Raw genomic sequence first — 54,869 nt, 5'->3', positions numbered from 1 at the left:
CAACGGGCGTAGGAACCCACCGAGGGCGGCGCGTCGGGCCCGGCGTTGCGGTGCACGCCGACACCGAGGCGTTCGACCAGCTCACCGCCCAGCCAACCCCCGACACCCGCGAGCCCCAGACCGACCAGCGCCAGCACGAACGCCGCGGTGCCCGGACGCCAGTTGGGTTCGCCGTAGCGCAGCAGGAAGCTGATCGCGAACAGCACCATCACCAGCGCGTTGGTCAGACCGTGCAGCATCCCGACTCGGCGGGCACGCGTTCCCGGCTGGATGGCCAACCAATCGAGCAGCCCGAAGATCCCCGCGACCACACCGCCGATCAGGCCCGCGCCGATGGTGTAGGCCGCGGTGATCGCGAACTGGTCGCCGCCGACGGTGAAGTGCAGGACGTCGAAGACGACGCCGGTGGTCAACAGGCCGAGCGGGAACACGATGAGCATCGGATGGATGGAGTGCCCCGCGAAACGGATGTTGTCCTGCATGGTGTCCTCCTAGCCGAGCTTGTCGCGCAGCGCCTGCAGGAGTTCCTTCTCCGCGAAGTGCAGGAAGTCCTCCTGGGTGTCCCCGCCGATCTGCACCACGGCCACGTCGGTGAACCCGGCCTTGGTGAACTCCCCCACCGCGTCCACGATCTTGTCCACGTCGGGACCGCACGGGATGCTGTCGGCGACGTCGTCCTTGGTGACGAACTGGGTGGCGTCGTTGAAGGCCCGCGGACCCGGCAGTTCGGCGTTGACCTTCCAGCCGCCGCCGAACCAGCGGAACTGGGCGTGCGCCCGATCGATCGCGGCGTCTCGGTCCGGTCCCCAGGAGATCGGCAGCTGTCCGATCTTGCGGCTGCCGCCGTTCGTGACGCCCTCCCAGCTCTCGCAGAGCTCCTTCTTGGGCTCCACGGCGATCATCGCATCCGACACCGGTCCGAACAGCTCGATGCTCTGATCGCCGGACACCGCCGTGCCGATGGGCACCCGCCGGTCGGGCAGGTCCCAGAGCTTGGCCGAGTCCACCCGGTAGTGCAGCCCGCTGTAGTTGACGTACCCACCGTCGAACAGCCGCGAGATGATCTCGATGGCCTCGGTGAGCATCTCGTGCCGCACATTCACCGGCGGCCAGCCGCGGCCGATGACGTGCTCGTTGAGGTTCTCCCCCGAACCGAGCCCGAGCAGGAACCGGCCATCGGCGAGCAGCTGCACCGTCGCGGCCTGCTGCGCGACCACCACCGGGTGGTACCTCATGATCGGGCAGGTCACGTAGGTCATGAGCTCCATCGACTGGGTCTGGTGGGCGACCGCGCCCATCGTCACCCAGGCGTTGGGCGCGTGGCCCTGCTCGGCCAGCCAGGGGCTGTAGTGGTCGCTCATCACCGCGAAGTCGAACCCCGCCTGCTCGGCGGCGACCGCGTCCCGGACCAGCTGGGACGGCCCAGCCTGCTCTGTCATCAGCGTGTACCCGAAACCCACCATGCGTTTCACGTTCGCACAGCGCAGGCGCTGTCGCAGTCTGGAGTTAAGCGGTTACCCGTCTCGGACGAACCAGGAGGAAACCGGCGGCGGTGACGAGTCCGAGCACCGCGCACAGCAGCCACAGCACCGGCCCGCCGAGCTCCTGGTACACGAGGCTGCCCAGCAGCGGAGCGAGGAACCAGCCCGCACCCCACGCCGCCGCGAACATGCCTTGGTACCGCCCCCGCATGGCGGTCGGCGCGACCTCGCTGACCAATGCGTTGGACGCCGGAGCGTGCAGCATCTCCCCCACCGTCCAGATCAGGATGCAGACCGCGAACAGCCCGATGCCGTCGGCCCAGGCCGTCAGGCCGAATCCGATGGCGGTCAGCACCGCGCCCAAGGCCAACACGCGCGAGTTGTCGCGGCGTTCGACGGCCGCGCTGAGCGGGATCTGGAACAGCGTTATGGCGATCCCGTTCACGGCGACGACGAGCCCGTACTGGGTCGGCGTGAGCCCAGTGTCGATCATCGCCAGCGGTAGCGCGACCACGTGCTGCATGAAGACGAACGCGGTGATGAGCACCATCACGCTGAAGAACATGAAGCGCCCGTCCCGCAGCACAACGCCCATGCCCGGCTGTGGCGCGGTCACCCCGGTGAGGTCGATCTTGATCTCGGGCCGCGTCTCGCGCAGCTTGACCAGCACCACGCCTGCGGCCAGCAGCGTTGCCGCCGCGTCACCGAGGAACAGCCACAGGTAGCCGTGCTCGACCACCAGGCCCGCCACAATGGCGGCGCTGGCAAATCCCAGGTTGATCGCCCAGTAGTTGAGCGAGAAGGCACGCACCCTGTCCTTGGGGGCGACCACGTCGGCGATCATCGCGGAGGCCGCGGGCCGGTGCAGCCCGCCGCAGAACCCGGTGAGCCCGGCCATCACCGCGACGATGACCTGCCCGGTGCCGAACCCCAGCACGACCATGCAGCCCGCGGTGCTCAGGTGGGCGAGCATCAACGTGAACTTCCGCCCGACCCGGTCGGCCAGAATGCCCCCGACGATCGGCGCGATCGCACCGCCCAGCCCGAACAACGTGGCCACCAGCCCGGCGTAGGCGATGGAGTAGCCACGGACGCTGGTGAGGTAGAGCGCCAGGAACGGCATGACGAAGCCGCCCAGCCGGTTGACCAGCGTCCCCAGCCACAGCCACCAGAACGCGCTGGGCAACCCACCCACACTGGCCGCCACCGCCCCCGATAACCGCCCCTTGCGAACAACACTCTCGGCGCTGTCCACAGTGGTCACCGTCAGCCCGGCCTGCTCCTCTGACACCCCAACCCCCCAGTCGCTTTGCCTGCAATGAGTACCAACTGGAGGCGAGGAAGCGCTATTCCTTTTCGACCTCACCCAGTCGGGCAAGCACGCAGCAACCGAGGCGGCCACCAACCTAGCCCGGAAATCAGTGCATTCTGCAACCAGCCGCCACACCCAGCTCCCCGACCAGACGAGGACCACACCTACCCGGAAGACCCCTCAACCGGTGATCAGTATTGGCGGGATCCGCATTTCAAACTCACCAAATTGCCTGCCGTCATCACAGCCTCGCCGACCTCCGGAAGACACCCCCCGCCCTCCCAGGGGGCTCAGCCCTTCTCGAGCCTATCGGTCGGCAGTTGGGGCCAAAAGCCGCAAATCTGGAGCTGTGGACAAGCGGGGCGGTTGGGGATAACACGCCGCGAACCTGCCTTGCAGGGATCATTCCCGCGAGCAACTGTGATATAGAGAGATCCGGCGTAGCAGGCCATGTTTCCGACTGCTACGTGGGTAAGGGCGGGCTTATCTAAGCTAGCGCACAGGCGAATGATGGATAGGGGGCACGTGGTCACCAGACCCCTATCCATCATGGGCACTCCAGCGACACGCGCCGCTACTTCCCGCCAGAATTGATGTAAAAGCGGCCGCTGATCTGGCTGATGTTTAGGGTTCGACGTTGACCAGGGTTCGGGCCACCGAGGACGTTGATACCCATGTTGACAGAACCGTCTGCATTGTTTCTCCGGCTGTCTACCTCAGCATTCTGCGGATAGACTCCGGGGTACGGTGTCCAATAATCCACGAATGCTTGGAAATTACCAAATTCCGCTTTCCCGGAATCCGATAACATGTCCCACGCTGCCTGGGGGTTCTTGGCGACGGCGCCATAATAATCCACGGCGAAAAGGCCTGCCGGACCCCAGTCGACCTGAACACCGCCTGCCTGAGGTTTCGGGGTCGTCGTGCTGGGCGCAGGAGCGACCGGCGTCGGCTGCTGGGAGGGGCTGCTGCTCGTGCTGGTCGAGTTGCCGGGCAGAGCGTTTTGCTTGGGGTCTTCGCCGCCGTTGCCGCCGCTGGGAAGATTCATGGCCGCTACCGCTACCACGGCGCAGGTGCCGACCAGGGCCGAGCCGATGATGGCGTTGCGCTTCTGGCGTGGGGTGAGGGGCTTGCGCGGGGGCTTTGGGGCGGCGGCGATGGTCGGGGGCTTGGCGCCTGCGGGGGCGGCCGTGAGCGTGGGTGGGTTGGGTGCCTTGGGGGTCTGCTTGCGGGCCGAGCCGACCGGGATCGGGCGCGACAGGCGTGGGGTGGGCTTGCCTGCGGCGATCTCCGCCATGGCGTCGCTGGCCCACTGCATGCTGGGGCGCTTGGAGGGCTCCGCCTGGAGCAGGGTGATCAGCAACCCGCTCATCGGGCCCGCCTGGGTGGGCGGGGTGATCTGGCCCGCGGCCACGGTGTGCAGGAGCGCCAGCGGGTTGGACGACATGCCGAACGGGGGCTGGCCCTCGACGGCGTCGTAGAGGGTGGAGCCAAGGGAGAAGACGTCGGACGCCGGGGTCGGGTCGTGGCCCCTGGCGATTTCGGGGGCCAGGTATGCCGGGGTGCCTGCGAGCATGCCGGTTTGCGTCACGGTGACGTCGCCGACGGCGCGGGAGATGCCGAAATCGGTGATCTTGGCGGTGCCGTGGTCGTCCAAAAGGATGTTGCCGGGCTTGATGTCTCGGTGGACGATGCCCGCCGCGTGGGCGGCGGCGAGGGCGCCTGCGACCTGGCTGCCCAGGGAGGCGATCTGCTGGATCGTCATCGTCGTGTCGCTGGCCATCACCTGGGCCAGGCTGCGCGATGGGAGGTACTCCATGATCAGTACCGGCTCGCCGTTGTTCTGCACCACGTCGAACACGGCGATGGCGTTGGTGTGCTGGAGGCGGGCGGCGATGCGGCCCTCGCGCATGGCGCGGCGGCGGGCCTCGTCGGCGTCCTGGTCGGACAGCCCTGGTTGCAGCAGTAGCTGCTTGAGGGCGACCTGGCGGTCCAGCCGTTCGTCATGGGCCCGCCAGACGATGCCCATCGACCCGCTGCCGATGCGTTCCTGCAGCCGGTAGCGTCCCGCGATCAGGTGATCTTTGTCGATGGCCGATTACCCCTTGTTACCCAAAGACGTGGATTTGTGGGTCCACGTGCAGACAGCTACACCCTAACGGACTGACCGGATCAGGTGTCGGAGCGACTTGCCGCCGAGTCTTCAAGGCGTGACACATTCAACGGCAAAGTCGACATAGTTCCCGCCAAACGGACGCCGGGATTGCCCTAGAGTAGCGAGTCGGAGACCCAAGCTCGCGTAGGCACGAAGGGGCACCGGATGGCCGGGCATCAGGCGGCGAGTGGCGACCGCACCGGTCGACTCGCTACCCGGCTGCGATCCGTTGGAACCCTCAATGACACGCTCGAACAGCGGCTGGGAAGCCTGGAATGCCTGCTCAGGGACGGTGTGGCGCTTCCACCGGTCACATTCGAAAGCCTGAAACTGGACGTTCCGCCCAACGCTTCCGCGCCGGTGACTTTGAGTGACGGAGACCAGCCTGGGCTGACCGAGCGTGAACGGATCGCGCTGCACAACGACGACGTGGAGATGCACCGCGTCGGGTTCAAGCACGGCCAGGTGGACTCGGTCGAATGGTTCGTGCAGCGGCTCCTGGACCCCGGCCGGTATCCCGAGGACACGCTCCAAGTGCGGGGCAGCCGCTACTCCACGATCGAGCGCAGGCTGGTCATCGATCTGGACCTGCCGTCGCGCTCCGTGATTCCCGCTCGTCGCTACCATTACGACGCGTTGACCGACACCATGACCGCGCTGCCGCGGCCGGAACGTGAGGTTCGGCGCCGGTACGCCGACCTGGTGTCGCAGCTTCTGCTGCGCGTGATGCACGAGACATTCACCGTGCGCCCGCCGACGGTGTTCGACGTGGTCGCGATCAAGACATGGCGCGATGAGGACGGTGCCACCGGTCCCGCCTTCGCCATCCAGGTCCACCGGGAGTCCTTCGAACGGCTCGCGCTGACCCGCGACGACGCCGGTGACCTACTGCGCAGCCTCCAGCAGCCCTCGGCACCCGCGTTCTGGACCGAGCCGGTGGACGACTCCCCGGATGAGGATCCCGAACCGGTCGTCGTCGATGAACCGTCCCCCGCCGAAGAGGACGAGGAGCTGGCCGAGTACCAGATCACGGGGCAGATCCTGCTGCCGATCGTGGAACCCGGTTACGACTGGTTCAGCGAGCGAATGGCCAAGGAGTCCGCGGCCGCGGTGGAAGAACCCGCTGTGAGCCAGAACCAAGCCGAGCCGGAGCCGGTCGTGAGCGAACCCGTGCACCGCGCGGCGGGCAGGCAGGTCGGGGACGCCTTTCAGCTGCGGCCACGGCGGGTGCGGCTGGAGCAGCAACTGCGCATGCTTCGGGAACGCGAGCAGCAGCGCGAGGACGCCGAGGACTCCTCCGTTTCCGGCAGGCTTCCCTACGGCGCCTGATCAGGTCATTGACCTCAGCCTTGGTCGAGGTCGCAGACTGATCTCATGACTTTCACCGAGGCAGAGCGCAAATACCTCAGGAGCCAGCACCTGGGTCGCATCGCGACGCTGTCCGCCGAGGGCACGCTGCAGAACAGCCCGGTCGTGTTCCGGCACAACGCGACGCTGGGCACGATCGACGTCGGTGGTCTCGACATGGGCGGCACCAAGAAGTTCCGCAACGTCGCCGCCAACGGCAAGGTCGCCTTTGTCGTTGACGACCTCGCCTCGGTCGATCCGTGGGTGGTTCGCGGGATCGAGATTCGTGGCCACGCGGAAGCGCTCACCGATCAGGAGCCGCCGATGCGCGGTTTCAGCAGGGAGATCATCCGGATTCACCCCGCACGGATCTTCAGCTGGGGCATCGATCCGGGCACGACCGGAATGCAGGTCCGTTCCGTGGAGGAATAGCCACTCAACGGACAAATTTGTCGAAGGCTAAAACACTGTATAACCAGATATTTGCCGAGATAGTTTCGTAATCTTCCGCTCCGGGTGGCGCGCCCCAGTTCTCGGAGGTGCGCCATGCTGTCTCGACCTGCCGGATTCGCTGCCGCGGTCCCCCACCGAAGCCCGGCATTCGACGCTATCGGATGGTCGGCCCTGCTCGCGGTCTGCCTGCTGGCGGGCACTCAGGCCGAGAGGGCAGGTGTGCCTGCCGCGACGCTGCTACTCCCGATGTTGTCGGGCTGTGTGCTCGGGCTCGGCGGTCTGCTGCGCAACAGTTTTCCCCGCGCCGCCACTCGCGCCGCCCGCGGGGTCGTCGGCGTTGCGATCGACGCGAGCTTCATACCCGCGCATCTTGTCGCGATGGAAGCGAACGCCCTCTCGCTGTTCCTGGTCACCCTGGCCACCGTCGGCCTGTGCCTGGGATTCGCGTACCTGCTGGCCCGCGGGGGTGTGCTTAACCTGCCGGAGGCGATCTTGAGCACCATGCCCGGCGGCGTCGTGGCGGCGCTGAGCTCGGCCACCGGCCTCCGCGCCGATGTCCGCACGGTGGCCTTCGCCCAGACCCAGCGGATGATCCTGGTCGCGCTGAGTACCCCGGTGGTGATCGCCCTGCTCGCGGCGCCGCCCGCGGCGGACACGGCTGGCTCGCCCGCCGTCGGCCTGATGCTTGTCGCCGCCGACAACCAACTCTTAGGCCTGTTGGCGCTGGTCGCCGTCTGCGTACTCGGACATGGACTGGGCAACCGGATTCGCCTGCCGGTGCCCGCCCTGCTCGGACCCATGGTCCTCACCGTGCTTCTGACGTCGACCGGCAGCACCGGGCTCTTCGCGCCGGAGTCCCTGCTGCGAGACCTGGTGTTCAAGGTCATCGGACTGGAGGCCGGGCTCCGGTGCACCAGAGACAGCGTCCGCGATGTCGGCCGTGCGCTTCCCGTGCTGCTGACGGGAACCGTTGCGCTGTGCGTGGCCATCGCCGGTCTCGCCGCGCTGACCACCGTGGTGGCGGAGATCCGGTTCCTGGACGCCTATCTGGCCACCACTCCGGGCGGCGTGAGCGTCGTGTTGCCGACGGCGGCGGGCACCGACTGCGATCTCACCCTGGTCACCACGGGTACAGACGGCACGCCTGCTGCTGCTCAGCCTACTCGTCCCGCCGGCCGTGCGGTGGATCAGCGGTCGGTCTTTCCGATATCGAAACAAACCTGATAGAAGCCACCGAATCTCGGCTTGTTGATCTCCCATCGAATGGTGTTGTCGGCAGGACGCAAGAAACAGTTTTCGATCGGGGTCTCCGGCTGATCGGGTGTCTCGCGAAGCAGCGTCGTCGATTCGTTGGTGATGTCCACGTCGTAGGCAAACGATACCGTCAGCACGCTCAGCCGGGTCGGCAGGACCATGTGCACGAACTCTTCGAATCGGCTGCCCGCAAGATAGCGTCGAAGGGAGTACGAAAAACACAACGTGTGTTCCCGTTGCGATACGAATGGCGTCAGGTCGACGAGAAAACCCATCAGCGAAAGGCTCTCCGAATCGCTGCGCAGGCGCCGGTACTCTTTGGTGATGCGGCCGCCCGTCACGGACTGCTGGAGCTCGCAGAAGATCCGGTCCAGGTCGTCGTCCGCGGCGGCCTCGACGTAGAGCTCCATCGTCGTCTGCGGCCGCGGTGCGGTGAGCACATAGGTCAGTTGCACCTCGCAGTCGCCGTTCGGGTTGGTGACCAGGTAGTCGCCCTGCCAGCGGACGAGGTCGAAGTCGGGGTTCGAGTACAGCTCGTCGAGGAGCGACCGGACGTTGCGCTGTGAGCTTGTCAGCCGCCGCTGAATGTCCCTGACCCCCTGCCGTTGCCGGTGGTTCAGCCGCAAAAGCCACCCGAACAACGGTAATGCCACCGCCAACGTCATCGATAACGCAGCCGTTTCACTGATGAACGATTCCACGATAATCCGCCATTACTGTCGGCATCTTTACTGCCCCGCGGGGCGCGTTTCAACCACCCCGCGGGGGTACAGATACGCACTGCTCACCCCTCGCGAGCAGGCGCCGAGAAATATTTCACAATCGCGAAATAATTTCTTGCAGGTCCTTTCATATTCTCGTCCTTGTCCAATCTGAACGTACCGAACTGCGCACACCGGCGGGACAACGGAGTGCACATCCTGAAGAACTCGGATAGGCGGCAAGCAACCTCGTTGCATAGCAAAGCAAATTTTCTGGTGCTAATCAGCGCTGTTCAAGCTATTGATTTCGGATCGCCGCGCGGTCGCGGCAGGGTCGAGCACGGCGAGTTCGGCTCGCAGTTGGGCAAGCTCATCACGCAGGGCGCGGATCTCCTCACGAGCCGCCTGTTCGACAGAGGCCTCGACCCCGGCGATCTGCTCCAGCAGCCAGGAGGCGATCACGCCGGTCACCACGGCGAGCAGGGCGATACCGCCGATCATCAAGGTGCCCGCGACCACCCTCCCCTCGACGGTCACGGGATAGCGGTCCCCGTAGCCGACGGTGCTGATCGTCGTCAGCGTCCACCAGAGGGCATCGCCGAAGGTGGTGATGGTGGCATCGGGGTCACGGCGTTCCGCGTCCAGCACCGCCAGCGAGGCCGCGAGCACCACCAGCACAGTCGCGCCGCCGACATAGACGCCGACCCTGCCGCGCAGGCTGTTGCCGCTCCGCTGGTTCAAGAACTTCAGGACGGCGAGCAGCCTCAGCACTCGCAGCGGGCGGAACATCGGCAGCACCACGAACAGCAGGTCGAACAGGTGCGTACAGACGAATCGACGTCGGTTCCGGGCAAGCGCCAGCCGGATGACGTAGTCAGCCGCGAAGGCCGCCCACACCACCCAGAGAAAGGCCTCGAGCCAGTACCGGAGCGCGGGGCCTGCGCCGGTGTCCAGCACCTGCCAGGCATAGGCGGCGAGGAACGCGACCGCCAGGAGGGTGAGAGGTATCGCAGTGCGTACCTCCCAGGCCCGCAGCTTCGGCTCAACCACATCCGACATCAGGTCATCGTGGGCACCGCCCGCTCGGGCGACCAGCACGTTTCGCCAACGACTCCGCTACGGCACGAGGCCTGGAGCGCTCAGCCGCCTGCCACCGACGGGATGATCTCGATCTCCGTCCCGTCGCCGATCTCCGTCTCCCCGCCCGCCAGGCGACGGCATTCCTCCCCGTCGATGTAGAAGTTCACGTACCTGCGCAGCACCCTGCGCTCGTCGCGGACTCGGCGTTCCAGCAGCGGAAACCGCTCGGCGAGCGAGTCCAGCACGGTGCTCAGCGTGGCCCCGGGGGCGATATCCACCGTGAGCCGCGCGTTGTCACCAGCCGCCGGACGCAGGACGCCGGGCAGCCGCACCGTGACCGTCATGACTGGTGCACCCCGACAGGCTGCTTCGCCCGCGGCAGGGTCAGCGCCGAATCCACCACGGCGGCGCGCACGCACAGCACGTCGGGCAGGTGGTCGACAATGCGCTGCCAGGTCTCGCCCTCGTCGTTGCTGGCGTACACCTCACCGGAACGGGAGCCGAAGTACACGCCCGCCGGTTCGGCGCTGTCCACGCACATCGCGTCCCGCAGGACCGCGGTGTAGAACCCCTCGTCGGGCAGACCCTTGCCCAGGGCGGTCCAGGTGCCGCCGCCGTCCTCGCTGCGGTAGACCCGGCAGCGACCGTCCGGCGGGAACCGGGCGGCGTCGGCGGCGATCGGGAAGTTGTAGATCACCTCGGGCCGATGCGGGTGCACCACCATCGCGAAGCCGAAGTCGCTTGGCAGGCCTTCGGCGATGGTCTGCCAGGACGCGCCCGCGTCGTCGCTGCGGTAGACGCCGTGGTGGTTCTGCAGGAAGAAGCGCTCAGGGCGGTCGGGGTGGCAGGCGATCTTGTGCACGCACTGGCCGAACTCGGGGAACTTGTCGGGCTGGAAGTAGGCCAGGATGCCCTTGTTGCCTGCCTGCCAGGTGGTTCCGCCGTCGTAGGTGCGGTACACCCCGCCGGTGGACATCGCGACGGTGACGTGGTTCGGATCGTCGGGGTCGGGGACGATGGTGTGCACGGCCATGCCGCCGAAGCCGGGGGTCCACTTGTCGCGGTGCGGATGGTCCCAGAGGCCGCGGACGAACTCGTAGGTGCGCCCGCCGTCGGTCGAGCGGAACAACGCGGAGGGCTCCACGCCCGCGTAGACGACGTCGGGCTGGTCAGCCGGTGCGGGCGTCAACTGCCAGACCCTGGTCAGCGCGGTGTCGGTGTCCTCGGGGAAGACCACGGGTGCGGAGTCCGGCTCCTCCCAGGTGGCACCGAGGTCGTCGCTGATCGCGACGCTGGGTCCGAAGTGCTCACTGGTCACGCCTGCCAGCAGGCGCACCGGATCGCGGCGGGTGTCGATGGCCAACGCGTAGACATCCGTCATGGACTGGTGCGGACCGCTGAGCTCCCAGGTGGACCTCCCGTCGCGGCTCAGCGCCAGCCACAGCCCCTTGCGGGTGCCGATCGCCAGCAGTACGGATTGGGTCATGCCGTCCTCCAGTGTCTTGCGGAGAATTCAAGACACGGCGGACGCTACGCGCTACCCCCGACAATCCGCGCGCGGGAGGGCTCGGAGTCAGGCAACCGGGCGAACGCGTCCGCGACGAGGACAAGCCAGTCCTTCTCGGCGGTGAGGTCGGTGCCCTCCACCGCACTCGAGCGCTCGGTCTCGCCCACCACCGGGTTGCCTGCGGCCTTGGCCGCCAAGGCCGCGCGAAGCTGCCGCGCCTCCGCATCGGCAAGCGCACGCAGGTCGCCATCCTCGCTGGTGGACAGCGTGTCGGTCACCGATCCGTCGACGTAGGGGCGCAGGGCGAGTTGGCCGTCGCGGATCTCGATGATCCGCCGGTACAGCCGGTAGGCGACATCGGACCGCGGCACCAGGTCCGCCAGTGCCGAGCGCGGCGGGTCCAGCGCGATATCGGGAGTGGCCTGGTAGAGCGCGTTCCACAGCGGGTAGAGCCTGCGGTGTGCGCGGTAGTCCCCGACCCAGCGCGCGGCCGCGGACAGCCGAGGACCCCAGCCCGGGATCGTCCAGCCGATCAGTTCGAACAACACGCCGACATCGCCGAACAGCCACTGGATCGGGTCGTAGGGCTCCATGTTGGCGCCCATCTGCACCCCGATGACCTCGATGACGCGCATCAGCGAGTACACCAGGATCAGCAGGGCGCCGATGAAGACGTAGCGCATTCCGCGTCGCAGCCAGGCACGGTTGGCGATGCGGGAGTAGTGCAGTGACAGCCGCGCGGTCTCGATCTGGCCCGCGGCCACCACCGCGATGTAGACGAGCAGGTAGGCGACGAAGTACGGGTTGTGCATGTTGAGCAGTGAGGCCGTCTCCGATGTCGCCGTCTCGGTCGGCTTGATCAGGAAGAACTGCGTCACCAGCACCGCGAGCGCGGCGCCGAAGATCGCCATCCGCAGCAGGGCGCGGGGCCTGGCCTGCTCGGCGGGATAGGACCAGTAGACGAGCACGACCTGCTGAGCCGCGGTCAGCACCACCACCGCACCGTGGGAAATGATCATGGTGACGGACTCGTGGCCGAGGAACGTGTCGATGTGGTCGGAGATCTCGTCCAGTCCCACCACGAAGCTGAGCACGGAGCCGAAGAAGTAGGTGCACAGAGCGATCAGCGCGGGGTCGCCAGGGTTGCGGACCAGTGCGGGGAGCTTGTAGATCAACGCGAGCGCGCCGATCACAGTGCAGCCCCACTCCAGAATCAGGTAGATCATGCTCACCCCAGTCGAAAGCTCGTAATGAGTGTATAGAGCAGTCTCCGAGGGAGAGCCAGCCTGACAGGGCGGTTGATTTCGCCGGGTTTTGCGCTTTCCGTGATCAGCCGTGATCACACGGCATTTCGGTCAAGGACTTTCCTGAGCTGGAATTGTCGGAAAATCCTGTGCGCCGAGGGGTGGCCGACCGACGGCCACTCGACGCACCGCCTGTCGATCAGTTCGGATAGGGCAGCAACGTGGCGTCCACCGCCTGCCAGGCCGTGCGAAGCTCGGCGAGAAGCTCGGGTCGAGCGGCCGCGTGGCTGGCCTGTTCACGCGCGTCTTCTGCCAGGTCGAAGAGGAACTCGACACCGCGGGGGTTGCGGTGGTACTTCCATTGGCCGCGGCGCAGCGCACGTTCACCGCGGGTCCGCCAGAACAGGTCGTGTGGTTGCGGCTCACCGCGCAGCAGGTACCCGACCAGGCTGCGCCCGTCCAACGGATAGGCGCCGTTGGGTTTGGCGCCTGCCAGTTCCAGCAGGGTGGCCGTCCAGTCCGGCGTGATCAAGGGATGGTCGCTGACCTGGTGCGGTCGGATCGCGGCGGGCCAGCGCAGGATCGTCGGCACCCGGATGCCTCCCTCGAGTAGCCCGAACTTCTCGCCGGACAGCGGCCAGTTCTGGGAGAACCGCTCGCCGCCGTTGTCGGAGGCGAAGACGACCAGCGTGTCGCGTTCCCGACCGGAGTCGCGGACCGCGTCGAGCACCGAGCCAACGGCGGCATCGAGGTCCTCCACCATGCGTCGGTAGACCTCCAGCGAACCGCCGTCCCGGTGCTGCAGGACATTGCGCTCCCCAGCGCGGATGCGTGCGCTGAGCCGATCGCCGACGGCCTTGTCCTCGCGGGTCACCCACGGCCAGTGCGGGGTGGTGTAGTTGAGGTTGAGCAGCCACGGGCGGCGGGCGTGGCCGCGGATGTACTCCGCGGCGCGCTCGGTGATGATGTCGGTGTAGTAGCGCAGGTCCTGGTGCTCGACCTCCTGCTCGTACAGGTCGTGTTCACCGGTGAGGCCCAGTTTGGAGAAGTACTCCAGGCCGCCGCCGAAGTTGCCGAAGAAGGTGTCCCAGCCGGATTTCGTCGGGCTGAACCAGGGCAGGTATCCGCAGTGCCACTTGCCGATCAGCGCGGTGTCGTAGCCGACCTCGCGCAGCAGCGAGGCCAGGGTCGGGAAGCCGGGTGGGATGCCGTCGAGTTCGCTGGGCTGCGGGATGGGCTCGGCGAGCCCGCCGTGCAGTCGGCCCGGGTAGCGGCCGGTGTAGAGGCTGAATCGGGTGGGCGAGCAGGTGGATGAGCCTGCGTAGGCGTCGGTGAACCGCACGCCCTGCCGGGCCAGCCGGTCCAGGTTGGGGGTGGCGATGTGGGTCGAGCCGTAGCTGGACAGGTCGGCCCAGCCGAGGTCATCGCCGAGGATGAACAGGATGTTGGGCTTGGGTGCCTGCCTGGCTTCCGGATCGGCTCGAAAGGGCTGTTCGTCTGCGGTGGCCGTGCTGGTCGCGGCGGCTGCGAGGCCTGCTGCGGCCAGTGCGCCGAGGCCGCGGCGGGTGAGGTTGGGCATGGGTGGGCTCCGTTCAGCAGCGGGTGGGGGCCGGGCTACTGATCAGCGACAGAGCATGCCTGCGACGCGGCCGAAATCGAGATGCCTGCGTTGGATGAGTGCGACTGCGGTGACGCGTCCGGTCTGGACCACACTGTGATCCTCACGATTTGATCAAGATCCGTCAACGCGGGCCAGCTCACCCGCGTCCGCGTTGCGGACCTGAAGTCCGCGAAGCTCCGCGACGGGCACCGACCGCTGCGCGGCGGTGGCCTCCACCAGTGCCTGGCCGTGCCTGACCAGCAGGACGTGATCGACGCCGTCGCTGTCGGCCAGCAGCCAGCGGTCCGGCGTGAGTTGCACGCAGGTCTGCTCCAGCAGCACATTCGGCACATCCGAGCAGCCGCCGGGGAGCCTGGCGGGGCGGGTGACGGACACGCCGATGCTCGGCCTGCCGAAGGGCGGTCGGTCGGCACCGGCGGTCAGCTGCAATCGCAGCCGGGGCACCTCGTCGGGCATCGCCGTGGCGCTGGTCGGCCGGAAGCCGGGTAGCTCGGCGATCACCAGCGGCACGCCCAGCCGTTCGAACTCGGCGGCCCGCTGGGCGCGGTAGCGGTGGGTGCCCACCACGTCGGGCAGCACCAGGCCCGCGACGAGCACCGGCAGGCAGAGCAGCCAGGCGGTGTGCGGCGTGCGGTCCCGCAGCAGCAGTGCCACCGCGGCATAGCCCGCGGCCATCATGACCGTTCCTGTGACCCAGTCCGGGCCGGTCGGCGACAGGCTCAGCAGCCGGACCCCGCCGACGTAGCCCAGCAGCGGCCCGAGCAGGGCGAACAGCAATACCTGCCGCTCACCCAGCACACTCCCGAGTATCGCGCCGGTGAGCAGTACCGCGGGCGGAATGGCCACCCAGACCAGCAAGGCCACCCCCAGGCAGCCGAAGCCTTCGGCGTCGCAGCCGTCCACCGCCGACCAGAACGCGGCGGCGACGAGCACCGAGGCCGCTCCGACGACGATCCCGCGGTAACAGGCCTGCAGGTTCTCCCCCATGACAGGACACAGTAGACCAGCTCTTGACTTCAACTTTGGTTGAGGTTTCACGATGGCGTCAGGTATCCGATCAAAGGAGAGAACATGCCTGTCGCATTGATCACCGGCGGTTCGACCGGCTTCGGGTTGGCATTGGCCGAGGCGCTGCGCGAACGGGGCTGGACCCTCGTGCTGGACGCCCGCGGTGCGGACCGCCTGCACGAGGCCGCGTCCCGGCTGGGAGCCGTGGCGGTCGCGGGCGACGTGACCGACGCCGCCCACCGCCAGGCCCTGATCTCCGCCGTCGAGGCAGGCGGCGGCCTGGACCTGTTGGTGAACAACGCCAGTCGGCTGGGGCCCAGCCCGCAGCCGGATCTGGCGGACTACCCGCCGGATGAACTCCTGCGGGTCTACGAGACCAACGTCTTCGCGCCGCTCGCCCTGGTTCAGCTCGCGCTTCCCCTGCTGCGCGCCTCGCGCGGCACCGTGGTCAACATCAGTTCCGATGCCGCCGTGGAGGCCTACGTCGGCTGGGGTGGCTACGGCTCGGCGAAGGCCGCTCTGGACCAGGTCAGCGCCGTGTTGGCGGTCGAGCACGAGGACTTGGCGGTCTACGCCTTCGACCCCGGCGACATGCGCACCGAGATGCACCAGGCGGCCTTCCCCGGTCAGAACATCTCCGACCGGCCGCTGCCGTCCACGGTGGTCCCGGCGCTGCTCCGCCTGCTGGACGAGCGGCCCGCCAGCGGCCGGTACCAGGCGAGCGAATTGGCGGTGGCGGCATGACGGTCACCACCGGGGTGCGGTTCTCGCTGCCCGACGAGCAGACCGCCCACGAGCCGCCGGAGTGGCGAGGCCTGGCCCGCGACGAGGTCCGGCTGATGGTCGCCTCGGGCCGGTCGGTCACGCACACCCGCTTCCGCGCTCTCGACCAGGTCCTGCGCGCGGGCGACCTGCTGGTGGTCAACACCTCGGCCACGGTGGCGGGCGAGGTCGATGGTCACTACTCCGACGGCCGGGCCGACTCCAGAGACGTGGTAGTGCACTTCGCCACCGCGCTGGACGACGGCTCGTGGGTCGTCGAGCTACGCAGCGCCCCAGGTGGCGCGAGCCCCTTCCCGGACGGTGTGCCCGGTGGTCGGGTGTCGTTGGCGCCCGGCGGAGCGTTGCGTCTGGTGTCCCGCTACGGCGGTGGCCGCAGGCTGTGGCGGGCTCGGCCCGGGGTGGGGGATGTGCGGGACTACCTCTCCCGGTACGGGCGACCGATCACCTATGGCTATGTGCGGGAACGGTTTCCGCTGACGGCGTACCAGACGGTGTTCGCCACCGAGCCGGGCAGCGCGGAGATGCCCAGCGCGGGGCGGCCGTTCACCGCGGAGCTGGTCACCCGTCTCGTCGCGCGCGGCGTGCGGGTCGCACCGCTGGTGCTCCACTGCGGGTTGTCCTCACTGGACTCCGGCGAGACGCCGATGCCCGAGTGGTACTCGGTGCCCGCGGGCACGGCGGACCTGGTCAACTGGACCCGCCGCCGCGGTGGCCGGGTGGTGGCGGTCGGCACCACGGTCGCCAGGGCGTTGGAGTCGGCGGTGGACGCGGGGTCCGTGGTGGCTTCCTCGGGGTGGACCGATCTCGTGCTGTCGCCCGCCCGGCCCGCGGTCGTGCTGGACGGGTTGGTGTCGGGGCTGCACGCGCCCGACGCTTCCCACCTGCTGCTGCTGGAGGCGGTCGTGGGCCGTGAGGTTGTTCAGCAGGCCTACGACGCCGCACTGTCGCATGGCTACCTCTGGCATGAGTTCGGCGACGTTTCCCTGCTGTTTCGCTCCTGATCAGCAGAAGGAATGTCGCACCCAATTGTGGCGGGGCCCGGCCCGGGAAAGAAGAAAATCGGAAACAGAACCGCCGCGCCCCGCACAAATGATTTTCGGCTCAATCGCGGTAGTCGAGGTCGCTCCACATATTGCTGCCCGAGGACCCGCCGCCGTGGCCGTCGAGGCCGCTGCCCGAGCTGCCACCACCTCCGCCACCGCCGCCGCCAACTGCGGCAAGCAGGAGACCGACAACTATCAGAACCACCCACCACCCCGAAGAGATCCCTTCCGAGGCCTGCAGCAGAAGATGACTGTCCACTGTTTCCCCTCCGACCCTGCCTGCTGGATTTCCGACCTGATTCCAGATTCCGCCGCCCGCCTTCCGCCCGGCAACTTCCGCGCCGGAATTAACCGATTCGGCGCATTCGGAAAAAATCTTTCCGCCGGGAAAGGATTTACTCGCGAGCAGCGTTCACCTATTTGGAAGCACGTCGTCGGAACCGGTGTTCATCGACAGCAGGCGGTGGCCTCAAAGGGGGGTTAGCTGGGAGACAAGCCAGGACCCGTCGCTGCGTTCCATGGTGACCCTGACCCTGGCGCCCTCCACGCGTGGCGTCTGCTGGGACTTGCTCTGGGTCAACTGGTTGACGAAAACGAGCAACACCACGCGGTCGGGCTCGGCGCTGACGACCGAGGACGCCGATACGGTCGTCTTCGTGACCAGCTCCTTCTCCCTGGCGACCTGGGAAACCATGCTGCTGAGGGTGGCGAACTCACCGTGGAAGCTTCCGGTGGTGCCCGAGTGGGCGACGGAGAGGTCGTCCTCCAGGGTGCGGTAGTCGTAGGTGAGCAGTTCCGGCACCCGTTTCTGGGCGGCTTCCGTCGCCGCCTCGCGCGCCGCCGCGACCTCCTCGTCCCATTGGAACTGGTGATACAGCACCCCCACTGCGATACCCGCCGCCAGCATGACCGCGGCGAGCAGCACCGTGGTCACCTTGCGCCGCTCGTTCACGGCACGAACTGCAGATCCGAAACCAGCCACCGATTCCCCTCCCTCTTCAGTTGCAACCTCATCCGGTACTGCCGCTGCTCCCCCGCGGGCGCCGCGCTGTTGCGCACGGTCGCGGTCACGGCGGCCAGCACTTCGGCGTCGTCCTCGGAGATGTCCGCGATCCCCGCCTCCCGCACTTCGCCCTGCGAGGTGACCTGGGCCTGCTGCAGTACTTTCTGGAACAGCTCCGCCTGGCCTGCGAACTGGTCGGCGAAGGCGCCGGTGGCACTGGCCATCAGCCGGTCCACATCGGACTTCGCGCTGTCCTTGCTCACGGTGGTGAGGTTGACCAGCACCTGACGGCTGGCCTGGAGCACCTCCTGGCGCCGCGCCTGGTCCGCGTCGGCGGCGTGCACTCGAACGTAGAGCAGCGAGGCGATCACGATGAGGGCCAACACCATCGCGGTCAGGGCGCCGAGGAGCACGAGGCCGAGGCGTCTTCTCGGCGCGGCTACTTCAACAACAGGCTCTGCCAACTTCTCTCCTGGGCTCGGGTGTGGCATTCCGCCGGGGTGGCGGCCCGCGCGCCAGACGCATCGAGGCACGGCGTGTTCCTCGCGCCGCGTACGGCGCGCTGCTCCACCATCCTCGCCGCGGGCGGCACCACCCAGCAGTGCCGCGAGACGCCGCTGCTGCCCGAACTCCTCGCCAGGGAGCCGAAATGAGGCGTTGGCTCGCCTTCACCGCGGTGCTGGCGCTGCTCGCCGCCAGCGCGATGGCGCTATGGCAGCCCGAACCCCGCATCAGGGTCACCGCGCACTTCGAGCGTGCGGTGAACCTGCACCCCGGCGACGAGGTACGGGTGCTGGGCGTGCCCATCGGCAGAATCGACGGAGTCACCACCTCCCGGACCGGGGTGCAGGTGCGCTCAGCTATTCCGCGCACCTGCGGGTGCCCGCGCAGGCCGCCGCGGTGATCGTGACGCCCAACCTGGTCAGCGGCCGCTTCGTGCAGCTCACCCCCGCCTACACAGGCGGCGGCGTCGATCTCGCCGCCCGCCCGCATCGCGCCGAGTTGTGCCGTGAACCCGGCGCCGACGGTCGCAGTGAGCGCCACCCCGGCGATCAGCGGCGCGACCACGCGGGTGTTGCCGTAGGAGGACATGAACCCGGTGAGCGCCTCGAGGCCGAGGTTGGACAGCGCGCTGTGGCCTTGCAGCCCCATCTCCACACCGACCGCGGTTGTCATGAACGCCATCACGGTCACGGTTCCGCCGATGACGGCCAGGCCACCGGTGCCGAGGCTCACCCCGGCCAGCAGCCGCAGCACCTCACGCCAGTAGCGGCGGAGCGCGTGGCCGGTGTGGCCGTAGGCGTTTCCGTAGAAGGCAAGCTGGCGGCCCAGCGATTCCAGGCTCATGACAGCACCGGCAGAAATACGACGGTGATCAGGGCGTTGACGCCGAACAGCAGCATGAAGGCGAACACCACGGTCTGGTTGACCGCATCGCCCACCCCCGCCGGACCACCCTTGGCCCGCAGACCGAGGTGACAGGCCACGAGCCCGGCGAGCAGCCCGAACACCAGTGCTTTGAATTCGCTGACCAGGAAGTCGTCCAGGTCGGCGAGCAGCGTGAGGTTCGCCAGGAACAGCCCCGCGCTGACGTCCTGCACATAGACGGAGAAGAGGTAGCCGCCGAGCACCCCCACCACCGTCACCATGCCGTTGAGGGCCAACGCGACCAGGCCCGAGGCCAGTACCCTGGGCACGACCAACCGCTGCACGGGGTGCAGGCCCATCGTCATCAACGCGTCGATCTCCTCGCGCAGCTTCCGGGAGCCGAGGTCGGCGCAGATCGCGGTGGCACCCGCGCCCGCGACGACCAGCGCGCTGACCATTGGTCCGATCTCCCGCACCACGGCGAGACCGGCACCCGCCCCCGCCAGGTCGGCGGCGCCGAGTTCGATCAGCAGCTGGTTGAGCTGGAAGATCACGATCACGCACATCGGGATGGCCAGCATCACGGTGGGGCCCAGGGAAACGATGGCGATGAACCAGGCTTGCTCCGCGAACTCCCGGATCTGGAAGGGGCGGCGCAGGGCAAGCCTGGCCGTGTCGCGGGTCAGTGCACAGAAGCCCAGCACTCGGCCGATTCTTCGGGCAGGCGAGAGACGCTTTCCAGCATGCGACGCCCATCGGGTGATCTTCTCCCCACCATTCGGTGAGGTAACGATCCGCTGTCGATCACTCACGGGTGGTTCGGTTAAGCGCTAGCCTGCGCGCCGTGGGGATTTCCAGAAGGGGACGGTCTTTCGGACCGGAGGTCTGGACGGTATTCGGGTTTGTCGTCATTGTCGGAAACCCGTATATCGGCGGGTACTTCGATCCGCGGGACGCCGACGGTCTGCTGTCGTATCTGCTGGTCAACCTGTTGAGCTTCCCGCGCTGGGGCAACGCGCTCAACGCCGACAGTGCGGCGGAGGCGGGGCAGGCGCTGAGCTTCGACCTGCGGGCGGTGCTGCTGGTGCTGATCACCGGCTTCCTGCTGACCAGGTTGCGGCGCGGTCTGCCCGCCGAGTTCAACCCGCTGTTGGTGTTCACCGCGACGCTGGGTGCCACCGTGCTCGGCGCGGCGAGTGCCGCGCTGCTGTCGGCGGGGTTGGCCATGCAGATCAGTGACTGGGGTCGGGCCTCCGACCATTACTACCTGGACTCACTGGGCTACGGAACGACGTTCGGGCTGCTGTTCGGGATCATCCTCGGCTTCGTCGCGGTGAACTCGCGGCGGCTGAGACAGCAGGTCGCGCCGCCGACGTTGTTCGGCGGGGCACCGGAGAAACCGACGGGCAAGGTCAACCTGTGACTGGTTTGGGGGAAGCAAGGGTGTCGGAGCGTCCGGAGACCTACAGCGAGGCGACGCGGTACCTCTGCGTCGGCGCACGGGCCGATCATGTGTTCGCGGAGCGAGTGGTGCGTGAGCTTCTCGGTCCCAATCTGCGCGCGGTCGCACCGTCGGTGGGCATCGACGTCGACCCGATCATCCGGCACAGCCTCGCCGGTCAGCGCCAGCGCTTCGTGCGCGACCTGATCCTGCTCGGCCTCGGCCTGTTGAGCCTGGTGCTGGCTCCATTGTGGACGCTGATCGCGGTGGCGCTGCTGCTGCCCGGTATCGGCGCCGCGGGCAACTCCGCGATCCGCACCGGCAAGCTCGCCCGGCTGCTGGTGATTCCGTCCGTGGTCATCGTTTACATGTACCTGACAGTGTCCATGGACGAGGTGCTGTTCCCCGCCGACGAGGACGAGGGGCTGCCCTCCTGGATGGGCGGCACCCCGCTGATCCCGCTGTTCGCGGCGTTGATCGCCTACGGGCTGCTGATCTGGGAGCGGGTGAAGCTGCGCGAGGTGCTCACCACCGAACTGCGGCGCGGCACCTTCGCCACCCGCAGTGCGCCCGATCTGGTGCCGGACGACGCCCGCTTCAAGGTCAGGCTGGCCGAGGTGAGCGCGGCGCAGTGGGGCAACACCACGGTCTACGCGGGCTACACGCCGTTCATCGGCCACGGCCACGAGGAGACCGGCTGGTCGTTCGCGCTGCCGACGACGCCCAAGGGCGACGAGTCCGGTGAGACGGTGCCGATCGACACGGAGGCGCTCATCGCCCTGGTCCGCGAGCGGCTCGCCGCGGTCGGGGAGAACCGGACGCTGGGTGACGAGGACCGCCTCGACGGGCTCATGCTGGAGGACCGGCTCTTCATCCAGGGCGAGCTGCTGGCCGACGACCCGCTGCTGCTGCCGGATCGCGGCGAGGCTCCTCGGGTGGCGGTGCCACCCGAGGAGATCACCAGGGTGATGGGCGCACCGCGCGGCGCCAAGCGCCACTACCTGTGTGCCACCGTGCCGTCTTGGGGCAGCGAGGTGGTCGCCACGGTGCTCCTGCACTTCTCCACTGACGGCCGCATGCTCTACCTGGAGTGCACGCAGACCGTGTTGGGGCCGCTGTGGAACAGCTACCACCAGGTGGACCGGCTGACCGAGGAGATCACCCCCGACCAGGCGCTCTGGCTGGCGGCGCGCAGCGCGCAGGGCATCACCGGCACGGTGTTCGGCGCGACCGGCCGCATTCTGTCCAGTTGGTGGTGGCGACTCCGCTGGGAGGAGCGGATGATGCGCACCATCACCCGGGCGCATGAGGACCTGGGGTTCAACTACGGCGCCGCGGTCAGCGTCCGGCAGCTTGGCATCGACACCCACTACCACAACTACTTCCAGGTCACCGACGCACGGAAGCACCTCAAGATCATCGAACGGCACACCCTGGGGGCGATCTTCGACTTCCTGGAAGCCAACGGTGTGGACACGACCGAATTCCGGAACCGGCAGATGATGATTCTGAACCAGGGCATCATTCAGACTGGTGGCGTGAGCGTGGTGGGCAACCAGGCGGTCGGCAAGCAGGCCGCCATCAACCAGCAGCAGCAACAGGCCGCCACGGCTCAACCGAAGTGACGAGCAGCGAGGTGAGGTCGCCATGCCGGACAACGTGAACTACGGCTCTCAGCAGTTCGGCGGCCACAGCCACGTCGGCAACCAGGCCATCGGCCAGGGCGCCTCGATCAACATCGGCTTCAACCAGCAGCTCGGTCCGCAGACCGCCGAGCTGCTGGCGCGGCTGGAGCGCCAGCTGGACGAGTACCACGCCGACCTCCCCGCAGGCACGGGCGTAGCGGCGGAGATGTTGAGCGAGGAACTACACAGCGACCAGCCCGATCCGGGTGTGGTCCGCAAGACGCTGGCCAAGCTCACGGAGCTGGTCAAGCCTGTCGGACCACTGGCCACCACGGTCGCCGAGATAACCACCGCCGTCCGAGACATCGCAGGCTGATCTCAACACAACTATAGATATGTGATTTTGATTCTTACTACCATAAGCTGCTGCTCCGAATGGCGAATGGTATACTCGACCCGATATCCGGGACCGCCGAAATCTCGTCGGCGGTGATCTCCGCCAGGGAAATTTGAAGCAAGAGAAGCGTATCGCTCCACGTCCGCCTCAATCGATTTACGGATATCATCCGGGGCGGAATTCAGAACCGCCTGAGCCTCGGGCGAATAGTCGACATCATATCTACTCATCTTCTGGCACCCAAATCAACTCTCGGCCATCCAGGAAATGCCTTCTGTCGGGATCGTGCGGCATACGCGCCATCTGCTTCACCTCTTCATCACTCGGGGCGGGCACAACTCGCCCACTCGGCAGTTCATCTGCTCGACCTTCGTCAATCAGTTTGATATTTTTCTGATATTCCTCCTCGTAAAGTCCCGTAGCAAAAGCAATCCAATCCGTCAGGACGTAACTCAGGTCCCGCAGCTCCGCCGTGTTAATCGCTTGATCGAAGAACGGGATGACCTTTTCCGGAAGGAGCTTGCGAATGTCTTCGATGGTCTTCGGTCGACCATGCAGCAAGAGGTCAGGACGGGCGGCAGGCAGTTCATGATCGTCCGCACGCTCGCTGATTCCGAACACGCACGGCACGGGAAGAGGGTTCCTGTCTGCAAACACATATGGCACGATCCCGAAGGATGGCACGGGTCGCGGAGATGCCGCCACAAGCTGGCGCCTCGTTCACCCGACGGAGATCAGAGGCCAGCCAGGGTGCCCTCGACGACATCCATCAGTGCGGTGCGATCCGAGGTGACCTTGGAAAGAATGCGCAGGCCGTAGTAGGCGCTCTGGAAGAAGCGGGCCGCTTGGACCGGCGAGCGGTCGGTGCACAGCTCACCCGTGCTCTGGCCGACAGCCATGACATGGCTTAGCGCCTGCTCCAGGCGCGAGAACTGGGTGTGGGTCAGCTTGCCGACCTCTTCGGAGCGGCCGCCCGCCTCCACCGCTGCGTTGATGGCGAGGCAGCCCTTGCGGTCGGGGTCCCCGAGGTCGGCGTCGATCACCCGGACCATCAGCGCCCGCAGCCGATCCTTGACCGGACCAGGGCGCTCCAGAACGGCGAGTTGCTCGTCTCCGCCGACAGCGTCGTAGCGGCGCAGGGACTCCTCGTAGAGGCGCTGCTTGCTGCCGAAGGCGTTGTATAGGCTGCCGCGGCCGAGGCCGGTGCCGTCGCAGAGGTCCTGGGTGGAGGTGCCCTCGTATCCCTTCGCCCAGAACAACTCCATCGCCGCGGTCACCGCGGCGGTGTCGTCGAACTCCCTGGGACGTGGCATTGCCTTAGCCTAAACCGTTGTGGATCGAATGGTAAAGAACGACAGCCTTGCGGCCATTTGGCAGTGTGGTAACGGCTGCGCCACTTCCTAGTCTCAGACCTGTGAACCCTGCCATGACCTGGCGGCTGGCCAGGGCGGGAGCGATCCTGCTCGCCGCCGTGCTGCCGCTCACCCTCGGTGGCGGCCTCAGTGCCGCCGCGCAGAACCAAGCGACCGTCCGCCCATCCGACACCAAGCCGATCGACCCGCCGCGGTGGGAGAACCCCGGGGACATGACCTGGGACGACTACCGCAAGGTGCCGGGCACGAACTGGGCGGATCCCTCCCTCAAGCCCACCAAGCGCAAGTTCCGCGGCGCGCTGGTGCTCGCCGACTATCCTGACCAGCCCTTCGCCGTCACCCAGCCGCCGAAGTCGACCGTGTTCGGCAACCCACAGGCCCTGGCCAGCAACATCCCCAGGGACAAGGTCGCCCCCTTCTACCAGGACTTCCTGAACAAGCCCGGCGAGCTCAACCACGGGCACACCATCAACGAGTACTGGATGGAGGACTCCGCTGGCCGCTACGGCGTTGACCTGCAGGCCTTCGGCCCGTACAAGATGCCGGGCAAGTCCTTCGAGTACGCGATGGAGATGCAGGGCGGCACCGGCTGCCCGTCGGGTTCCAACTGCAACCGCGACCTGCGCACCGACGGCGGCGCCGCCTGGCGGGCCGATGTGGGCAGCGAGGTGCCCAAGGGCTTCGACTTCATCTTCTATCTGAGCGCGGGCCAGGACGAGTCTTCCACCTGGCAGGAGTTCGGCGAGATGTTGTTCCAGCGCAAGGAGGACATCCCCGACTCCTTCGGCCCGCCGGACCCGAAGCTGCCGAACTGGGCGAAGACCCGCTATGTGGAGTGGACATCCTGGAAGGCCGCGGCCACCATCTGGCCCAACGCGGGCGGCGGGTCGTCCACCCAGGCCGAAAGCTCGGGCATGAGCGTCTTCGCCCACGAGTTCAGCCACATCCTGGGCATCGGCGACAACTACAACAACCCGTTCGGCAAACCGCCGGTCCGGGCGTTCTCCGGGCCGTGGGACATGATGAGCCGCGGCACCTTCAACGGTCCCGGCGGCACCCACACCCGCTGGCTGATCCCGCCGACGGCGGGCGCGTCCATGGGCGCCCAGCACATGCTGCGCAACAAGCAGCAGTTGGGCATCGTGGACGAGGCCAAGATCCTCAAGCTGGACCGCACCGGTCTGGCGCGCTCCGGGGTCGCGGTGACCACGGTGACCGCGCGCTCGGTCGTCGGTCCGGTCGCGGGCGTCACGGTCGCCATGAACGGCGGCGACCTCGCCCCGTCGTGCAGCCAGCAGACCGATCCGCTGTGCGATGGCCGCGGCTACCACAAGTATTCGGTCGAGGTCGTGGACCGGATGGGCACCGATTCCTTCACCCCGGACAGCGGTGTGCTGCTGGCCAAGACGAAGGACTCGGACCGGTCGGCGCCGTTCGCGTGGGTCATCGACGCGAACCCGCAGGACATCAACCTGGTCGACTACTACCGTCCGGACGGCACGCCGGTGAAGGTCACCGTCGGCGACCCGCGGCAACTCGCCGACGGGCTGTTCAAGGCGGGCACGGGTTCGGGCAGCCAGTACGAGTACCTGGACAAGCCGAACAAGCTGCACTTCTACGTGGTGGACATCCAGCGCGACGCCCGCGGCGTGCTGTCCTACACGGTGGCGGTGCGCTCCACCGAGGGCAGCGGAACGCAGGCCCGCGGCGTCGGGCTGTCCGATGTGAACGGTCAGCCTGGTGATGGGCTGTCGCGCTGTGTGTTCCCGCTGGCCAACACCGGGGCCGCGGGCGGTGCGGAGCACCTGCGGTCGGATGTGTACCGCCTGTCGGCCACCGCGTCCGACGGGATCAAGGTGCACCTGCCGAACCTGCTGGCCACCGCCAAGGCCGGGGAGAAGAAGGACGTGACGGTCTACGGCGTCGGCAAGGGCAGCGGAACCGTCACGCTCACCGCGGTGTCGGAGAGCGACCCCACCAAGAAGGCCACCGCCAAGTGCACGGTGACCAGGTGAGAGCAGTGTTGTTGCTGGTGCTGCTGCTCGGCGCTGGATGCGCCGGGCAGCAGCCCGAACTGGACGTGAAGCTGCTGCTCCGCGATGGGGAACTGCGCGAGGTCGGCGCGGAGTGCGCGGGGGCGAAAGCGTTCGCGGCGGTGCACAAGCGGGCGGACTTCCACATCGAGGACGCGGGCGGAACGCGACTTGGCGCGGGTGAGCTACCCGCGGGCCGGGCGGTGCAGGCACTGGACGAGAAGCTGAATGTGCCGCGGGTGCCGACGTTTTGCGAGCTGAGCTTCCGGCAGGCCATCGATGAGGCACAGGAGTACAAGCTGGTGTTGGACGACGGCACGAAGGTTCCGCTGCGCCGCGAGGGCGCTGCCTTGATCGGAGTGCTGCCGTGAGGAAGGCGCTGATCCTGCTGTCCGCCCTGCTGCTCATGGCGGGCTGCGCACAATCCCGCGGCGGTTCCGACCGGCTGCCTGGCCCGGTCCCCGCAGGCGTGAGCTACGCGGCCGCCCAACCCGGACCCGAGGCCCCGGACTTCACCCTCACAGTCTTGGACGGTTCCGACGTCCGGGTCTCTGAGTTGTGGAAGGACCGGCCGGTGGTGCTGGTGTTCTTCAGCTCATGGTGCGGTCAGTGCACCGAGATGCAGCCCACGCTGACGAAGCTGGCCGAGGACTACCGGGACCGGGTGGTGTTTCTCGGCATCGCGGGTCGGGACAACGACACCGAGTTGAGGGAGTTCCTCGACGAGCACTCCGTGCCCTATCCGGTCGGCCACGATGACGAGGAAGGCACCATCGCCCGCAAGTACGCCGCGGCCGAGCCGCCGCTGATCGCGTTGGTGGGCAAGGGCGGTGTGCTGATTCGCGGCTGGCACGAGGCGGACCACGTGGCAGGCGAGCTGTCGAAGATCGTCCAGAAGAGCTGAGCTACGGAAAGCCCTGTCCACCCGATCAGGCCTATACGCAGGAGTATGCGCGTAATAGCTTGACTACTGCGCGGAGTTGCGCGATTACGAAATGTTGCGGTGGAAATAACCGTCCGTCGGGATATGCAGGCAAGCCACCGATGTTGGCAGCCCGATCTCGATGGCCCGCAATTACTCACCGCGTGAGCAATCAAACAATTCCCTTTGAAAGGAACGCGTCGTGAAACGCATCCGCATGTCCTTATACGCCTTCGCTGTCGGGCTGTTGGGTCTGACCGCTCTTGCGGCGCCCGCGGCGGGCGTGGAGACAGCTCCCCAGCAGCAGGGGAACGTCGTCGTCTTCAACGAGGTGAACGACCAGCACCTGGAGGATGAGGACGGACTCCTCGCGACCGCCGAGTTCCACGCTTCGCTGGCCCAGGAGTGGACGCTCGAGCGCAGGCCTGGCAGGGCCGTCGCCATCCGCAACGCCGAAAGCCGCGCCTGTGTCAGCGCGGTCAGTCCCGAGGAACTGGAACTTCCGCTGCTGAGGTGCACCCCGTTCGACGCCCGTCAGCAGTGGATGCCGGTTCCGGTTGCGGGGGAACGCAGCGTGCTGTTCCGCAACGTGGCCTTCCCGAACTACTGCATCGACGAGGGACAGCCCGAAGCTCCGGCCGAGCTCCTGAGGTGCCAGCCCGGTGCGCACAGCCAGCACTGGATCGTGCAGCCGATGTGAATCCACCGCGGCGATACCAACGGGAACAATCAGCACCCTCAATGCGACCGGCCCCGTTGAATATCGCAGCTGACTCCGAGAACGCTGGAGCGTATTTCCCCGAGTAAGCACCAGCGTAGCAGGATCAGACAATGAGTCAGGAAAATCCCGTCGGACGGCGTGGCCCCGCCGTCCGCCGGCTTCTTACTGCCTAATGCCATGCTGGACAGGCATATTTGGATCCATTCATATCTGACCAATGGAGTAGTTTCTAGGCCGAACAGCGCAACTAGTACGGCGTTTCGGATCACGTCGGGAACTTGCCGATTCGGACCACCGACTTCCAGACCATGAGTCAGAATCTGGGGGCGGCGGTGCTCGACGCCCCGGTGCCGGAGCGGGCACCGGACAGCGCACGTCGCAACAGCTCGAGGCGGCTCACCATCACCGTGGTGTCGCTGACCGCCGCGCTGCTGGTGTCCATCGTGGCCGGGATCGCGCTCGGCCCGAGCCTGGTCCCGCTGCGGGACGTCCTCCACTTCCTCGGCGCCGCCCTCACCGGCGGCACGATCTCGCCCGACGAGGTCACCGGCTACGCCATCGTCTGGGAGGTCCGCGCGCCGCGGGTGCTGCTCGCGGTACTGGTCGGCGCGGGCCTGAGCATTGTCGGCGTCGCCGCGCAGGCCATGGTGCGCAACGCCCTCGCCGACCCGTTCGTACTGGGCGTCTCCTCCGGTGCGGCCGTCGGCGCCACCATCGTCGCGGTGTTCGGCGTGTTCGCCGCGCTGGGCATCTACGCGTTGTCCATCGCCGCGATCCTGGGTGCGCTGGGCGCGACAGTGCTGGTGTACTTCGCCGCCCGCAGCGCGCTGGGGCTGACCCCGCTGCGGCTGGTGCTCACCGGCACGGCACTGGCCTACGGCTTCGAGGCCATCGCCAGCGTCGTGGTGTTCCTGGCACCCACCGGCGAGGCCGCACGGTCGGTGTTGTTCTGGACGCTGGGCAGCCTCGGCGCCGCCACCTGGGGCGTCATCCCACCTGCCGCCATCGCGGTGCCGGTGGCCGCGGTCCTGTTGTTTCGGCTGGGCCGCTCGCTGGACATCCTCGCCACCGGCGACGAGACCTCCGCCAGCCTCGGCGTGGACGCGGCCGCGTTGCGGCGCGGGCTGTTCCTGCTGCTGGCGGCCGTCACCGGCATCCTCACCGCCGTCAGCGGCGCGGTGGCCTTTGTCGGGCTAGTGATGCCGCACCTGGTGCGCATGCTGGTCGGCTCCGGTCACCGCAGGGTGCTGGTGGTGGCCCCGCTGGCGGGCGGCGTGTTCATGATCTGGGTGGACGTGGTGTCCCGCACCGCACTCGCCCCGCAGGAACTGCCGCTGGGCGTGATCACCTCGCTGATCGGCGTGCCGGTGTTCGTCACGCTGATGCGCCGCCGCGGCTACCTCTTCGGCGGCCGCTGATGGAACTCGCGCTTCGAGGCGTTTCCGTCGCAGTCGCGGGCAAGACGCTGGTCCGCGCACTGGACCTGCACGTCGGCACCGGCGAGGTCGTGGGGCTGGTCGGCCCGAACGGCAGCGGCAAGTCCACCACCCTGCGCTGCGTGTACCGGGCGATGCGGCCCAGCGCGGGCGCGGTGCTGCTGGACGGCACCGACATCGCGGACCTGACCCTGAAGGAGAGCGCGCGGCGGGTGGGCGCGCTGACCCAGGACAACCACGCCGACCTCGATTTCACGGTGGACGAACTCGTCGCCATGGGCCGCACCCCGCACCTGCACGGCGGACGCGCGCTCACCCAGCACGACCGGGATCTGTGTTGGCAGGCCCTGGGGCAGGTCGACGCCCGGCACCTCGCGGGTCGCAGCGTGCACACGCTGTCCGGCGGCGAAAGGCAACGGGTGCTGATCGCCCGCGCGCTGGCCCAGCAGCCGAAGGTGCTCGTGTTGGACGAGCCGACCAACCACCTCGACGTACATCATCAGGTCGCGCTGCTCGCACTGCTGCGCACCGCGGCGCTGACCACGGTGATCGCGCTGCACGACCTCAATCTCGCGGCCCAGGCCTGTGACCGGATCGGCGTGCTGCGCGCCGGTCGGCTGGTCGCCTGCGGACCGCCGGAGCAGGTGATCACCACCGCGTTGGTGCGCGAGGTGTTCGAAGTGGACGCCGTTGTCGTCCCGCACCCCACCACCGGTATCCCCCAGCTCCTCTTCGAGTTGCCCGTCACCGCATCCCCCGCCCACGAGGAGGCACTTCTGTGAAACGTCTCGTGACCGTGATCGCCGCGGCCACGCTGCTCGCAGGCTGCGGCGCCACCGTCCAGCAGCCCGCGGCCGAGCAGTCGGCAGGCACCAAGTTCACCAACTGCGGCAAGGAGATGAGCTACCCGACGCCACAGCGGCCGGTCGTCTACGACATCGGTTCGGTGGAAATGATGTTCGCGCTGGGCCTGGCCCCGAAGATGCGCGGCTATGTAATGAACAAGGTGGAGGACGTCAACATCCCCGACTCGAAGTGGCGGGAGGACTTCACCAGGGTCGAGCGGCTGGGCGACCAGCGCATCAGCAAGGAGATCGTGCTGGCCGCCAAGGCCGACTGGGTGATGGCCGGTCTCAACGCCGGGTTCGCGGAGTCGAGGGGAATCACTCCGCAGATCCTGGACGGCCTGGGCATCCGCAGCTACATCACCACCGAGACCTGCTTCAAACAGGACAGCAGTGCGACCAAACCACCGCTGGAGGCGATGTACACCGACCTCGGCAACCTGGGCACCATCTTCGGCGCGAAGGACAAGGCGGACAAGCTGATCGCCGAATACCGGGACCGGATCGGCAAGCTGGAGGCGGCCCGGCCTGCCGGAGCCCAGCGGCCCCGGGTCTTCCTCTACGACTCGGGCACCGACCAGCCCTACTCCCCCGGCGCCTACGCCGTCCCGCAGGACGTCATCGACAAGGCGGGCGGGGCGAACATCCTGGCCGACCAGAAGGACCGCTGGATCAACGTGAGCTGGGAGGCCGTGGTCAAGGCCAACCCCGAAGTGATCATCATCAACGACTACGGCGATCAGCCTGCCGCGGACAAGCAGAAGTACCTGGAGTCGCTGCCCGCGCTGGCCAACGTGGACGCGGTAAAGAACAAGCGGTTCTTCGTGCTGCCCTACGCCTCGCTGGTGGCGGGTCCGCGCAATGTGGACGCGGCGGAGAAGTTCGGCGGCTATCTGAGGTCGATCGGGCGATGACAGCCTCCCAGGTACGCGGGCTGGCCGAGATGATCCCGGCCGCCCGCGGTCCCGAACGGGCGCTGCCGGTCTCCGGTGTCTGCCACGGCACGCTGGGTGAACTGTTCCAGGGCCCGGTGCTCCACGACGGCAATCCGCAGATCGGGCTCGTCTCTTTCCCGGTCGACCGGCACGCCTGGGTCCACTTCGGACCTGACGGCAGGGAGACCTCCGCGCTTCCCGTCAAGACCGCCACCGCGGTGTCGCTGTTCCTGGCGCGTTACGGGCTCACGCTGCCCGCGGGCGGCTGGAGCACCCACACCGAGTTGGAGGTGGGCATCGGCATGGCCAGTTCCACCGCCGACCTGGTGGCGGCGCTCCGGTGTCTTTTCCGCTTGTTCGGGATGCCCTACGACCAGCACGCGGTCATCGACATCCTCTCCAGAATCGAGCGCGCCGACAGCGTCTTCCTCGACGAGTTCGCGCTGTACCTGAGCGGACGCCACCGGGTGGTGGAACGGCTGGGCGCCGAGATCGCCTTCCACACCTGCTACGCGGTGGAGCCGGGCATGGTCGACACCGCCGCGGTGACCCCGCTGCTGCTGCGGCACTACCGCCGTCACGCGCCTGCCTACCAGCGCTGTCTGACCGACCTGCTGACCGCCTTCCGCGCCGCCGACGCCCGAGGCGTCGCCCGGGCCGCCACCATCAGCGCGGAGCTGTCGCAGCGGGTGCTTCCCAAGGCTCTCTTCGATGACGTGCTGGCCCGCCGCGCGGAATTCGGCGCCGCGGGCGTCTTCGTGGCGCACACCGGGCGCATCGTCGGCTACCTGTTCACGGCGCGGCCGGATCGGGCGCTGATGGACGAGCTGTCCGCGTTCTTCCGCGGGCTCGGTCACCAATGTAGGTTCGCACGAGGGGGATACGGCGTTGCATGAGCACATCGCGGAGGCGTTGAAAACTCCCCGCCTGGTCCGGCTGTCCGACGACGTGGTCCTCGCCCGGTTCGAGACCATGAAGATCTATTCGGCGTTGGCCGCCGTGCGGTCCCTGCTGGACCGCGGCATCGTCAAGCCCGGTCAGACGCTGATCGACAGCTCCAGCGGCATCTACGCGACCTCGCTGGCGCTGGCCTGCCACCGCTACGGCATGCGCTGCCACATCGTCGCCTCCACCACCGTGGACGCCACCGTGCGCGCTCAGTTGGAAATCCTGGGCGCCACGGTGGAACAGGTCCAGCCGTCGGCGAACCTGAAGCTGGACCAGGAGCTGCGGGTGCGGCGGATCAAGGAGATCCTGGCGCAACGGCCTGAGCTGCACTGGATGCAGCAGTACCACGACGACATCCACTACCTGGGTTACCGCGAGTTCGCCGACATCGTGACCAACGAACTGGCGGCGGCGGGCCTGGGCGACCGGCCGCTCACCGTGGTCGGCGGGGTGGGTTCCGGTGCGTCCACCGGCGGCTTAGTGGAGCACCTGCGGCGTAAGGATTGGCGGGTGCGGCTGGTCGGCGTGCAGCCCTTCGGCAGCGTCACCTTCGGCAGCGAGCACCTCTCCGACCCGGACGCCATCATCGCGGGCATCGGCAGCTCCATCGAGTTCCGCAACGTGCAGCACGAGTTCTACGACGGGCTGCACTGGCTGGACTTCACCCACGCCATGTCGGGTTCGATCGCGCTGCTGCGCGAGCACGCCGTGTTCGCCGGGCTGTCCACGGGCGCGGCGTACCTGGTGACGGGCTGGGAGGTCGACCGGGCACCCGAACGCGTCCACCTGGTGATCGGCGCCGACACCGGCCACCGCTACGTGGACCGGGTGTTCTCCCGCCACCGCGAGGCACTGGACGCGGCCACGTTGAAACCGCACGAGATCGAGACCCTGGCCGACCTGGAAATGCCTTGGTCGGTCATGCAATGGAACCGCAGATCAGCTCCGGAGACACGATGACGATCGTCCTGCTGGAATCCCTGACGTTCGGCCTCGGCCGACTGGTGGCCGCCGCCGACGCGCTCGGCGAGCGGATCTGCCTGCTCACCGGCGACAAGGGCTACTACACCTACGAGCTGGACCGGCTGCCCGCCGACGCGCTGGACATCGTCGTGGTGGACACCTTCGACGAGACCGCGACCCGCAAGGCGCTGGCGGACATCCCGAACCTGCGTGGCCTCGTCAGTTCCACCGACACCTGGGCCGTCCAGGGCGCGGACTACGCGCGTGAACTGGGCCTGCCCGGACTCGATCCGGAGGTGGTCCGGCTGGTGCGCGACAAGCAGCGGGTGCGCAACCTGCTGCACTCCCACGGCCTCACCCGGGGCCGGGCCGTCGAGGTACAGCCCGACCTGGAGTATCTGCGCCGCGAGGTGGGCCTGCCCGCGATCATCAAGGACACCTCGGGCACCGGCAGCCGCAACGTGTGGCTGGTCCGCGACCAGGCCGACCTGGACGTCGCCTTGACCGAATCAGCGCAGGCCAACCTGTTCGGCGGGCTGCTGGCCGAGCCGTTCGTCGCCGGGCCTGTCTACAGCGCCGAAACCGTCACCTGGGCGGGCCGCACCCGGCTGCTGGGCGTGTCCAGCAGGCTGATGTCGCCGGAACCGGCGTTCGTGGAGGCGATCACCGCCTTCCCGGTGGCATTCCCGCCCGCCGAACTGTCCGCTGTGGACACCTGGGTGGGCGATGTGCTCGCCGCACTGGGCTACACCGACCGGTTCGCGCACATCGAGTTCGCCATGACCAAGGATGGACCCGAGGTCATCGAGGTGAACCCACGGATCGGCGGCGCGCAGGTCGCCGAGTCGGTGTGCCGGGCGCTGGGCTACAACGTCTACCTCGCGCTGCTGGAGCAAGCACTGGGCCGCAGGCCGGAGTTGATGGACGCCGACCTGCCCGGCGGGCCGGCGGTCGCGTTCACACTGAACTACCCGACGGCGCCCGGTGTGCTCACCGAGGTCCGGGGCGTGGATCGGTTCGCCGAACTGCCCGGATCCCCGGAGTGGCTGCCCACCAAGGAGATCGGCTCCCGCCTGGAGCACCTGAGCGACCACCGCGGCTGTGCCGGCATGGTGCTGGCCGAGGCGGCGACCGCCGAACTGGCCGTGCACCGCGTGGTGGTGGCTTCCGGTGTGCTGCGGCTGATCACCCAGTGACCGACACCGACTCCCGCCCGCGGTTATCGCTGACGCCGTCGCTGCGATTCCTGCTGGTCAGCTCGTTCCTGATCCCGTTCGGCAGCTTCATGGTGCTGCCGTTCATGTCGGTGTTCCTGCACGAACGCCTCGGCATGGGCCTCGGCTGGATCGGCGTGGTGCTCGCGGTGGCGTCGCTGGTGCAGTTCTCCGGCGGCATCATCGGCGGCGCCGTCGCCGACCGGATCGGCCTGCAGCGCACGATGGTGCTGGCGCTGTGTGTCCGCTCGGCGGGCTTCCTGTGCTTCCTGCTCGGGCTGCGCTGGCCGCCGGTGGCCATCCTGGCGCTGATCCTGACCTGCTGCGGCGCCGCGCTCTACCTGCCTGCCAACAAGGCCTACCTGGTACACCGCGTCACCAATGACCAGCGCCCGCTGTTCCTCTCGGTCAGCAACGCCACGCTCAACGCGGGCGTCGCCGTCGGCCCGATCGTGGCCGGTCCCTTCGTGCTCAGCCACTCCGGTTGGCTGTTCACCGCAGTGTCGGCGCTGTTCCTCGCCGTTACCCTCGGCCATGTGCTGCTGCCGGTGGAACACAGCGACCCCGAAACGACCACCGCGCCCGAGCGCGGCCTGCTCAAGGGCATCGCGGTGCTGCCGTTCTGTGCCACGGCGGTCACGTTCTACCTGTACTTCTACTTCCAGCACTACCTGGCCGTCTACGCCGTGGAACGCACATCCACGGTGTTCTACAGCGTGATCCTGCTGGTCACCGCCCTACTGGTGGTCGTGTTGCAGCCACTGGCTTCGGGCTGGATCAAACGCCTGCCTTACGGCCGCGCGATGCTGTTCGGATTCGGCGGGCTGACGCTCGGCCTCGCCGTGATCTCTCTGGGCAGCGGCGTGGCGATGCTGGCGGGTGGCGTGTTGATCACGTTGGGGGACATCGTGTTGTTCCTCAAGAACGAGTTGGAGGCCCTGGACCGTTCGACCCGCTCCCCTGCCGTGGTGTTCGGACAGCAGCGGCTGGCCGCCGGACTCGGTGCGTTCGCCAGCGGGATCATCGGCGGCCAGCTTTACGGCGTCGCGGAAGGTCTTGGCTCGGCGGGCCGGTTCTGGCTGTTCGCCGCCGCCCAGTGCGTCCTGCTGCCGCTGCTGTTCGCGGTCAGGAAGGCTTCACAGCCTGGATGAGGAGGCGGTCGGCGTTCTGGTCGAACGGGGCGCCGTGGTAGTCGCCGAAGCATTCGATGCCGGTGAACCCGGCCTCGGTGAGCATGACCTTGAGCTCGGCGGCGCTGTAGACCCAGAAGGTCAGGGTCTCGCGGGTGGTCCTGGTGGGGGTGACCAGGACCCAGTCGCTGCGCATGCGGGTCCAGTCGTCCAGTGCGGTGTCGTGCTTGACGATCAGCATGTCGTCCTGACGCACCACCTTGGGGGCGGTGGAGTAGCGGGCGAAGACCTCTTTGCCGGCGAGGTCCAGCATGATCTTGCCGCCGGGGACGAGGCTGTCGTGGATATTGCGCAGCACCCGCTGGTTGTCCTCGGCGTCCTCGAAGTAGCCGAACGAGGTGAACATGATCATGCCGACGTCGTAGGACTCGGGTTCGACGAAGGTGCGCATGTCGGCCTGCACCAGGCGGGCCTCGCGTGGCTCGCAGGCGGCCTTGGCTCGGTTGAGCAGATCCTGGTTCACGTCCACGCCGGTGACCTGGTAGCCGCGGTTGGCGAGTGCCGAGACCCAGACGCCCGCACCGCAGGCGAGGTCGAGGATTCGCGCACCGTCGCCGAAGTCGAACAGTGCGGACTTCTTTACAGTCTCCGCCGTGTCGGCGAAGCGCTTCTCGGAGAAGACGTGGGTGTAGAAGTCCGCCCAGAACTGCTCGTTCTCGTACCAGGACATGCGTGATCCCCTCAGAAAGGTGTGAGCCGTCGATCAAGTAGTCGGACGGACGGGTGCGAAGGTTCCGGCTCAGCGCACGCCGACATCGGGCTGGCGATCGGAACGCAGCAGGTCCTCGCGGGCCCGCGCGACCCGGGAGCGGACGGTGCCGATCGGGCAGCCGCAGACCTGCGCCGCCTCCTCATAGGACAGTCCCAGGATCTGCGTGAGCACCAAGACCTCCCTGCGCTCGGGCTCCAAGCCGTCGAGCATCAGGTTGAGCTCCACCATGTCCTCAAAACCCGCAACACCCCGTCGCTGAGCAGCGTGGACCTGCTCGGCGGCGGTGATCCAATCACCGCCCGCGGCCAGCTTGGGGCGCGCGAGTTCGGCCCTGACCTGGTCGACGGCGACCCGCCGGGCAATGGACAGCAGCCAGGTGCGGGCGGTGGAGCGGGCGGCGAAACGCGGCAGGCTGGGCAGTGCGCGCAGGTAGGTCTCCTGCGTCAGGTCGTCAGCGGAATTCACCCCGGCGAGGTGCGCGACGAACCGCCACACATCGGCCTGGGTGGCCCGGACGAACTCCTCCAGCGCCGACCGGTCACCTCGGCCCGCGGCCAGGGCCAGGGTCGTCACCGGGTCATGATCGACTGCCGCGTTGCTCACGCTTTCCACCGTAGGCCAAAATCGGCGGGAACTTTACCGACCTTGGTTTCGACTATGTATGACGTGGATTGCAAGACCTGTCGGGTTGCCCTTTCTGCCCGGCTTGACGGCGAAAACGAGCCCGTGGACCCCGGGCTCGTCGACGCGCACTTCGACGGCTGCGCGGCCTGCACGCGGTGGTACGGCGAAGCCGCCGCGTTGACCCGCAGCCTCCGGGTGCGGCCCGCGACGGCCACCCCCGACCTCGCCGAGTCGATCATGGCAGCGGCACCCGTGCTGCCGAGGCGACGCGACGAGATCCCCAGGATCGCGCTGGCCGCGGTGGCGCTCGGCCAACTCGCCCTGGGGGTTGGACAACTCGTCGGTGTCGGCCATACCCACGACGGCACCGCGATTCACCTGTTCAACGAGAGCACGGCGTGGAACCTGGCACTGGGTTTCGGCCTGCTGATGGCGGCGCTGCGCACCAAGACGGCGACGGGGCTGCTGCCCGCCATGAGCGGGTTCGTGCTGCTGCTCGCAGGCCTGTCCACGTATGACCTCATCACGGGCGAGGTCAGCGTCGGCAGGCTGGCCTCCCACGCGTTCCTGGTGGTCGGCCTCGGTCTGCTCTACACGGTGCACCGACAGCATCGGCGCTCCGGCAGTCCGACCCCCGGCCATCCCGACGCGCTCGGCGAGGACGAGTACCGGGTCGACGCCGACCCGCCCGCACGGCAGACGGGCGGGAACTTCAGACCTGGTCGGCCACCGCTCCGGCCGGCCAGCCACCACCGGGCGGCCTGAGCGCCCGGTGGTCTGCTCCACCGCAGCCGCGAGGGCCCGGTCCCCGATTTCGGCCACCGGGCCCCCGCTGCGGGGGGGTAAGCGCTATCCGAACAACACCACGGCGGGCGTGTTGACGGCCGCCTTGCCCGCGGCCGGGCTCAGCCGCCCGGTTCCAGGGTCACGCGGCAGCCAAGTCACGGCATTGGAGTTCTGATTGGCGACGTACAGCCGCCGCTGATCCGCGCTCAGCGTGAAGTGCCGCGGCCACGCACCACCGGTCGGCACGGTGTCCACAAAGGCCAGCCGATCGCCGTTGACGCTCAGCGTCGCGATGCTGTCGTGCCCGCGGTTGGAGGCGTAGACGAACTTGCCGTCCGCGGACACCTCGATCTCGGCGGGGAAGTTCTTCTCCGGCTTGGCATCGCCGAGCGTGCCGATCACCTGCCCGGTGGTGAACCGCCCACCTTGGGCATCCCAGTGCAGGACGGTGATCTCGGACCGCAGCTCACCCAGCAGGTAGCACAGCGTCCCCTGCGGATGGAACGCCAGATGCCGCGGTCCCAACCCGGCGGGCAGCTTGAGCTGCTGGTGCTGCTTGAGCTTGCCCGTGGCGGTGTCCAACGCGTACACGTAGACGGAATCGGCTCCGAGGTCCACGGCAACAACCCACCGCCCGCTGGGATCGGTGACGATCTGGTGGGCATGCGCCTCCCGATCGGTGCCCTGGTGCTTGATCAGATCGGTCGCCGCACCGATCTTCCCGTCGGCCTCCAACGGCAACACCGACACGGTGCCGTCGGTGTAGTTCGCCACCAGCAAGAACCGCCCGCTCGGGTGAACACTCAAGTGCGTCGACCCCGACCCGCGTGTCGCCTGCTTGCCCAAGACCCGCGGCGTGCCGACGAGGCTGACCGCCGTGACCGCACCCTGCGGCACCAGTTCGTTGGTGACGTACAGCGTCTTCCGGTCTTTGGACAGCGCCAGGAACGAGGCGTCCGGCACGTTGTCCACGGCGGCACCGACGGTCAGCGCCCCATCCGCCGCGACGGTGCCCGTCTGCAACCCCCGCCCCGGCGGGTTGCCCCAGCTGCTGAAGCTCCCGAAATACACCGAGCCCGCCTTTACTTTGGCCGAGCCCACCCCGCCCAGAGCGGGCAGCAATCCCACAGCCGCCACCGCCCCCAGAAAACCCCGACGACTCAAGTCATGTCCTGTGGCCATTCGGGCACGATAACGAGCAGCTAGTGAACCCAATACCGACTTTGGTCTAGACCACCCATGCCGTCCCACGATAGCGCCACGCGATCGGGTCACGTGGCTTTGGCCGCCGCCTTCTCGGCTTGGAAGCCATCCTCATCGGCACCGATCCGCCAGTACCCGGAGATCGACAACGCGTCCTTATCCACCCCGCGCTCCTTGAGCAGCCCGCGCAGTTCCTTCACCGCGCCCGCTTCGCCATGCACGAAGGCGCAGACGGTGCCCGAGGGAAACTCGAACTCCCGCACCGCCGCCACCACGGACTGGCCCTTGCCTCGGTGCAGCCAGCGCAGGTCGAGCTTGCCCGGCGTCTCCAGCGGCAGCTCGTCCTCAGGACCGGACACCTCGATGAAGGCATGCACCTCGGCGCCATCGGGCATCCGGTCCAGCGCGGCCCCGATCGCGGGCAACGCGCTCTCGTCCCCCACCAGCAGATGCCACTCCGCATCCGGCGAAGGCGCGTAGGCACCTCCCGGCCCGAGGAACGTCACCTCGTCCCCCGGCTCGACGGACGCGGCCCACGGCCCCGCGATGCCCTCGTCCCCGTGGTAGACGAAGTCGATGGCCAACTCGCCCGCATTGGGGTCGAAGCGCCGAATCGTGTAGGTCCGGATCTTCGGCCACTGCTCCCGAGGGAGGTCCCGGCGGATCGCCTGGATGTCGAATGGCTCCGGATACTCGACGCCCGCCACCGGGAACAGCAGTTTGACGTAGTGGTCGGTGAATCCGTTGTCGACGAACTCCGCCAGCCCTTCGCCGCCGAGCACCAACCTGATCATGTGCGCCGACAGCCGCTCCCGCCGCAACACCTGCAGCTTGGTCAGCCGCCTCCGCCTGCCCTGATCAGCCACGCAACACCCCCGGAATCGTTCGAGTTAGTACAGCCTAACTCAGCGGCGGTTATCGCGGACGAACTCCAGGCGGATGGTGTCGTCGTCGGCGTTCAGGAGCACGACCACGCCGAATTCGCGCTTCCAGCCGTCGGAGACCAGGGTGTACCGCCCTCCGGTGTGGTCCAGCAGCCGCAGACCCGTGTAGCGGTAGCGGTACCGGCCTTCGGGGAGCGGCTCCTCCACGGCTTTCGGCGCTGTGATGTGCAGTTGCTCGGTGCTGTACACGACGACCCTGGTCAGGCTCGGCAGTCGGCTCGGGAAGTCGCGGGCCAACTGTCTGCCCTGGACGTCGGCATAGTTCGTGGCCGCCCAGAACAGGCTCAACGCGGCGAGCACAGCGGTGAAGGCCTTGATCGGACCGGTGCGGATGTCGGGAGCGGGCGGAACCAGCAGTCGGGCGGCGTACAGGGACAGCAACACGCCCGCGCCGAACGACAGCGGCAGGCAGACGTAGCCGACCACCGGGCGCCACTGCCAGATCAGGCCGAACACCATGGGCAGCCACAGCCACGACCAAGCCAGCACCGACAACAGCGACCGCGTCCGCACACTCGGGCCGTCCGAGCCGAGGGCGCGGGTGATCGGACCGTCGAGAATCGCCCACCCCAGCCCCACCAAGGCGATCACTCCGAGCGCGGGGAACGCCGGGCCGATGCTGCGCAGGAGGTAGTCCTGGGTGGACAGCGCGAAGATGCTCTCGTCCACGCCGAGCGCTCTGGCCTGGCTTTCGGACCGCTGCCAGCCGAAGTACACCAGCAACGCTGTGAGCACCGAGACGTTGGCGAGCAAGGTGGTGATCCAGCGCAGCACCTCGGGGGTCTCGGGCCACTCCCCTGTGGTCTCGGCCCGCCTCGTCATGTGGTCGGCTCTGCGCTCGTCGTCTCCTCGGCCGTGCTTTCGGTCGGCTTGGTAGTCGTGGTGGTCGTGCCCGTGGTGGTGACACCTGTGCGGCGCTCATCGACGTTGGTGCGGGGGTCGTCGACATCGCCGTCGTCGCCGTACTCCCACTGCGGTGCCTGTTCTACCCTGCATGCGGCCTTGGCCGGTGCGATCTGCTCGAGCACGCTGCGCACGGCCGTGCAGAGCCGCTGGTCACCGCTGGGCTTGTCCGGGCCCTTGTTCTGACTCGCCACGGCGAGCCGCCACTTATAGCGACTCATCCGGTCCACCCAGTTCTTGGCCTGCTGTCGCTTGCCTTGGCAGAGTTCGATGCCCGCCTGGTACAGCAGGACGTCGCGCGGCGAAGTCAGGATGACCCGTAGGTCGCCGGGCGGCCCCAGCTCCTGCTGCGCTTCACCGCAGTTCCCCGTCCGGATGAGGTTGTAGATCTGGGCGTTCTGGTCGGCCGAAACATCGCCCGCGGGCAGCCCGAAGGTGAACTTCTCCTCGTCGTTGGTCCGCGGAGTGTCGATTCCGCCTCCGCCCGTGGCGAAGGTGTCCGTGCCCTGCGCGTTTTCTCCGTCCTGCCCGGACGGCGGATCTCCGCAGCCGCCGCCCCCGAGCACCAGCGCCGCCAGTGCGATCATCAGCAAGCACCTCATGGCCCCTCCCCGAGACAAGTCCCCTCAGCAATGAGCGCTCCGTCGAAGCGGGGGCGCAATCGCTTGATCGGGTAATTCGGGGCAAACCGGCCAAATGGTTAGCCAGGTGAGAGCACTTCGTCATCCTGCCGCTGATCCGCGATCAGAGTCAGACCGCTTCCCGTCACCGGTTGTGGAACGCGGCCAGCAGCTGCTCGGCGGCCAGCGTCGCGGTGAGGGTGCCCTCGCTGACCTGGCGTTCCACCTCGGGCACCAACCCGCGGACGCGGGGATTGGATTTGAGCTGGGTGAGCAGGCGGTCGCGAACCATCGCCCAGGTCCAGTCGACCTGCTGCTGGCGCCGTTTGGCGGTGAGTTCGCCGGTGCGTTCCAGGGTGTCGCGGTGGCGGGTGACCGTGTCCCACACCTTGTCCAGGCCGGTGTTGGACAGGCCGCTGCACGTCAGGACCGGCGGCGTCCACCCGGCGCCGCGGGGCGGGTGGAGCAGGCGCATGGCGGCGGCCAGTTCGCGCGCCGCCTTTTCGGCATCCTTGGCGCCGGGGCCGTCTGCCTTGTTGACCGCCACGATGTCGGCGAGTTCGAGCACGCCCTTCTTGATGCCCTGGAGCTGGTCGCCGGTGCGGGCGAGGGCTAGCAGCAGGAAGGTGTCGACCATGTTGGCGACCGCGGTCTCGGACTGGCCTACGCCGACCGTTTCGATCAGGACCACGTCGTAGCCCGCGGCCTCGACCAGGACGATCGCGTCCTGGGTGGCGCGGGCTACGCCGCCGAGGGTGCCGGAGGTGGGTGAGGGGCGGACGAAGGCGTCGGGGTCGTTGGCCAGGGCCGCCATGCGGGTCTTGTCGCCGAGGATGCTGCCGCCGGTTCGCGAGGACGACGGGTCCACGGCGAGCACCGCGACCTTGCTGCCCGCGGCGGTCAGGTTGGAGCCCAGCGCCTCGATGAAGGTGGACTTGCCGACTCCGGGCACGCCGGTGATGCCGACGCGCATGGCCTTGCCCGCATGGGGCAGCAGCGCCGCGAGCAGTTCGGCCGACAGTTCGCGGTGGTCCTCGCGGGAGGACTCCACCAGGGTGATCGCGCGGGCCAGCATGCTGCGGTTACCGGCGAGCACCCCGGCGGCGTAGTCGGCGGGGTCGATCCTTCGGGGCATGGCTACGGGTGGTCCAGCTTCTGGCGGAGCTGGTCCAGTAGGTCGAGGGCGGCGTCTGCGATGACCGTGCCGGGCGGGAAGATCGCGGCGGCACCGGCCTGATGCAGCGCGTCGAAGTCTGCGGGCGGGATGACGCCGCCGACGACGATCATGATGTCGTCGCGGCCCAGACCGTCCAGCTCCTTGCGCAGCGCGGGCACCAGCGTGAGGTGGCCTGCGGCCAACGAAGACACCCCGACAATGTGCACGTCGGCCTCGATGGCCTGGCGGGCCACCTCCTCCGGCGTCTGAAACAGGGGGCCGACGTCTACGTCGAAGCCGAGGTCGGCGAAGGCGGTGGCGATCACCTTCTGGCCGCGGTCGTGGCCGTCCTGGCCCATCTTCGCGACCAGGATGCGCGGGCGGCGGCCCTCCTCCACCTCGAAGTCCGCCGTCGCCTGCTGCACGCGGGCGATGTTGGACACCTGACCTGCCTCGTCGCGGTACACACCGGAGATCGTACGGATCTGGCCCGCGTGGCGGCCGTACACGCGCTCCAGCGCGTCGGAGATCTCCCCGACCGTGGCCTTGGCCCGAGCCGCGTCGATGGCCAGCGCCAGCAGGTTGGTGTCCTCGCCTGCCTGCTTGCCCGCGGCCTCGGTGAGGGCGCGCAGGGCGTCCTGGGTGACCTGCTCGTCGCGTTCGGCGCGCAGGCGCCGCAGCTTCTCCAGCTGCTGGGCGCGCACGCCCGCGTTGTCGACCTTGAGCACCTCGATCTGCTCGTCGGCGGCGACCTGGTACTTGTTCACGCCGATCACCGGCTGGCGGCCGGAGTCGATGCGGGCCTGGGTGCGGGCCGCGGCTTCCTCGACGCGGAGCTTGGGGATGCCCTCGTCGATGGCCTTGGCCATGCCGCCCGCCTCTTCGACCTCTTGGATGTGGCCCCAGGCGCGCTTGGCCAGCTCGTAGGTCAGACGCTCCACATAGGAGCTTCCGCCCCACGGGTCGATGACGCGGGTGGTGCCGGACTCCTGCTGGAGCACAAGCTGGGTGTTGCGGGCGATGCGCGCGGAGAAGTCGGTGGGCAGCGCCAGCGCCTCGTCGAGTGCGTTGGTGTGCAGCGACTGGGTGTGGCCCTGGGTGGCGGCCATGGCCTCCACGCAGGTGCGGACCACGTTGTTGAACACGTCCTGCGCGGTCAGCGACCAGCCCGAGGTCTGGCAGTGCGTGCGCAAGGACAGCGACTTGGGGCTCTTGGGTTCGAAGCCCTTGACCAGCTTGGCCCACAGCAGGCGGGCCGCGCGCATCTTCGCGACCTCCATGAAGAAGTTCATGCCGATCGCCCAGAAGAACGACAGCCGCGGCGCGAACGCGTCGATGTCCAGTCCCGCCGCGCGGCCCGCGCGGAGGTACTCGACGCCGTCGGCGAGGGTGTAGGCCAGCTCCAGGTCGGCGGTGGCCCCGGCCTCCTGGATGTGGTAGCCGGAAATGGAGATCGAGTTGTACTTCGGCATGTGCCGCGAGGTGAACGAGAAGATGTCGGAGATGATCCGCATGCTGGGCAGCGGCGGGTAGATGTAGGTGTTGCGGACCATGAACTCCTTGAGGATGTCGTTCTGGATGGTCCCGGCCAGCTTGTCCGGTGACACACCCTGTTCCTCGGCGGCCACGATGTAGAGCGCCAGCACCGGCAGCACGGCGCCGTTCATGGTCATGGACACGCTCATCTTGTCCAGCGGGATGCCGTCGAAGAGCGTGCGCATGTCGTAGATCGAGTCGATCGCCACGCCCGCCATGCCGACGTCACCGGCCACCCGAGGGTGGTCGCTGTCGTAGCCGCGGTGGGTGGCCAGGTCGAACGCGACCGACAGACCCTTTTGGCCCGCGGCCAGGTTGCGGCGGTAGAAGGCGTTGGATTCCTCGGCGGTGGAGAAGCCCGCGTACTGGCGGATCGTCCACGGCTGGTTGACATACATCGTCGGGTACGGCCCGCGCAGGTAGGGCGCCACGCCGGGATAGGTGCCGAGGAAGTCCAGGTCGGCGGTGTCGGCAGCCGTGTAGAGCGGGCGGATGCCGATGCCCTCCGGGGAGTCCCAGGTGAGCTCGTCGGCGTCCAGCCCGGCCTGGGCCAGCGTCTGCTGCCAGTCGGCCAGGGTCGCGGCGGCGTCGGGGTCGCCGAGCGGGATCGCGCTGAAGTCGGGAATGCTCATCACGCCGCTCCAACCAGCTCGTGCAGTCGGGTGAGGACCTCGATGGCGTTGCAGCCCACGAAGATCGAATCGTCCACTGTGGATTTCAGTTCCTCGCTCGGCTTGCCCGCCACCAGGATCCGGCGGGCGCCTGCCGCGCGCAGTGCCGCGATCGTCTCGGCGCCGCGTTCGGCATAAAGCTTGTCGGAGGAGGCGAGGCAGGCGAGGTCGGTGCCGCTGTCCTTGAACGCGGCGACGACCTGCTCGGTGTTGTCGGTCTTGCCGCCGGGGACGGCCTCGAAGCCGCCCGCCTGGAACAGGTTCGCGGCGAAGGTGGCGCGTCCGGTGTGGACGGCCACCGGTCCGAGAGTGGCCAGGAAGACCCTGGGCCTATCAGGCATCGCGTCGCTGAGGTCGCGCAGCCTCTCGTAGTCCTCGGCGTAGCGGATGCGAGGCAGTCCGCCGCTCGGCTCGCCAGGCAGCGGAGCACGCCGCACGGGCTTCTCGGCGAGGTTGGGGAACTCGTTCACGCCGGTCAGCGCGTCGCGGCGGTGCGCGAGGTTGTTCCGCCTCCGCTCCCAGGTCGCGCCGAGTTCGTCGGCGATCTGTCCCGAGGACAGGGCCGCGGACAGGCCGCCCGCGGCCTCGACGCGCTGGAAGTGCTCCCAGGCGTGCTGGGCGAGTTGTTCGGTGAGGCGCTCGACGAACCAGGAGCCGCCCGCCGGGTCGATGACGCGGCCGACGTGGGACTCCTCCAGCAGCAGCGACTGGGTGTTGCGGGCGATGCGGCGGGCGAAGGCGTCGGAGAGGCCGAGCGCGGCGTCGAAGGGCTGCACGGTGACCGCGTCCGCGCCGCCGACACCCGCGCTGAAACAGGCCAGCGTGGTGCGCAGCATGTTCACCCACGGATCACGCCTGCTGATCATCGCCGATGAGGTGACGGCGTGCTGAAGCTGCGGGGTGTCGGGTGCGCCGCTGACCTCGGTGACCCGGTGCCACAGCCGGCGGGCGGCCCGCAGCTTGGCGATGGTGGCGAACTGGTCGGCGGTGGCGGCGAAACGGAACTCCAGTTGCGCCGCCGCCTGGTCGACGGTCAGCCCGGCCTCGGTCAGCGCGCGCAGGTAGGCCACACCGGCGGCGAGCGAGAAGCCCAGTTCCTGGGCGTCGGAACCGCCCGCGTCGTGGTAGGGCTGTGCGTCCACGACGATCGCGCGGAGCTTCGGGTAGCCCTGGCTCGCCCGGCGGGCGAGATCGACGGCGAGGCCGAAGTCGGCGGGGGCGCCGGTGCGGGCCTGGAAGCCCAGCGGGTCGGCGCCGAGGTTGCCGCGCACCTCGGCGGCGGGCACGTTGCGCCGTGAGATCAGGTCGAAGAAGGCGGTGGCGGCGCGTTCGGTCTGCTCCTCTGCGTCCAGCACGATGGCGGCGAGGTCGAGGTAGACGTCCTCCAGCGCGTCGGGCAGGGCCGTCACGGGCAGTCCGCGCTCCCCCAGCCGCAGCCACAGCGAGCTGACGCCGTTCTCCAGGTCGTCCAGGATCTCTTTCTTGGCGGCCTGCAGATCGGGGTTGACCTGGCGGGCCCGCACATCCCAGCCGCCGGGCACCGCGCCCGCGGGGGTGCCGCCGCGGGTGAACGGCGCCAACCCGGGCAGGCCTGCGTCGGGGATGCCGTCGTCGGCGGTGTAGAGGGGCCGAAGGCGGATGCCGTCGTAGGTGAGAGTGCCCAGCAGTTCGTCGATGCGGGCGGCTGGATCAGCCGGGGCCTGCTCGTCCTCGCCGAGCGCACCGGATTTGCGCAGGACGCCCTCGACCAGCCGCTGCCACTGCTGGGCATCCGACGTCGGGAACTCTCCTGCCAGGACTAGCTCGTCCACTGGCGGCGTCATAAACCACGATCGTAGGCAAGAACGTCCGGTTCATGCCGTGAGACACCTGTGACATCTGCTACTCACCGGTAACTTCGTGTCGGTCCCGCACCCGAACGGGCATTCGATACTGTCCTCATCGAGGTGGCCCCGGCGGAAGGAAGCGCCCTGATGTCCGGCAACGACGCACTGCTCTCCCGCGTCCGCAAGCTGCTGGCGAAGGCGGAGGACCCCGCGGTCACGCCCGCGGAGGCCGAGGCGTACAACGCCAAGGCGGCGCAGCTCATCGCCGCCTACGGCATCGAATCGGCATTGCTCGCCGCCGCGGGTGCGGACACCGACGAGATCACCCGCCGGACCCTGCTCATCGAGCAGCCCTACAGCCGGGACAAGGCCGAACTGTTGGCCTGCGTGGCCGCGCCGCTGCGGTGCAAGGTCGTGCAGACCGGCAGCAGCCGGTCGGTGCACCGCGCTTTCGTCTTCGGCTACCGCTCCGATATCGAGCGGGTGGAGTTGCTCTTCACCAGCCTGCTGCTTCAGGCCACCACGCAGTTGACCACGGTTCGCCCGCCTCGGCAGGAGTCGGTCGCCGCCTACCGCCGCTCCTGGCTGGCGGGCTTCCGGATGGCTGTGCACTCGCGGCTGTCGCGGGCCGAGCAGCAGGCCGTCACCGATCACCGCCCGACCGAGGCACCCACCCGGTCCGTCGCGCTGGTGCTGCGCGACCGCTCGACCCAGGTGGAGGATGCGTTCACCGCGGAGTTCGGTCACCTGAAGTCGACCAGGACCCGCTGGCTCAGCGGCTCCGGCTACCACCACGGCAGCGCCGCGGGGCAACGCGCCGACCTCGGCGCCACTCGCCTCGGGCATTCCCGACCGGCGTTGGTGGACTAGGCATGCATCGCGTGGTCATCGGCACCGAAAGCCAAGGGTTGGTCTTCCACAACCTGGTGCGAGGACCGCACAACGAGGTCCGGCGCTTCGATGTGGACGTCGTCGACACCGGGCTGCATGCGGGCGTGTCGGTGCCGCCGCACTACGCGTTCGGCTTCGACGACCTGGTCGCGTTCTTCGCCGAGTTGGCGGCGAATTGGCGAGGCTGGGCGGGAGAACAGGTCTGGGAGTCGCTCGAACACGAGTTCCGCATCGCCGGGCGCCATCTCGGCAGCCGGGTCAACCTCACGGTGGATGTTGCTCAACCGGTGTTCGACGGTTGGCGACTTCGGACCGCCGTCGCCCTGGACGCGGGCGAACAGCTCAGCCGGGTCGCCGCCGACATCGCCGCGTTCTTCGCAGGCGACCCCGCCCCACGGTGATCACCCTGTCACCGCGAGACCGGCCTCCACGATGCGGTGGTCAACTCGTACAGGGCGTCACGGGGTCCTGGTAGGCCGAGGCCTGGATGCCGAACAGTTCGGCGTAGTGGCCGTCGAGTGCCATCAGCTCCTCGTGGGTGCCCTGTTCGGCGATGCGGCCCTCGTGCAGCACCACGATCCGGTCGGCGTTGCGGATGTTGGCCAGGCGGTGGGTGACCAGCACCGTTGTTCTGGTCGCACCGCCCTGGTCGGTTCTGGCGGCGGCGCGCAGGCCGCGGAAGACGGTGGCCTCGGCGCGGGCGTCCAGGGCCGCGGTGGGCTCGTCGGCGACCAGGACCGCCGCGTCGCGGTAGATGCCGCGGGCCACGCCCATCCGCTGCCACTGCCCGCCGGAGAGGTCCTGGCCGTCTTGGAACTGCTTGGACAGGATCGTGTCCTTGCCACGCGGCAGGGTTTCGATCACCTCGTCGGCACCTGACGCGGTGATGGCCTCCGACCAGCGCGCGTCGCCACCCTGCTCCAACCGTCCTATTCGGACGTTGAGGTCGGCGGTCATGGGCCAGCGGGCGGGTTCCTGGGCGACCACGGCGACCTGTTCGTGAATGGTGTGCTCGACGGCGCCCGCCAGGTCGACTCCGTCCCAGTAGACGGTGCCGGAGGTCGGTGCGTACAGGCCGGTGATCAGTCTGCCCAGGGTGGTCTTGCCCGAGCCGTTCTCGCCCACCAGCGCGACCACCTCGCCGCGCGAGATGGTCAGGCAGACGTCGTCCAGTGCGGGCTGCTCGCGGCCCGGGTAGGTGAAGGACACGTGGTCCAGCCGGATGATGGCGGGATCAGCGGGTGCCCGCACGCTCGAGGCCGGCTTGTGCCAACGCTGTGCCTCGGCGAGAAGCTGCTGGTAGAAGGTGATGTAGAAGGAGTCCTCGTAGAGGCGGTTCGCCGAGTACATGGTGTTCGACAGGGCGGAGCCCGCGGTGCGCATGGCGACCACCGCGGCACCCGCGAGGGCCAGCGGCATCGTGCCCGCGAACAGCAGCAAACCGAGGACGACGTAGGCGCAGGCGGTGCCGAGGCCCGCCAGCGCTCGGCCGACGAGTCGGACGAAGGTCTGGGTGCGGCCCAACTGGATCGCTTCGTCGGTGAGGTCGGTGGCGATGCGGCGGTGCTCGGCGAGCAGCGGACCCTGGAGGGTGCAGGCGCGAACCTCGGCGGCGACATCGCGGGCGGTGATGAGGCTCTGGGCGACCCAGGCGCGCTGGGATCGCGTGACCAGGCGGAGGAACTGCCGGTAGCCGAGCTTCGCCGAGCGCATGGCCGCCCACGCGTCGGCGGTGGCGGCGAGCAGCAACGCCGGGACCAGCAGCGGGTTGAGCAGTCCGATGGTGGCCAGCGCGGCGATCATGGAGACCACCGAGGACGTGATGTCGGCGATGGTGCGGACGGCGTTGTCGATGGACTGCACGCCCATCCGGCCACCTTGGCGTACCAGTTCGCGAAAGTCGGCGTCGTCGAAGGCCGCCAAGCGGACCCCGATGACCACGGAGTTGACCCGGTCCTGGGCGTTCTGCACCACCCTGGGCCGCAACGCCCCGCTGACCAGCGCGGCACAGCTGTCCAACAGGGCCCGGCCCGCATAGGAGGCACCGACCAGCGCGATCGACGGCAGCGCCGCGGTCAGGCGCTCCGGCGTCGGTCCCGCCTCGAGTAGCTCGGTGAGGACGTTCGCGGTGGCGAGCAGGCCGAACGCGGTGACGCAGCCGGAGAGCAGGTGGATGGCGCCCGCGGTCGCGGTGAGTCGGGGCGAGGTGCGCCAGGCGAGGCGCAGCACGATGCCGATCGCCGCGGGCAGGGCACGCATGGTCTTCCACCAGCCCGCGGTGGCGACCTCGCTGTCCACGGCCGCCCACTTCGGCGGCGTGAGCTCCTCGACTCCGATCAGCGGGGATGCGGGGGTGGTCGACAACGTCAGGTCCTCCTGCGGTGAGAAAGCACTGTCCGAGCCAAGGGTGTCGAAACCCACCGACAAATCTCGACCGCCACATGGGCATGCAACCGAAGACGGCCCCGGCGGCGTGACTAAGGGTGGGACGGGATCGACGGGGAGGGCCCATGGATGACCGGGATGCCGCGTTCACGGAGTACTTCGAGAAGAGATCCGGAGCATTGCGCGGCACCGCGTATCTGCTGTGCGGGGACTGGCACCGGGCGGAGGACTTGGTGCAGACCACGTTCACCAAGCTCTACCTGGCGTGGCCTCGGCTGAAGCATCACGGCGCGCTGGACGCCTACGCGCGGACGACGTTGGTGCGCACCTTCATCGGCGAGAGCAGGCGTGGCTGGCTGCGCTTCGAACGGGTGGCGGAGAAACCGGTGGAGCCGCCCGCGGTCGGCCCACCCGAGACCGCCCAGCAGCTGGTGCTGTTGGCGGCGCTGACGCGGATCCCGCCGAGACAGCGGGCGGTGCTGGTGCTCCGGTATTGGGAGGACCGCTCGGTCACCGACACCGCGACCCTGCTCGGCTGTACGCCGGGAACGGTCAAGAGCCAGGCGTCACGAGGCCTGGACACCCTGAGAAGCCTGCTGGCCACGGCCACCCCCGCGTAGAGGAACGGACCCACGATGATGGATGAGAACCAGCTGAGGAACGCGTTCCGCACGGCGGTGCTGTTGGGCAGCCCGCCTCCGATGGACACCGACACCGCGTTGCGCAGAGCCAAGAAGGCCCACCGCCGCCGCACCATGATCAAGGCGATCACCGCCTCCGGGCTGACCGTGGTGGCGATCCTGGCCACCTCCCTGACGCTGGCGGCGGTGTACGGCCCGGTCCAGGATCGGATCAGCGGCGCGGGCGTGTCGCTGACCACGACGGTGCAGCCGACAGGGTCCGGCTCCGAAACCGCGCCGCCCAGCGACACCGAGACCGTGTGGCCCACCGGTCCGGACGGCAAACCGCAGCAGGACCGCACGGCGACCGCGGGTCCGCGTTACGACGCGGGCACGAAGCTGCTGGCGGAGTTGGTCGCGGCCCTGCCCGCCGGGGTGCGGCCTGCTGCCGAGAACCTGTGGACGCATCAGGCGCAGTTCGAGGAGCGGGTCGGCGGCAAGGAGATCTGGGAGTACATGGCGGGCATCCCCGTCACCAAGGGCACCGCATCGCAGATCGGGCGCGTGCTCGCCGAGGTGCACACAGTGGGCAACCAGGGCTCGTCCGACCCGTGCGTGCTGGCCCGGTCATTCTGGGGCCGAGGCGGGCAGTGCCGGGTCGAGACGGTCGGCGGGCAGCCGGTGGGCCTGGTCACCGGAGGGAGCGGCGACTCATTCGAACAGTGGGCGGCCTACCGGCACGAGGACGGCACCGCGGTCTTCGTGGCCCAGTCCCGGCGATCCCAGCAGGAATCGTCCTCCCCGCTGCCCACGTTGCCACTGACGGTGCAGCAACTCCTGCAGTTGACCGTCAGTCCTCAGTTCCGGCTCGCCTAGCGGGACCAGGCATGATGGGGGCATGCGTGAAGTGGAGATCGTGGACTCGTCTATCCGGCTCGGTCAGCTGCTGAAGCTCGCGGGCTTGGCCGACGACGGCGGGCATGCCAAGGATCTCCTGGAGTCGGACTCGGTGAAGGTGAACGGCCGCGTCGAGACTCGCCGCGGCGCGCAACTGCACGATGGTGACGTGGTCGCCGTCGGGTCGGAAACCGTTCGGCTCCTCGCACACTGAGACCTCGGCAGCGACACCCGGGACACAAAAGCAGCACAGTGGCACACCGGCATGAGCACCCCGCCGTTCGCGAGCGTATGTACGACGCAGGGTGAGACCTAGCCGAGGTGGTGCGCGGTATGGCTGACAGCTCGCACGAGTGGCGCTACTGCACAGACGATTCCCTCAGCCACGCCTATCCCGTGCTGTACCTGGTCGATCTTGGCTCCAGCTGGATCGCGGCGGCGTGCGGGGCCCATGCCCCGACGGCCTCGCTGTTCAGCGAGCAGTACCTCGAGGTCGACCGGCGCTGCATCATCTGCGTGGTCGCCCTTCAGCCGCAGCGGACCGAGGTGCTCGCCCCACTCGACCGCTGGCGATGAGCACCTAGGGGCAAGGCCTGCGTCGATCGCCGCCCGCCTCCGCCTGTTCCGCCAGGGCGGCCAGATCGGCGGCGAGCATCCGCAGGACGGCCGGGTCGAGGCGGTAGTAGGTGAACCTGCCCTGTGGCTCGGCGTGCACGACGCCTGCCTCACGCAGCCGCTTCAGGTGGTTGGAGATGTTGGTCTGGCCCGCCTGGATCTCCTCGACCAGGTGGCAGGTGCACATCGACTCCGCCGCCAGCAGTTCCACGATGCGGTGCCGCACCGGGTCGGCCAGCAGCCGCAACACATCACCCTGGCGTGAGATCACCATCGGATGGTACGACCGGTCAGGCCTGCAGGTCGATCAAGTCCGGTCCGTTGGTGGTTCGGAACTCGAAGCGCTGGATGTCCTTCCGCGACATCCCGATACCGCCCTGGACCTTCAGCGGGTCCGGGGAGCCCGGCACGCCGTAGCCCTTGTCCGGTACCCGCCAGGTGGTGGCCACCTGCTCGTGACCGTTGTGGCCCACCGCGACCAACTGGCACTCCAGGGGGCCGCGCACGCCGCGCAGCTCGAGACCGATCTGGGTGCCCCAGCCCTTCTGCGCCAGGAGCAGCTTCGCGGTGACGTTGTTCGCCGGGTTGGTCGCCTCCAGCACCTCATCGCCCTGCATCGTGGTCAGCGTCGGGGGGCTGGATGACGCCTGCGGCGGGGCGGGGGTGCCGGTGGCGAACCACACCGCGGCCATCGGGGTCGCGACGATCAGCAGGGACGCCGCCGCACCCGCCATCCACATCATGGTGCGACGTTTGCGGCGTGCCCTGGCGACCTCGTCCAGAACGTTGCCGACGATGCGGTCCTCACCCAGCCGGGTGCCGGGCTGCGGCTCCACCTCGCGGACGTTGTCCAGCAGATCGGGCAGCCGCGCCAGCGTCTGGAGCTCAAGCTGGCACTTCGGACAGTCCATGAGGTGCGACTCGAAGGCCTCGTGGTCGTCCTCGTCAAGGATGCCGAGCAGGTAGGCACCCACGTCGAGGTGGGTGGGGGACGATGTCATATCGCCACCTCCCGCTCCTGCAGCGCCCGGCGTAGTGCGCGTAGTGCGTAAAACACCCTCGACTTCACGGTACCGGGAGCGACACCGAGCAGTTCAGCGGCCTCGTTCACGGTGCGATCGCGCAGGTAGGTCTGGCGGATCGCCTCCCGATGCTCGGGGGTGAGGCTGTGCAGCGCGTCCGAGAGGACCATCGCCGACAACATGCGGTCGGCCTCGTCGGGCACCACCACCGCGTCCAACGGTATGGGACCGACCTCGGTGGGGCGAGCCGCGCGACTCCGACGGGCGTCGATGACGATGCGGCGGGCCACCGTCAGCAGCCACGCCTGGAGCAGGCCCGGCTGGCGGTCCAGTTTCTCGGCGTTGCGCCAGGCACGGATCAGCGTCTCCTGGACAACGTCCTCGGCCCACTGCCGGTCGTTGCCGGTGAGCCGCATGGCATGGGCGAACAGCAGACCGCCGAACTCGCGGTAGAGCGTCCTGACGAGTTCCTCGTCGGGTGTCTCCGCGGCGGCGTCCGCTCGCGTCTCTCTGATGATCCGGTGGTGGCCCACGGCGAGATTGTTTACTCATCGGGCCCCTCTAGTCGAGTGCCGATCGCAAATTGGGTAGCGACGAACTTTTCCCTCCGTCGTTGAACCCTCTGGCGAGATCTCTCGTATTCCAGATCAAGCGCGTCCCCCGGCCAAGGGCAGGGGCCAACGCGCCATACGTCGTTGCCAAGAAAGGGAAAAGTGATGGTGAAACGCCCCACAAGCGGTTTCCTCGCCATGGCGCTTTTCGCCTTGGTCGCATTTCTCGCGACCGCGTGCGGTTCCGCAGAGGGCGGCATCGACACCTCCGACGCTCCTGCCGACGCCCAGGTGGACTCCGGTATCGCCGTGACGCTGAGCGTCTCCTCCTCCACTCCGTTCGACTCCGCCGTCGTCGACAGCGACGGCCTCACGCTCTACCGATACGACAAGGACAGCGCCAATCCCCCGCAGTCCAACTGCGTGGACAAGTGCGCGGAACGTTGGCCCCCGTTGCTGGTGAAGGGCGAGATCACCACCGAGGGCATCGACTCCCAGCTGATCGGCAAGGTGAAGCGGCCCGACGGCACCGAGCAGGTCACCCTCGGCGGGTGGCCGCTCTACAGCTACGCCGGGGATCAGCGCGCGGGCGACTTCCTGGGACAGGGCGCCTCCGGCGCCTGGTTCTCGGTGGCGCCGGACGGCTCGAAGGCAGTCAACACCTCGGGCCGCTGAATCTTGCACCTGACCATGAAAGGCAGCCGACAATGACCGGTTCCCGTGTGAGAACGGCGGCGACGCTGCTGTTGCTCGCCGCCCTGTTACCGGTGAGCACGCCAGCCGCCATCGCCGCCACTCCCGGCGAGGAGCAGGGCTGGACCCAGACCAAGTGGGGTCCGCTGGGCCCCGCCGAGCGGGATCTCATCAAGAAGGTCCGGCTCGCCGGGCTCTGGGAGGGCCCCATCGCTTTCCAGGGCACGGAGCGAGGCACCTCCGAGCGTGTCCGGCAGGTCGGCAAGGAACTGCACTCCGACCACGCCGGGCTGGACGAGGCCACGTTCAAGATCGCCAAGCAGCTTGATGTCGAGCTTCCCACCGAGCCCTCCAAGGAACAGGCGGGCTGGATGGCGGAAATCTCGTCGAAGCAGGGCGAGGAGTACGACAAGGTCTGGGCACAGCGGCTGCGGGCCGCCCACGGCACCATCTTCCAGCTGATCTCCCAGGTCCGCACCGGCAGCCGCAACGACCTGGTGCGTAGCTACGCCCGCACGGCCAACGAGTTCGTCGACAAGCACATGAGGCTGTTGGAGTCCACCAACCTGGTCGACTACAACGCCCTGCCCGCCCCCCAGATCCCCGGCGCCGCGCCCGCGGCACCGGCGGCACCGCCCGCCGCGAATCCCGCCGCGGGCCAACCGGCCCCGAAGGTCGACCAAAAGGCGGTAACGCAGGAATCGGTCGCGGTCGCCGACGGGCTGGGAATCAGGATCTTCTTCGCACTGCTGGTGATCGCCGCGTTGGCCTTTGCCGCGATCACCGTGCTGCGGCGAATGCAACGCGCCAA

General features: G+C 68.2%; 60 protein-coding genes and 1 pseudogene (3 of these 61 running past the window's edge). 31 read left to right on the top strand and 30 right to left on the bottom strand.

Annotated features, from left to right (window positions below):
• Positions 1-12: the 3' portion of a carboxylate-amine ligase gene (locus ACU6XJ_RS23505; RefSeq protein ID WP_476315714.1), read on the top strand. Its footprint begins 1,101 nt before the window's first position; the window shows 12 of its 1,113 coding nt (coding positions 1,102-1,113); its start codon lies beyond the left edge, outside the window; it ends in the stop codon at positions 10-12.
• On the opposite strand, the gene ACU6XJ_RS23500 is transcribed toward ACU6XJ_RS23505, so the two are convergent.
• From ACU6XJ_RS23500 to ACU6XJ_RS23485, 4 genes are all read right to left on the bottom strand, one after another.
• On the bottom strand, positions 1-482 hold the 5' portion of the coding sequence (locus ACU6XJ_RS23500) for a DUF2231 domain-containing protein (protein WP_476315711.1). It extends 1 nt beyond the left edge of the window; the window shows 482 of its 483 coding nt (coding positions 1-482); the start codon lies at positions 480-482; its stop codon straddles the left edge of the window (only 2 of its three bases are visible, at positions 1-2). The genes ACU6XJ_RS23505 and ACU6XJ_RS23500 overlap by 13 nt on opposite strands.
• Before the next feature lie 9 nt (positions 483-491).
• Complete coding sequence (locus ACU6XJ_RS23495) at positions 492-1,460, bottom strand: TIGR03557 family F420-dependent LLM class oxidoreductase (RefSeq protein WP_476318597.1); 969 nt, start codon at positions 1,458-1,460, stop codon at positions 492-494.
• Positions 1,461-1,506: 46 nt separating this feature from the next.
• The gene (locus ACU6XJ_RS23490) at positions 1,507-2,772 is read right to left on the bottom strand and encodes an MDR family MFS transporter (RefSeq protein ID WP_476315708.1); all 1,266 of its coding nucleotides are present in this window, start codon (positions 2,770-2,772) and stop codon (positions 1,507-1,509) included.
• A 595-nt stretch (positions 2,773-3,367) separates the two neighbouring features.
• Positions 3,368-4,849: a serine/threonine-protein kinase gene (locus tag ACU6XJ_RS23485; protein ID WP_476318595.1), complete on the bottom strand. Its 1,482-nt coding sequence runs from the start codon at positions 4,847-4,849 to the stop codon at positions 3,368-3,370.
• 459 nt (positions 4,850-5,308) lie between these two features.
• Between ACU6XJ_RS23485 and ACU6XJ_RS23480 the strand changes: the two genes are divergently transcribed.
• The 3 genes from ACU6XJ_RS23480 to ACU6XJ_RS23470 all read left to right on the top strand — a co-directional run bounded on the left by ACU6XJ_RS23480 (position 5,309) and on the right by ACU6XJ_RS23470 (position 7,972).
• Positions 5,309-6,277, top strand: coding sequence for a hypothetical protein (locus ACU6XJ_RS23480; protein WP_476315705.1), 969 nt, complete (start codon positions 5,309-5,311; stop codon positions 6,275-6,277).
• Positions 6,278-6,322: 45 nt separating this feature from the next.
• The gene (locus ACU6XJ_RS23475) at positions 6,323-6,727 is read left to right on the top strand and encodes a PPOX class F420-dependent oxidoreductase (protein ID WP_476315702.1); all 405 of its coding nucleotides are present in this window, start codon (positions 6,323-6,325) and stop codon (positions 6,725-6,727) included.
• Between the two features lie 114 nt (positions 6,728-6,841).
• The gene (locus ACU6XJ_RS23470; protein WP_476315699.1) at positions 6,842-7,972 is read left to right on the top strand and encodes an AbrB family transcriptional regulator; all 1,131 of its coding nucleotides are present in this window, start codon (positions 6,842-6,844) and stop codon (positions 7,970-7,972) included.
• On the opposite strand, the gene ACU6XJ_RS23465 is transcribed toward ACU6XJ_RS23470, so the two are convergent.
• From ACU6XJ_RS23465 to ACU6XJ_RS23435, 7 genes are all read right to left on the bottom strand, one after another.
• Positions 7,936-8,703 carry a hypothetical protein gene (locus ACU6XJ_RS23465; RefSeq protein WP_476315696.1) on the bottom strand — a complete coding sequence of 256 codons (768 nt, stop codon included), beginning with the start codon at positions 8,701-8,703 and terminating at the stop codon, positions 7,936-7,938. The genes ACU6XJ_RS23470 and ACU6XJ_RS23465 overlap by 37 nt on opposite strands.
• 279 nt (positions 8,704-8,982) lie before the next feature.
• Positions 8,983-9,762: an ion channel gene (locus ACU6XJ_RS23460; RefSeq protein ID WP_476315693.1), complete on the bottom strand. Its 780-nt coding sequence runs from the start codon at positions 9,760-9,762 to the stop codon at positions 8,983-8,985.
• Positions 9,763-9,842: 80 nt separating this feature from the next.
• The gene (locus ACU6XJ_RS23455; RefSeq protein ID WP_476315690.1) at positions 9,843-10,127 is read right to left on the bottom strand and encodes a ubiquitin-like small modifier protein 1; all 285 of its coding nucleotides are present in this window, start codon (positions 10,125-10,127) and stop codon (positions 9,843-9,845) included.
• Complete coding sequence (locus ACU6XJ_RS23450) at positions 10,124-11,269, bottom strand: WD40/YVTN/BNR-like repeat-containing protein (protein WP_476315687.1); 1,146 nt, start codon at positions 11,267-11,269, stop codon at positions 10,124-10,126. Before ACU6XJ_RS23450 ends, ACU6XJ_RS23455 begins: the two co-directional genes overlap by 4 nt.
• 44 nt (positions 11,270-11,313) lie before the next feature.
• On the bottom strand, positions 11,314-12,516 hold the full coding sequence (locus ACU6XJ_RS23445) for an MAB_1171c family putative transporter (RefSeq protein WP_476315685.1): 1,203 nt from the start codon (positions 12,514-12,516) through the stop codon (positions 11,314-11,316).
• A gap of 217 nt (positions 12,517-12,733) precedes the next feature.
• Entirely contained in the window at positions 12,734-14,113 is a 1,380-nt protein-coding gene (locus ACU6XJ_RS23440) for a sulfatase family protein (protein ID WP_476315684.1), read from the bottom strand.
• 153 nt (positions 14,114-14,266) lie between these two features.
• Complete coding sequence (locus tag ACU6XJ_RS23435; RefSeq protein ID WP_476315681.1) at positions 14,267-15,142, bottom strand: hypothetical protein; 876 nt, start codon at positions 15,140-15,142, stop codon at positions 14,267-14,269.
• A gap of 84 nt (positions 15,143-15,226) precedes the next feature.
• On the opposite strand from ACU6XJ_RS23435, the gene ACU6XJ_RS23430 reads away from it, so the two are divergent.
• The 3 genes from ACU6XJ_RS23430 to ACU6XJ_RS23420 all read left to right on the top strand — a co-directional run bounded on the left by ACU6XJ_RS23430 (position 15,227) and on the right by ACU6XJ_RS23420 (position 17,473).
• Complete coding sequence (locus ACU6XJ_RS23430; protein ID WP_476315679.1) at positions 15,227-15,907, top strand: SDR family NAD(P)-dependent oxidoreductase; 681 nt, start codon at positions 15,227-15,229, stop codon at positions 15,905-15,907.
• Positions 15,904-16,947: an S-adenosylmethionine:tRNA ribosyltransferase-isomerase gene (locus ACU6XJ_RS23425; protein WP_476315677.1), complete on the top strand. Its 1,044-nt coding sequence runs from the start codon at positions 15,904-15,906 to the stop codon at positions 16,945-16,947. Before ACU6XJ_RS23430 ends, ACU6XJ_RS23425 begins: the two co-directional genes overlap by 4 nt.
• A gap of 154 nt (positions 16,948-17,101) precedes the next feature.
• The gene (locus ACU6XJ_RS23420) at positions 17,102-17,473 is read left to right on the top strand and encodes a hypothetical protein (RefSeq protein ID WP_476315675.1); all 372 of its coding nucleotides are present in this window, start codon (positions 17,102-17,104) and stop codon (positions 17,471-17,473) included.
• On the opposite strand, the gene ACU6XJ_RS23415 is transcribed toward ACU6XJ_RS23420, so the two are convergent.
• Complete coding sequence (locus ACU6XJ_RS23415; RefSeq protein ID WP_476315673.1) at positions 17,459-17,941, bottom strand: hypothetical protein; 483 nt, start codon at positions 17,939-17,941, stop codon at positions 17,459-17,461. The two genes, ACU6XJ_RS23420 and ACU6XJ_RS23415, sit on opposite strands and share 15 nt — an antisense overlap.
• The gene (locus tag ACU6XJ_RS23410) at positions 17,938-18,456 is read right to left on the bottom strand and encodes a hypothetical protein (RefSeq protein WP_476315671.1); all 519 of its coding nucleotides are present in this window, start codon (positions 18,454-18,456) and stop codon (positions 17,938-17,940) included. Before ACU6XJ_RS23410 ends, ACU6XJ_RS23415 begins: the two co-directional genes overlap by 4 nt.
• 185 nt (positions 18,457-18,641) lie before the next feature.
• Between ACU6XJ_RS23410 and ACU6XJ_RS23405 the strand changes: the two genes are divergently transcribed.
• On the top strand, positions 18,642-18,896 hold the full coding sequence (locus ACU6XJ_RS23405) for an MlaD family protein (protein WP_476318593.1): 255 nt from the start codon (positions 18,642-18,644) through the stop codon (positions 18,894-18,896).
• 47 nt (positions 18,897-18,943) lie between these two features.
• Here the strand turns inward: ACU6XJ_RS23405 and ACU6XJ_RS23400 are convergent.
• A pseudogene (locus tag ACU6XJ_RS23400) lies at positions 18,944-19,339 on the bottom strand (MlaE family ABC transporter permease); the annotation flags it as partial.
• Positions 19,336-20,064: an MlaE family ABC transporter permease gene (locus ACU6XJ_RS23395; protein WP_476315669.1), complete on the bottom strand. Its 729-nt coding sequence runs from the start codon at positions 20,062-20,064 to the stop codon at positions 19,336-19,338. The gene ACU6XJ_RS23395 and the pseudogene ACU6XJ_RS23400, both read right to left, overlap by 4 nt.
• A 140-nt stretch (positions 20,065-20,204) precedes the next feature.
• Here ACU6XJ_RS23395 and ACU6XJ_RS23390 point away from each other — a divergent pair, with 140 nt between their 5' ends.
• Genes ACU6XJ_RS23390 through ACU6XJ_RS23380 form a run of 3 tightly spaced genes read left to right on the top strand, consistent with a single transcriptional unit; the run spans position 20,205 to position 22,802 of the window.
• Positions 20,205-20,783: a hypothetical protein gene (locus ACU6XJ_RS23390; RefSeq protein ID WP_476315666.1), complete on the top strand. Its 579-nt coding sequence runs from the start codon at positions 20,205-20,207 to the stop codon at positions 20,781-20,783.
• A gap of 20 nt (positions 20,784-20,803) precedes the next feature.
• The gene (locus ACU6XJ_RS23385) at positions 20,804-22,426 is read left to right on the top strand and encodes a hypothetical protein (RefSeq protein WP_476315664.1); all 1,623 of its coding nucleotides are present in this window, start codon (positions 20,804-20,806) and stop codon (positions 22,424-22,426) included.
• A gap of 22 nt (positions 22,427-22,448) precedes the next feature.
• Positions 22,449-22,802 (top strand): hypothetical protein, encoded by a 354-nt coding sequence (locus tag ACU6XJ_RS23380; protein ID WP_476315661.1) that lies wholly within the window; start codon positions 22,449-22,451, stop codon positions 22,800-22,802.
• 243 nt (positions 22,803-23,045) lie between these two features.
• Here ACU6XJ_RS23380 and ACU6XJ_RS23375 read toward each other — a convergent pair whose 3' ends face one another.
• Positions 23,046-23,444, bottom strand: coding sequence for a hypothetical protein (locus ACU6XJ_RS23375; RefSeq protein ID WP_476315658.1), 399 nt, complete (start codon positions 23,442-23,444; stop codon positions 23,046-23,048).
• A 113-nt stretch (positions 23,445-23,557) separates the two neighbouring features.
• Positions 23,558-24,136 carry a TetR/AcrR family transcriptional regulator gene (locus ACU6XJ_RS23370; protein WP_476315656.1) on the bottom strand — a complete coding sequence of 193 codons (579 nt, stop codon included), beginning with the start codon at positions 24,134-24,136 and terminating at the stop codon, positions 23,558-23,560.
• Positions 24,137-24,249: 113 nt separating this feature from the next.
• On the opposite strand from ACU6XJ_RS23370, the gene ACU6XJ_RS23365 reads away from it, so the two are divergent.
• The 11 genes from ACU6XJ_RS23365 to ACU6XJ_RS23315 all read left to right on the top strand — a co-directional run bounded on the left by ACU6XJ_RS23365 (position 24,250) and on the right by ACU6XJ_RS23315 (position 35,364).
• Positions 24,250-26,211, top strand: coding sequence for a M6 family metalloprotease domain-containing protein (locus tag ACU6XJ_RS23365; RefSeq protein WP_476318591.1), 1,962 nt, complete (start codon positions 24,250-24,252; stop codon positions 26,209-26,211).
• Positions 26,208-26,600: a hypothetical protein gene (locus ACU6XJ_RS23360; protein WP_476315654.1), complete on the top strand. Its 393-nt coding sequence runs from the start codon at positions 26,208-26,210 to the stop codon at positions 26,598-26,600. The genes ACU6XJ_RS23365 and ACU6XJ_RS23360 overlap by 4 nt, the downstream gene beginning before the upstream one ends.
• The gene (locus ACU6XJ_RS23355; protein ID WP_476315652.1) at positions 26,597-27,133 is read left to right on the top strand and encodes a peroxiredoxin family protein; all 537 of its coding nucleotides are present in this window, start codon (positions 26,597-26,599) and stop codon (positions 27,131-27,133) included. Before ACU6XJ_RS23360 ends, ACU6XJ_RS23355 begins: the two co-directional genes overlap by 4 nt.
• A gap of 220 nt (positions 27,134-27,353) precedes the next feature.
• Complete coding sequence (locus ACU6XJ_RS23350) at positions 27,354-27,851, top strand: hypothetical protein (protein WP_476315649.1); 498 nt, start codon at positions 27,354-27,356, stop codon at positions 27,849-27,851.
• A 329-nt stretch (positions 27,852-28,180) separates the two neighbouring features.
• Positions 28,181-29,290 (top strand): FecCD family ABC transporter permease, encoded by a 1,110-nt coding sequence (locus tag ACU6XJ_RS23345; RefSeq protein ID WP_476315646.1) that lies wholly within the window; start codon positions 28,181-28,183, stop codon positions 29,288-29,290.
• A complete protein-coding gene (locus ACU6XJ_RS23340; RefSeq protein WP_476315643.1) occupies positions 29,290-30,090 on the top strand; it encodes an ABC transporter ATP-binding protein in 801 nt (266 codons plus the stop codon). Before ACU6XJ_RS23345 ends, ACU6XJ_RS23340 begins: the two co-directional genes overlap by 1 nt.
• Positions 30,087-31,067, top strand: coding sequence for an ABC transporter substrate-binding protein (locus ACU6XJ_RS23335; RefSeq protein ID WP_476315640.1), 981 nt, complete (start codon positions 30,087-30,089; stop codon positions 31,065-31,067). The genes ACU6XJ_RS23340 and ACU6XJ_RS23335 overlap by 4 nt, the downstream gene beginning before the upstream one ends.
• Positions 31,064-31,984 carry a GHMP family kinase ATP-binding protein gene (locus ACU6XJ_RS23330; protein ID WP_476315637.1) on the top strand — a complete coding sequence of 307 codons (921 nt, stop codon included), beginning with the start codon at positions 31,064-31,066 and terminating at the stop codon, positions 31,982-31,984. Before ACU6XJ_RS23335 ends, ACU6XJ_RS23330 begins: the two co-directional genes overlap by 4 nt.
• Positions 31,977-32,996, top strand: coding sequence for a pyridoxal-phosphate dependent enzyme (locus ACU6XJ_RS23325; RefSeq protein WP_476315635.1), 1,020 nt, complete (start codon positions 31,977-31,979; stop codon positions 32,994-32,996). Before ACU6XJ_RS23330 ends, ACU6XJ_RS23325 begins: the two co-directional genes overlap by 8 nt.
• Positions 32,993-34,195: an ATP-grasp domain-containing protein gene (locus ACU6XJ_RS23320; protein WP_476315632.1), complete on the top strand. Its 1,203-nt coding sequence runs from the start codon at positions 32,993-32,995 to the stop codon at positions 34,193-34,195. Before ACU6XJ_RS23325 ends, ACU6XJ_RS23320 begins: the two co-directional genes overlap by 4 nt.
• Positions 34,192-35,364: an MFS transporter gene (locus ACU6XJ_RS23315; protein ID WP_476315629.1), complete on the top strand. Its 1,173-nt coding sequence runs from the start codon at positions 34,192-34,194 to the stop codon at positions 35,362-35,364. The genes ACU6XJ_RS23320 and ACU6XJ_RS23315 overlap by 4 nt, the downstream gene beginning before the upstream one ends.
• Here ACU6XJ_RS23315 and ACU6XJ_RS23310 read toward each other — a convergent pair.
• Together ACU6XJ_RS23310 and ACU6XJ_RS23305 are read right to left on the bottom strand one after the other, a co-directional pair.
• Positions 35,339-36,073 carry a class I SAM-dependent DNA methyltransferase gene (locus ACU6XJ_RS23310; protein ID WP_476315626.1) on the bottom strand — a complete coding sequence of 245 codons (735 nt, stop codon included), beginning with the start codon at positions 36,071-36,073 and terminating at the stop codon, positions 35,339-35,341. The two genes, ACU6XJ_RS23315 and ACU6XJ_RS23310, sit on opposite strands and share 26 nt — an antisense overlap.
• Before the next feature lie 69 nt (positions 36,074-36,142).
• Positions 36,143-36,718 carry a sigma-70 family RNA polymerase sigma factor gene (locus ACU6XJ_RS23305; RefSeq protein ID WP_476315623.1) on the bottom strand — a complete coding sequence of 192 codons (576 nt, stop codon included), beginning with the start codon at positions 36,716-36,718 and terminating at the stop codon, positions 36,143-36,145.
• Between the two features lie 54 nt (positions 36,719-36,772).
• Here ACU6XJ_RS23305 and ACU6XJ_RS23300 point away from each other — a divergent pair, with 54 nt between their 5' ends.
• A complete protein-coding gene (locus ACU6XJ_RS23300) occupies positions 36,773-37,504 on the top strand; it encodes a zf-HC2 domain-containing protein (RefSeq protein ID WP_476315620.1) in 732 nt (243 codons plus the stop codon).
• Positions 37,505-37,588: 84 nt separating this feature from the next.
• Here ACU6XJ_RS23300 and ACU6XJ_RS23295 read toward each other — a convergent pair whose 3' ends face one another.
• From ACU6XJ_RS23295 to ACU6XJ_RS23265, 7 genes are all read right to left on the bottom strand, one after another.
• Positions 37,589-38,662, bottom strand: coding sequence for a lactonase family protein (locus ACU6XJ_RS23295; RefSeq protein WP_476315617.1), 1,074 nt, complete (start codon positions 38,660-38,662; stop codon positions 37,589-37,591).
• 134 nt (positions 38,663-38,796) lie between these two features.
• Entirely contained in the window at positions 38,797-39,594 is a 798-nt protein-coding gene (locus ACU6XJ_RS23290) for a siderophore-interacting protein (RefSeq protein ID WP_476315614.1), read from the bottom strand.
• A gap of 39 nt (positions 39,595-39,633) precedes the next feature.
• The gene (locus ACU6XJ_RS23285; protein WP_476315611.1) at positions 39,634-40,494 is read right to left on the bottom strand and encodes a hypothetical protein; all 861 of its coding nucleotides are present in this window, start codon (positions 40,492-40,494) and stop codon (positions 39,634-39,636) included.
• Complete coding sequence (locus tag ACU6XJ_RS23280) at positions 40,491-41,162, bottom strand: hypothetical protein (RefSeq protein ID WP_476315608.1); 672 nt, start codon at positions 41,160-41,162, stop codon at positions 40,491-40,493. The genes ACU6XJ_RS23285 and ACU6XJ_RS23280 overlap by 4 nt, the downstream gene beginning before the upstream one ends.
• A 178-nt stretch (positions 41,163-41,340) precedes the next feature.
• The gene (gene meaB, locus ACU6XJ_RS23275; RefSeq protein WP_476315605.1) at positions 41,341-42,330 is read right to left on the bottom strand and encodes a methylmalonyl Co-A mutase-associated GTPase MeaB; all 990 of its coding nucleotides are present in this window, start codon (positions 42,328-42,330) and stop codon (positions 41,341-41,343) included.
• A gap of 2 nt (positions 42,331-42,332) precedes the next feature.
• Entirely contained in the window at positions 42,333-44,519 is a 2,187-nt protein-coding gene (gene scpA / locus ACU6XJ_RS23270; RefSeq protein WP_476315602.1) for a methylmalonyl-CoA mutase, read from the bottom strand.
• A complete protein-coding gene (locus tag ACU6XJ_RS23265) occupies positions 44,519-46,381 on the bottom strand; it encodes a methylmalonyl-CoA mutase family protein (protein ID WP_476315600.1) in 1,863 nt (620 codons plus the stop codon). Before ACU6XJ_RS23265 ends, scpA begins: the two co-directional genes overlap by 1 nt.
• A gap of 150 nt (positions 46,382-46,531) precedes the next feature.
• Here ACU6XJ_RS23265 and ACU6XJ_RS23260 point away from each other — a divergent pair, with 150 nt between their 5' ends.
• A complete protein-coding gene (locus ACU6XJ_RS23260) occupies positions 46,532-47,254 on the top strand; it encodes a DUF2786 domain-containing protein (RefSeq protein WP_476315597.1) in 723 nt (240 codons plus the stop codon).
• Between the two features lie 2 nt (positions 47,255-47,256).
• The gene (locus ACU6XJ_RS23255) at positions 47,257-47,676 is read left to right on the top strand and encodes a DUF6228 family protein (RefSeq protein ID WP_476315594.1); all 420 of its coding nucleotides are present in this window, start codon (positions 47,257-47,259) and stop codon (positions 47,674-47,676) included.
• A 40-nt stretch (positions 47,677-47,716) separates the two neighbouring features.
• Here the strand turns inward: ACU6XJ_RS23255 and ACU6XJ_RS23250 are convergent, their stop codons facing one another.
• Entirely contained in the window at positions 47,717-49,696 is a 1,980-nt protein-coding gene (locus tag ACU6XJ_RS23250; RefSeq protein WP_476315591.1) for an ABC transporter ATP-binding protein, read from the bottom strand.
• An 89-nt stretch (positions 49,697-49,785) separates the two neighbouring features.
• Between ACU6XJ_RS23250 and ACU6XJ_RS23245 the strand changes: the two genes are divergently transcribed.
• The 4 genes from ACU6XJ_RS23245 to ACU6XJ_RS23230 all read left to right on the top strand — a co-directional run bounded on the left by ACU6XJ_RS23245 (position 49,786) and on the right by ACU6XJ_RS23230 (position 51,753).
• Positions 49,786-50,280: a SigE family RNA polymerase sigma factor gene (locus ACU6XJ_RS23245; RefSeq protein WP_476315588.1), complete on the top strand. Its 495-nt coding sequence runs from the start codon at positions 49,786-49,788 to the stop codon at positions 50,278-50,280.
• Positions 50,281-50,298: 18 nt separating this feature from the next.
• On the top strand, positions 50,299-51,156 hold the full coding sequence (locus tag ACU6XJ_RS23240) for a hypothetical protein (RefSeq protein ID WP_476315585.1): 858 nt from the start codon (positions 50,299-50,301) through the stop codon (positions 51,154-51,156).
• A 22-nt stretch (positions 51,157-51,178) separates the two neighbouring features.
• Positions 51,179-51,391: an RNA-binding S4 domain-containing protein gene (locus ACU6XJ_RS23235; protein WP_476315582.1), complete on the top strand. Its 213-nt coding sequence runs from the start codon at positions 51,179-51,181 to the stop codon at positions 51,389-51,391.
• A 119-nt stretch (positions 51,392-51,510) separates the two neighbouring features.
• Complete coding sequence (locus tag ACU6XJ_RS23230) at positions 51,511-51,753, top strand: hypothetical protein (RefSeq protein WP_476315579.1); 243 nt, start codon at positions 51,511-51,513, stop codon at positions 51,751-51,753.
• A 4-nt stretch (positions 51,754-51,757) separates the two neighbouring features.
• Here ACU6XJ_RS23230 and ACU6XJ_RS23225 read toward each other — a convergent pair whose 3' ends face one another.
• From ACU6XJ_RS23225 to ACU6XJ_RS23215, 3 genes are read right to left on the bottom strand one after another with little or no spacing between them, the layout of a single operon-like run.
• Positions 51,758-52,066, bottom strand: coding sequence for an ArsR/SmtB family transcription factor (locus ACU6XJ_RS23225; RefSeq protein WP_476315576.1), 309 nt, complete (start codon positions 52,064-52,066; stop codon positions 51,758-51,760).
• Positions 52,067-52,082: 16 nt separating this feature from the next.
• On the bottom strand, positions 52,083-52,793 hold the full coding sequence (locus ACU6XJ_RS23220; RefSeq protein WP_476315573.1) for a zf-HC2 domain-containing protein: 711 nt from the start codon (positions 52,791-52,793) through the stop codon (positions 52,083-52,085).
• Positions 52,790-53,347, bottom strand: coding sequence for a sigma-70 family RNA polymerase sigma factor (locus ACU6XJ_RS23215; RefSeq protein WP_476315570.1), 558 nt, complete (start codon positions 53,345-53,347; stop codon positions 52,790-52,792). The genes ACU6XJ_RS23220 and ACU6XJ_RS23215 overlap by 4 nt, the downstream gene beginning before the upstream one ends.
• A 186-nt stretch (positions 53,348-53,533) precedes the next feature.
• On the opposite strand from ACU6XJ_RS23215, the gene ACU6XJ_RS23210 reads away from it, so the two are divergent.
• Both ACU6XJ_RS23210 and ACU6XJ_RS23205 read left to right on the top strand, forming a co-directional pair.
• Positions 53,534-54,040: a hypothetical protein gene (locus tag ACU6XJ_RS23210; RefSeq protein WP_476315567.1), complete on the top strand. Its 507-nt coding sequence runs from the start codon at positions 53,534-53,536 to the stop codon at positions 54,038-54,040.
• Positions 54,041-54,072: 32 nt separating this feature from the next.
• Positions 54,073-54,869 carry the 5' portion of a DUF4142 domain-containing protein gene (locus tag ACU6XJ_RS23205; protein ID WP_476315564.1) on the top strand. Its footprint extends 4 nt past the window's final position, so 797 of the gene's 801 nt are visible here — the first part of the coding sequence; its start codon is at positions 54,073-54,075; its stop codon lies off the right edge, out of view.

Source organism: Actinorectispora metalli (assembly GCF_056323685.1).
This window is presented reverse-complemented; position numbering and strand designations above follow the sequence as displayed.

Bases quoted from the DNA above. Each gene is read 5' to 3' on its own strand.
- ACU6XJ_RS23475 (WP_476315702.1), top strand. From the start codon at position 6,323: ATGACTTTCACCGAGGCAGAGCGCAAATACCTCAGGAGCCAGCACCTG.
- ACU6XJ_RS23470 (WP_476315699.1), top strand. From the start codon at position 6,842: ATGCTGTCTCGACCTGCCGGATTCGCTGCCGCGGTCCCCCACCGAAGC.
- ACU6XJ_RS23460 (WP_476315693.1), bottom strand. From the start codon at position 9,762: ATGTCGGATGTGGTTGAGCCGAAGCTGCGGGCCTGGGAGGTACGCACT.
- ACU6XJ_RS23455 (WP_476315690.1), bottom strand. From the start codon at position 10,127: ATGACGGTCACGGTGCGGCTGCCCGGCGTCCTGCGTCCGGCGGCTGGT.
- ACU6XJ_RS23450 (WP_476315687.1), bottom strand. From the start codon at position 11,269: ATGACCCAATCCGTACTGCTGGCGATCGGCACCCGCAAGGGGCTGTGG.
- ACU6XJ_RS23445 (WP_476315685.1), bottom strand. From the start codon at position 12,516: ATGATCTACCTGATTCTGGAGTGGGGCTGCACTGTGATCGGCGCGCTC.
- ACU6XJ_RS23440 (WP_476315684.1), bottom strand. From the start codon at position 14,113: ATGCCCAACCTCACCCGCCGCGGCCTCGGCGCACTGGCCGCAGCAGGC.
- ACU6XJ_RS23435 (WP_476315681.1), bottom strand. From the start codon at position 15,142: ATGGGGGAGAACCTGCAGGCCTGTTACCGCGGGATCGTCGTCGGAGCG.
- ACU6XJ_RS23430 (WP_476315679.1), top strand. From the start codon at position 15,227: ATGCCTGTCGCATTGATCACCGGCGGTTCGACCGGCTTCGGGTTGGCA.
- ACU6XJ_RS23425 (WP_476315677.1), top strand. From the start codon at position 15,904: ATGACGGTCACCACCGGGGTGCGGTTCTCGCTGCCCGACGAGCAGACC.
- ACU6XJ_RS23405 (WP_476318593.1), top strand. From the start codon at position 18,642: ATGAGGCGTTGGCTCGCCTTCACCGCGGTGCTGGCGCTGCTCGCCGCC.
- ACU6XJ_RS23380 (WP_476315661.1), top strand. From the start codon at position 22,449: ATGCCGGACAACGTGAACTACGGCTCTCAGCAGTTCGGCGGCCACAGC.
- ACU6XJ_RS23370 (WP_476315656.1), bottom strand. From the start codon at position 24,136: ATGCCACGTCCCAGGGAGTTCGACGACACCGCCGCGGTGACCGCGGCG.
- ACU6XJ_RS23365 (WP_476318591.1), top strand. From the start codon at position 24,250: ATGACCTGGCGGCTGGCCAGGGCGGGAGCGATCCTGCTCGCCGCCGTG.
- ACU6XJ_RS23345 (WP_476315646.1), top strand. From the start codon at position 28,181: ATGAGTCAGAATCTGGGGGCGGCGGTGCTCGACGCCCCGGTGCCGGAG.
- ACU6XJ_RS23340 (WP_476315643.1), top strand. From the start codon at position 29,290: ATGGAACTCGCGCTTCGAGGCGTTTCCGTCGCAGTCGCGGGCAAGACG.
- ACU6XJ_RS23330 (WP_476315637.1), top strand. From the start codon at position 31,064: ATGACAGCCTCCCAGGTACGCGGGCTGGCCGAGATGATCCCGGCCGCC.
- ACU6XJ_RS23320 (WP_476315632.1), top strand. From the start codon at position 32,993: ATGACGATCGTCCTGCTGGAATCCCTGACGTTCGGCCTCGGCCGACTG.
- ACU6XJ_RS23310 (WP_476315626.1), bottom strand. From the start codon at position 36,073: ATGTCCTGGTACGAGAACGAGCAGTTCTGGGCGGACTTCTACACCCAC.
- ACU6XJ_RS23300 (WP_476315620.1), top strand. From the start codon at position 36,773: ATGTATGACGTGGATTGCAAGACCTGTCGGGTTGCCCTTTCTGCCCGG.
- ACU6XJ_RS23285 (WP_476315611.1), bottom strand. From the start codon at position 40,494: ATGACGAGGCGGGCCGAGACCACAGGGGAGTGGCCCGAGACCCCCGAG.
- ACU6XJ_RS23280 (WP_476315608.1), bottom strand. From the start codon at position 41,162: ATGATCGCACTGGCGGCGCTGGTGCTCGGGGGCGGCGGCTGCGGAGAT.
- meaB (WP_476315605.1), bottom strand. From the start codon at position 42,330: ATGCCCCGAAGGATCGACCCCGCCGACTACGCCGCCGGGGTGCTCGCC.
- scpA (WP_476315602.1), bottom strand. From the start codon at position 44,519: ATGAGCATTCCCGACTTCAGCGCGATCCCGCTCGGCGACCCCGACGCC.
- ACU6XJ_RS23265 (WP_476315600.1), bottom strand. From the start codon at position 46,381: ATGACGCCGCCAGTGGACGAGCTAGTCCTGGCAGGAGAGTTCCCGACG.
- ACU6XJ_RS23260 (WP_476315597.1), top strand. From the start codon at position 46,532: ATGTCCGGCAACGACGCACTGCTCTCCCGCGTCCGCAAGCTGCTGGCG.
- ACU6XJ_RS23255 (WP_476315594.1), top strand. From the start codon at position 47,257: ATGCATCGCGTGGTCATCGGCACCGAAAGCCAAGGGTTGGTCTTCCAC.
- ACU6XJ_RS23245 (WP_476315588.1), top strand. From the start codon at position 49,786: ATGGATGACCGGGATGCCGCGTTCACGGAGTACTTCGAGAAGAGATCC.
- ACU6XJ_RS23240 (WP_476315585.1), top strand. From the start codon at position 50,299: ATGGATGAGAACCAGCTGAGGAACGCGTTCCGCACGGCGGTGCTGTTG.
- ACU6XJ_RS23235 (WP_476315582.1), top strand. From the start codon at position 51,179: ATGCGTGAAGTGGAGATCGTGGACTCGTCTATCCGGCTCGGTCAGCTG.
- ACU6XJ_RS23230 (WP_476315579.1), top strand. From the start codon at position 51,511: ATGGCTGACAGCTCGCACGAGTGGCGCTACTGCACAGACGATTCCCTC.
- ACU6XJ_RS23225 (WP_476315576.1), bottom strand. From the start codon at position 52,066: ATGGTGATCTCACGCCAGGGTGATGTGTTGCGGCTGCTGGCCGACCCG.
- ACU6XJ_RS23220 (WP_476315573.1), bottom strand. From the start codon at position 52,793: ATGACATCGTCCCCCACCCACCTCGACGTGGGTGCCTACCTGCTCGGC.